The following is a 55,972-nucleotide window of genomic DNA, read 5'->3' on the forward strand; positions in this document are numbered from 1 at the left end:
GTCGGCACCTGACCTGGTACGGCCCGTCCCTGGCCGAGGCGCCACGGGTGCTGGCCGAGGCGCTGCGAGCAGCTCCCCGCTGAGCAGACCGCGTACGGTGCCGGCGGCGGCCGCCAGCCAGGCGGCGCCGAGCAGGGCGTACAGCCCGACGGCCAGCCCGTCGTAGGCCGCGAGACCGGTGTGCCGGGCGAGCGCCATCGCACCGGTGACACACGTGCCCACCGGGAAGGTGAACGCCCACCAGCTCATCGCGAACCCCATGCCCCGCCGGCGGGCCCGCACCACGTGTGCGGTCGCCAGCGCCAGCCACAGCAGCGCGAACCCCATGACCGGCACCCCGTACAGGACGGCGAAGACGGCGAGGCCGCGCGCGTCCGCGGCCGGTACGACCCCCGGGGCCGCGTCCGCGATCCTGCCGACCGCGGTGGTGGACTGCCCGAGCGGGCCCAGCACCAGGAACAGGGTCGGAGTGAGCGCGAGCGGCAGCGGACCCGAGACCAGCCGGGCGAAGACCAGCGACAGCATCAGCAGCGACGCGAACAGACTCAGCCCGAACAGCGCGAGACAGGCCAGCAGCAGGGTCTCGCGGGGCTGGCCCGCCGGCAGATGCGGCACCAGCAGCGGGCCGAGCGCCGCCGACACCATGGGGGCGACCAGCGGCAGCAGCCAGGCCGGGCTCGCCTGCGCGGGCTCGACGCGATGCCGTACGGCCATCAGGTACGGCACGGCCACGGCGGCCGCGAGCCCGATCGCCGTACCGGCGGTGAACAGGACGGCGTCCAGGGCGACGGCCGTGCCGGTGCCGACCACCTCCCGCCCGGCCGTCATGGCACCGCCGCCGACCGCCAGCAGGGCCATCGACAGGCAGCCGTAGAAGGGGGCCACGGCGGGGTCCAGGAGATGGGCGCGGGCCTGGTCGCCGTGGCGGGCCCAGTGCACGGCCCTGGCCGCGAGCAGGGTCACCAGCATGATCAGGGACAGCACCCAGGCTCCGGCGAAGACATCGCGCGGACCCGGCGTGTGTGCGGGCAGCGCGACCCCGGCCGAGCCGAGGATGGCGGTGCCCATGACGGCGGCGTACCAGTTGGGGCCCAGGTGGCGGACCCGGGCGGCGGGTGGGGCGGAGGCGGTGGACAAGGGCTGGGCTGCGGTGACCATGGCATCACCGTGCCGTCACGGCTCACCCCTGACCAGGGAGTTCCTTTCTATCAGGGCATAAGCTGGTCTTATGACCGAGGTGGAGGGGCAGCGAGAGCGCACGGAACCGGAGCGCACGGCATCACTGGCACACCGGGTGCCCGACCTGGCCGCGCTGGAGCTGCTGCTGGCGGTGGCGCGGCTGGGCAGTCTCGGTGCGGCGGCGCGCGAGGTCGGCATCACCCAGCCCGCCGCCAGCAGCCGGATCCGCTCCATGGAACGGCAACTGGGCGTGGCCCTCGTCGACCGCTCGCCGCGCGGCTCCCGGCTCACGGACGCGGGCGCCCTGGTGACGGACTGGGCCCGCCGGGTGGTCGAGGCGGCGGCGGCCTTCGACGCGGGCGCACGGGCGCTGCGGGACCGGCGGGACTCACGCCTCCGGGTCGCGGCGAGCATGACCATCGCCGAGTACCTGCTGCCGGGTTGGCTGCTCGCCCTGCACGCCGAGCGCCCCGACACGGCGGTGTCCCTCCTCGCCGGCAACTCGGCGAAGGTCGCGGAACTCCTGCTGACCGGGGAGGCGGACCTCGGGTTCGTGGAGGGCCTTTCGGTCCCGACGGGCCTGGACTCCGCCGTCATCGCCCGCGACCGCCTGATCGTCGTCACCGCGCCCGGCCATCCCTGGGCCCGCCGCCGGCGCCCCGTGACGGCGGAGGAGCTGGCGGGCACCCCGCTGATCCTCCGCGAGCGCGGCTCCGGCACGCGCCAGGTCCTGGACGCGGCCCTCGGCGGCCTCGCCCGCCCCTTGATCGAGCTGTCCTCCACCACGGCGGTCAAGGCCTCCGCCGTCAGTGGCGCGGGCCCCTCCGTCCTCAGCGAACTCGCGGTGGGCGAGGAACTGGCGATGCGACGCCTGGTCAGCATCCCGGTGGAGGGCGTGTCACTGCGCCGGGACCTGCGCGCGGTCTGGCCGACGGGCCACCGTCCGACCGGCCCGGCCCGCGAACTGCTGTCGCTGACGCGGGGGTGACGGGGGTGCGGCCGGGCCTGCGCCGCGCATGCGGGTACGGCGGCCGCAACCCCTTGGGGGCGCGGGGAACCGCGCGAACGGCCGACCACGGAGCCGCACCCGGCAGCGCTTCGCGACCCCTACGGCGTTGACCCGGTCGCGCCCGCCGCGGGCGTCGGCGCCAGGCCGCCCCCATCCTCCGCGGCGGCCGTGACCAGTGCCCGCAGCACCCGCAGGTCCTCGCCCATCTCGGGATGCCACTGCACGCCCAGCACCCAGCCCCGGTCCGCCGGCAGTTCGACCGCCTCCACCGTGCCGTCCGCCGCGTAGGCCGACGGCACCAGGCCCGTGCCGAGCCGGTCCACAGCCTGGTGGTGGTAGGTGGGCACGGTGGTCTCCTCCGGGACGATCCCGGCGTACAGGCTGCCCGGAACCGGCTCGACCGGGTGGCCGCCGAACACGCCGACGACCTCCGCGTGCCCCTCCAGGTGCTGGACCAGCGTCCCGCCGAGCGCCACGTTCAGCAGCTGCATGCCGCGGCAGATGCCCAGCACCGGCATACCTGCGGCCAGCGCGGCCTCGATCAGCGCCAGTTCCCAGGCGTCGCGGGCCAGGGCGGGCGGGCCCGTACGGGGCTCGCGCTCGGCGCCGTACCGGGCCGGGTCCACGTCCGGGCCGCCCGCGATCACCAGCCCGTCCAGCCGGGCCAGCGTCTCCGCCGCGCGCTCGGGCGTGTCCGGCGGCAGCATCGCGGCCAGCCCGCCGGCCCGCTGCACGAGCCGCGGATAGCCGGCCGGCAGCAGTGCCGCGTCCAGCTCCCACACGCCCCAGCGGGCGCCGGACTCCAGATAGGTGCTGATCCCGATCAGCGGTCGTACCACCGTCATGCCGCCCTCCGCGGAAGTCAAAGGTTCATATCCATACCTTTTCAGACGCGGCTCACGCCAGGAAGCCCCGCAGCAGTGCCGCCGTGCCCGCGCAGTGCTCGCGCATCATCTCCCGCGCGCCGTCCGGGTCCCCCTCCAGCACCGCCTCGACCAGCGCGGTGTGCTGGCGCTGCGAGTGCTCCAGGTTGCGCACCAGCAGCGGGATGCAGTCGAGCAGGTCGTTCACCGTGGCCCGCACCGCCGCGTACTGCGCGGTCAGGGAGGGGGATCCGCACAGCTCGGCGAGGGTCAGATGGAGCAGGGTGTCCAGGCGGCGGTAGTCGGCGAGCGGGGCGTCGTGCGTGCGGGCCAGCGCCTCGCGCAGCCGGTCCGCCTGCCCGTCCGTCAGCCCGTGCGCCGCGCACAGTCCGGCCGCGCCCACCTCCAGCACCTCGCGGAAGCGCAGCACGTCCTCGATGTCGACCTCGGCGATCCGCCGCCGCAACTCGTCCTCGCCGCCGGCGTCGGTGCGCGGCAGCACGAACGTTCCGCCGTAGCGTCCGCGCCGCGCCTCCACCAGCCCCTGGTCATGGAGCACCTTCAGCACCTCGCGCAGCGTCACCCGGCTGATCCCGAGCCGCTCCGCCAGCTCCCGCTCGGCCGGCAGCCGTTCCCCGCCCGGCACCAGCCCCAGCCGCACGACCTGGAGGATCTGCTCCAGCGCCTCCTCGAAGCCGTTGCCCGCCCGCACCGGCCGCAGCACCGGAGCGAGCCGGTCGACGCCCGGCGCATGCGCCCCGTGCCACTCCGTCTCCCGCGACATCCGCCGTACCCCCTTCCCAAGCAATGGTTCTGAGCAATACCTTATGACTCCCGGCCCGGCCGAAAAAGCGCGTAGGCGCCGAAGGAGGCTCTCCCGTGGCAGACCGCACACCCCCGCTCGGCGTCGAGGAACTGCACGCCCTCGTCGCGAGCGGTGAGATCGACACTGTCGTCCTGGCCTTCCCCGACATGCAAGGGCGGCTGCAGGGCAAGCGGTTCGCCGCCCGCTTCTTCCTGGACGAAGTCCTGCGGCACGGCACCGAGGGCTGCAACTACCTCCTCGCCGTCGACACCGAGATGAACACCGTCGACGGCTACGCGATGTCCTCCTGGGACCGGGGCTACGGCGACTTCGCCATGCACCCCGACCTCGCCACCCTGCGCCGCATCCCCTGGCACCCCGGCACCGCCCTGCTCGTCGCCGACCTCGCCTGGAACGACGGCTCCCCGGTCGTCGCCGCACCCCGCCAGATCCTGCGCCGCCAGCTGCAGCGGCTCGCCGAGCTCGGCCACACCGCCCAGGTCGGCACCGAGCTGGAGTTCATCGTCTTCAAGGACAGCTACGAGGCGGCCTGGGACGCCGGCTACCGGGGGCTGACCCCGGCCAACCAGTACAACATCGACTACTCCATCCTCGGCACCGGCCGCATCGAGCCCCTGCTGCGCCGGCTGCGCAACGACATGGCCGGCGCCGGCCTCACCGTCGAGTCCGCCAAGGGCGAGTGCAACCCCGGCCAGCACGAGATCGCCTTCCGCTACGACGAGGCCCTCGTCACCTGCGACCAGCACGCGCTGTACAAGACCGGCGCCAAGGAGATCGCCGCCCAGGAGGGCGTCTCGATCACCTTCATGGCCAAGTACAACGAGCGCGAGGGCAACTCCTGCCACATCCATCTCTCGCTCGCCGACGCCGACGGCAACAACGTCATGGCCGGGTCCCCGGACGACCCCGGCGGCATGTCCGACGTCATGCGGCACTTCCTCGCCGGACAGCTCGCCGCCCTGCGCGACTTCTCGCTCCTGTACGCCCCGAACATCAACTCCTACAAGCGGTTCCAGCCCGGCTCCTTCGCCCCCACCGCCGTCGCCTGGGGCCACGACAACCGCACCTGCGCCCTGCGCGTGGTCGGCCACGGCCGCTCCCTGCGCTTCGAGAACCGCCTCCCCGGCGGGGACGTGAACCCGTACCTCGCCGTCGCCGGGCTGGTCGCGGCCGGCCTATACGGCATCGAGCACAAGCTCGAACTGCCCGAACCGTGCCCCGGCAACGCCTACACCGCCGACTTCGAGCACGTGCCCACGACTCTCCGTGAGGCCGCCGAGCTGTGGGAGAACAGCCCGATCGCGAAGGCCGCCTTCGGCGACGAGGTCGTGGCCCACTACCGCAACATGGCGCGCGTCGAGCTGGAGGCCTTCGACGCCGCGGTCACCGACTGGGAGCTGCGCCGCTCCTTCGAACGCCTGTGAAAGCGCTCCTTCGAGCGACTGTGAAAGCGAACGTCTGTGAAAGGTCATCCCGTGACTGACCCGCACCAGCTCGTCGTCCTCGACCCGGCCACGGAAGAGGTCGTCGCCACCGTGCCCGCCGCGAGCGAGGAGGACGTGGCCGCCGCCGTCGTACGGGCGGTCCGCGCCCAGAGCGGGTGGGCGGCCCTCGCCCCCGCCGACCGGGCCCGGCTGCTGCGCCGCTTCGCCGACACCGTCGACTCCCACCTGGAGGAACTCGCCCAGCTGGAGGTCCGGGAGGCCGGCCACACCGTGGGCAACGCCCGCTGGGAGGCCGGCAACGCCCGCGACCTGCTGCTGTACGCGGCCGGCGGCGCCGAACGCCTGCTCGGCAAGCAGATCCCGGTGCCCGGCGGCTGGAACGTCACCTTCCAGGAACCCCTCGGCGTCGTCGGCGTGATCGCCCCGTGGAACTTCCCGATGCCGATCGCCGCCTGGGGCTCCTTCCCGGCGCTCGCGGCCGGCAACGCGGTCGTCCTCAAGCCCGCCGAGACCACCCCGCTCACCGCGCTCCGGCTCGCCGAACTCGCCCTGGAGGCCGGCCTGCCCGAGCACGTCTTCCAGGTGCTGCCCGGCCACGGCCACACCGCCGGACGAGCCCTGGTGGACCACCCGGACGTCGCCAAGATCGTGTTCACCGGCTCCACCCGCACCGGCCGCGAGGTCATGGAGCGCTGCGCGAGGCTCGTCAAGCCGGTCACCCTCGAACTCGGCGGCAAGAGCCCCAACATCGTCTTCGCCGACGCCGACCTCACCGCCGCCCTCGACCCGTTCTCCTTCCTGGACAACTCCGGCCAGGACTGCTGCGCCCGCACCCGCATCCTCGTCCAGGAGCCGGTGCTGGAGGAGGCCCGCGACGTCCTGGCCGACGCCCTCGCCTCCGTCGTCGTGGGCGACCCGGCCGACGAGAAGACCCAGATGGGCCCGCTGATCTCCGGTCAGCAGCTCGACCGCGTACGGTCGTACGTCCCCGAGGACGCCCCGGCCCTGCGCGGCAGCGCCCCCGACGGCCCCGGCTTCTGGTTCCCGCCGACCGTACTGACGGGGGAGCGGCCGGACGGCCGGGCGGCCCGTGAGGAGATCTTCGGGCCCGTCGCGGTCCTCCTGCCCTTCACCGACGAGGCGGACGCGATCCGCCTCGCCAACGACACCCCCTACGGCCTCTCCGGCTCCCTGTGGACCCGGGACCTCGGCCGCGCCCTGCGCGTCTCCCAGGCCGTCCGCGCGGGCAACCTGTCCGTCAACTCCCACTCCAGCGTCCGCTACTGGACCCCGTTCGGCGGCTTCAAGCAGTCCGGCCTCGGCCGCGAACTGGGCCCCGACGCCCTGACCGCCTTCACCGAAACCAAGAACGTCTTCATCAGCAACGTCTCCCCCAGCACGGAGGGCCCCGCACAGTGACCGACAACAGTGTTTGCCGCCGCCTGGTCGGCCGTACCGCCGTCGTGACCGGAGCCGGCAGCGGCATCGGCCTCGCCACCGCCCGCCGGCTCGCCTCCGAGGGCGCCCATGTGGTCTGCGCGGACGTGGACGAGGCCCGCGGCAAGGCCGTCGCCGACGAGGTCGGCGGGCTCTTCGTCAAGGTCGACGTCACCGACCCCGAGCAGGTCGAGGCCCTGTTCAAGACGGCCTACGACACCTACGGCAGCGTCGACGTCGCCTTCAACAACGCCGGCATCTCCCCGCCCGACGACGACTCCATCCTGGAGACCGGGCTGGAGGCCTGGAAGCGCGTCCAGGAGGTCAACCTCACCTCCGTCTACCTGTGCTGCAAGGCCGCGATTCCCTACATGCGGCGCCAGGGCAAGGGCTCCATCATCAACACCGCGTCGTTCGTGGCGCGGATGGGCGCGGCGACGTCCCAGATCTCCTACACCGCCTCCAAGGGCGGCGTGCTGGCCATGTCCCGCGAGCTGGGCGTGCAGTTCGCCCGCGAGGGCATCCGCGTGAACGCCCTGTGCCCGGGCCCGGTCAACACCCCGTTGCTGCAGGAGCTGTTCGCGAAGGACCCGGAGCGCGCCGCGCGGCGTCTCGTCCACATCCCGGTCGGCCGGTTCGCCGAGGCCGAGGAGATCGCCGCCGCCGTCGCCTTCCTGGCCAGCGACGACTCCTCCTTCGTCAACGCCACCGACTTCCTGGTGGACGGCGGAATCGCGGGCGCGTACGTCACGCCCCTGTAGGACGGCCGGTCAGAGGAAGGTCTGTCCCTCACCCCGGTAGGTGGGCACGGTCGTCGTGACCGTGTCCCCCTCGATCAGGTGCAGGGCGTCGAACCGCTCGCACAGCTCGCCCGCCTTGGCGTGCCGGAACCACACCTTGTCGCCGATGAGCAGGTCGTCGGCGGGCGAGCCGAGCAACGGAGTCTGCACCTCGCCGGGGCCTTCCTGCGGGTCGTACTGCAGGCCCTCCGGCAGGTACGGCACCGGCAGCCGGTCGGGACCGGCGGCGCCGGAGGCCGGGTAGCCGCCGCCGAGCACGGTGACGGCGCCGACGCCCGGCCGCCGCACGACGGGCTGGGCGAAGAGTGCGGCCGGACGGCCGGTGAAGGACGTGTAGTTGTCGAAGAGCCGCGGCACGTAGAGGCCCGAACCGGCCGCTATCTCGGTCACGGAGTCCTCGGCGGCGGTGTGCTGCACACTGCCCGTGCCGCCGCCGTTGACGAACTCCAGGCCGGGCACGACCTCCCGTACCGCGCGCACCACCGCGGCCCGCCGCTCCGCCAGCTCCCGGCGCGCGGCCGCCTGCATCAGCCGGATGGCCCGGGACCTCAGCGGCCGCCCGGCCACCGCGTCCCCGACGCCCGCGATGTGCCCCTCGTACGCCATGATCCCGACCAGCCGGAAGCCGGGCCGCCGGGCCACCGACCGGGCCAGCTCGGCGAGTTGGGCGGGGGAGTGCAGCGGGGAGCGGCGCGCCCCGACCCGGACCCGGCCGCCGAGCAGCTTCAACGAGGTGTCCAACTCCAGGCAGACACGCACCACTTCGCGTCCGCCGTCGCGGGCGGCGTCGATGAGATCGAGGTGCGCCGGATCGTCCACCATCACGGTCACCGCACCGGCGAGCTTGGGATCGGCGGCCAGCTCGGCGAAGCCGGCCCGGTCGGCGGACGGATAGGCCAGCAGGACGTCGTCGAAGCCGGAGCGGGCGAGCCACAGCGACTCGGCCAGGGTGAACGACATGATGCCCTGGAAGCCGTCCTTGGCCAGGACGCGCTCCAGCAGGGCCCGGCAGCGCACGGACTTGCTGGCGACCCGCACCGGCTTGCCGGCGGCGCGGCGGACGAGATCGGCCGCGTTGGCGTCGAAGGCGTCCAGGTCCACGATCGCGAGAGGGGCGTCGAGATGGGCGGTGGCCCGGTCGTAACGGGCCCGGTCGGCGGCGCGCGCAGTCATGACGGAAGCCTGCCAGACAGGATTACCGCAGGGTAGGGGGACGTTCCGGGCAGATGCCCCGGCGCCCCGGACTGGTTCTGATTCCGGCCCGGACAACCCGTAGAGTGACGCGCACGTACGGCGGAACGCGCCCGGCCGCTTCACCTGAACCGGGATGCCGGTCCGGCCGTACGGGTATGCGTGCCCAGGACGGAGCTTCCGCGCCGGGCGCGGCCGAGCAGCGCAGTGGCCCGCGTACGTGAGGACGGGCCCGGGCACGAGGAAACGGGGGGTGCATGACCACCGAGGCGCGCCACGCTCCCATCCCCCCACGCCCCTCGACTCCGCCGCGCCCGTCCACCCCGCCCGAGGACCCCGACGACGAACCGTCGGTCTTCACGCCACGCGCCACCCGCCCGGCCACCGGGGGTGCGGCAGTCGAGGACGGCGCCTCTTCGGGTACCGCACCGGCCGGCGGCTCCGTACGCGAGGGCCGGCCTTCGGTGTCGTCCGCCGGAACCGAAGACCGGGCTCCGGGCCGGGGCTTCGCGGGCGCCGCGAACGACTCGCGCTCTGGTGGGCGGTCTGCTGGTGACGGCTTGCCCTTCGCGGGGCGGCCCGCCGGTGACGGCTCGCCCATTGCCGGGCAGTCCGCCGCCGGTGATTCGCGCTCTGGTGGACGATCCGTCGCCGACGGCTCGCTGTCCGGCGAGGGCGCCGTGCCGGACGGCCGGACGTCCCCCGAAGGCTCCGGCCCTCGTGCCGGGCAAGGGAATCGGACCCTGGGGCCGCGCCCTGTCGTGCCCTCGGCCGGTGCACCCGTGACCCCGCCTCCGCCGCCGGCCTCGGCGCGGTTCCCCGACGCGCCGCCGAGCACCGGAGCCGCGGCGCGCCGCGCCGACCGGGAGCCCCAGCGGACGGGCGCCCCCGCGGAGACCCCCGCCGAGACGACGGCCAGGCTCCGCCCGGTCACCGGGCCGGAGGCGACAGCGCCGTCCCGCCCGTTCACCGGGCCGGAGGCGACAGCGCCGTCCCGCCCGGTCACCGGGTCGGAGAGGACAGCCCCGTCTCGCCCGTTCACCTCGCCGGAGGCGACCGCCCCGTCCCGCCCGGTCACCGGGTCGGAGAGGACAGCCCCGTCTCGCCCGTTCACCTCGCCGGAGGCGACCGCCCCGTCCCGCCCGGTCACTGCGTCGGAATCGACTCCTCCCGCCCGCCCGTTCACCACGTCGGAGAGGACAGCCCCGTCCCGGCCGTTCACCGGGGCGGAGGCGGCAGCGCCGTCCCGGCCGTTCAGCGCGCCGGATGCGACTCCTCCCGCCCGCCCGTTCACCGCGCCGGAGGCGACAGCCCCATCCCGCCCGTTCACGGGAGCGGAGGCGACTCCTCCCGCCCGCCCGTTCACCGCGCCGGAGGCGACGCCCTCCGTCCGCCCGGTCACCGCGGCGGAGACCACGGCGCGGCTCCGGCCGATCACCGGGGCCCCGAAGGAACAGCGTTCCGGAGCCGTGCCCGCCCCAGGGGCCGGTCCCGGGCGTCCCTCCGGCGGGCCGCGCGGCGAGGGCCCTACCGCCTCCGGGTCCGCGTCCGGGGTGTCCGCCGGGCCGGCGCAGACGGGCGCCTGGAGCCCCATGGCGCCCGCCCGCCCCGTCGGCCCGCCGCCCGTCGGCGCCGCCGCGCCCGACCCCGCGCTGTCCTGGGGTGCCGTCGCTGCCGCGAGGTCCGTCCGGCCCGCCGGGACGCCCGCGGCGTTCGGTGAGCGGACGTGGCACCTGGTGGGGCCCCGTACCGCCGCCGCTGCCGCCTGTCTCGTGCTCGGACTCGGTCTCATCGGCGGTGCCGTGACCGGGAGTTGGCTCACCGACGACGGCGGGGGCGACGCCACCGGCGACCACTTCGCGACCGCCGGGGCGCTCTGGCACAACGTGCCCGTCGACCAGCTGTTCCCGGCGACCGTCCAGGGCACCGGCGCCGGCCCCGGCGGCGCCGACCGCACCTGGACCAGGATCGCCGTGGCCCCGGACACCGGCTGCGCGCACGCCTTCGACCCGCTGCTGCAGAAGGTGCTCGCCCCGGTCGGCTGCCAGCGGCTCCTGCGCGCCACCTACACCGACGCCACCCAGAGCTACGTCACCACCGTCGGCCTGCTGTTCACCAAGGCCGACCCGGCCGCCATGTCCGCGCTCGCCCACCGCTTCCGCACCGAGCGCCTGGACCGCCGCGCCGACCTGATGCCCCGGCCCTACGCCGCCAAGGGCACCGCCGCGGCCGGCTTCGGCGACAAGCAGCGCGCCTCCTGGACCATCTCCGTCCTCACCGACGCCCCCGTCGTCGTCTACGCCGTCTCCGGCTGGGCCGACGGCCGCGGCGTCGACACGCCCCAGCCCGCCGCCGACGCCGTCAGCGCCGGCGCCACCACCGCACCGGCCCAGGCTGGGCTCGGCAACGAGGCCCAGGGCCTGGCCGACCGCGTCGAACGGCGCCTGCGGCAGGACATCGGCACGGCCACGGAGAAACCTTCATGAGGCGATCGAGGCGATCGACAGGCGCCCGCCACCGCGTGGAACCCGCCGGCGCGGCGCTGAGCCTGCTGCTCGCCGGCGCCCTCGCCCTGGCGCCGGCCGCCACGGCCCACGCCGACGGCATCCGTGCCCAGCAGTGGGGCCTGTCCGCGCTGCACCTGGACGAGGCCTGGCGGACCACCAAGGGCCGGGGCGTCACCGTCGCCGTCCTGGACACCGGCGTCGAGGCCGACCACCCGGACCTCGCCGGCAACGTCCTGCCCGCCAAGGACATGATCGGCTTCGGCGCCGAGCAGGGCGACCGCGACTGGGCCCGGCACGGCACCGCCATGGCCGGCATCATCGCCGGGCACGGCCACGGCCCGGGCGACAGCGCGGGTGTCATGGGCGTCGCTCCGCAGGCGAAGATCCTGCCCGTTCGCGTGATCCTGGAGGACGGCGACCCCGCCCGCGCCAAGGCCCGTACCAGCCGTGGCAACGCCCTCGCCGACGGCATCCGCTGGGCCGCCGACCACGGCGCCGACGTCATCAACCTCTCCCTCGGCGACGACTCCGACTCCGCACACCCCGAGCCCAGCGAGGACGAGGCCGTGCAGTACGCCCTGAGGAAGGGGGTGGTGGTCGTCGCCTCCGCGGGCAACGGCGGGGACAAGGGCGACCACGTCTCCTACCCGGCCGCCTACCCCGGCGTCATCGCCGCGACCGCCGTCGACCGCTACGGCACCCGCGCCTCCTTCTCCACCCGCCGCTGGTACGCCGCGGTCAGCGCACCGGGCGTCGACGTGGTCATCGCCGACCCCGACCACAAGTACTACGAGGGCTGGGGCACCTCGGCCGCCTCCGCCTTCGTCTCCGGCGCGGCGGCGCTCGTCAAGGCCGCCCACCCGGACCTGAGCCCGGCGCAGATCAAGAAGCTCCTGGAGGACACCGCCCGGGACGTGCCGGCCGGCGGCCGGGACGACTCCCGTGGCTTCGGCATGATCGACCCGGCGGCGGCGCTGCGGGCGGCCGACCGGCTCCGACCGCAGAGCCTGCGCGCGGCGTCGTACGGGAAGAAGTACTTCGGCGCGGGGCCGGACGCCCCCAGTGCCACGTCCTCGACCGCCGACTGGGCGGGCCCCCTGGCCGGCGGCACCGGCGGGGTCCTGCTGGTGGCGGGCGTCGTGCTGTGGCGGGGGCGCAGGCAGCGGCACTGACGGCGGCGGGCGGCGGCCGGCCGGCGATGCCCATCCGGTGCGACGGGCGATGGCCACCTGGTGCGACCGGCGATGTCCGCCCGGTGCCGCAGCCGGATCATCCACCGGCGAACGCCGACACCGCCGCCTTCGCCGCCGCCTCCACCAGGGCGATGCCCTCCGCCTGTGTCCGTGTGCCCTCCGACAGCACGGCCACCAGGTAGTCGGTGCCGTCCACGGTGATCCGCCCGATGCTGTTCACGTCCCACCGGCCCGTCGTACTGCGCGGAAGCCAACCGTTCTTCAGCGCCCAGGAGTTGCCCTCCGCGGCGGCCGACACCCCCCACCGCTGGTCCGCCTCGACCGACTCCATCAGCCCCTGCACATAGGTCCGGGAGACCGCGCTCAGCCTGGAGCCCTCCCCGAACACCTGCCGGAGCAGGACGAGTTGGTCCGCGGCCGTGGTCTGCGTCAGCCCCCACAGCTCACCCTCGCCGCCCGAGGTCGCGGTCAGCCCGAAGCGTTCGTTCGCCGCGTCCAGGCCGTCCGCCCGCCCGATCGTGTGCCACAGCGCCGTCGCCGCCGCGTTGTCGCTGTTCTCGATCATCTTCACGGCGTACGCCTTCTCCGCCGCCGTCAGCCCCCGGCCCGCGTCCTGCGCCTGGAGCAGCAGCGTGGCCAGGATGTCGACCTTCACGATGCTCGCCGTGTCGAAGGCCGCGTCGCCGTACGCGGCGCTCTCCCCGGAGTCCACCGCCAGCACCGCCGCCGACACCCGCGCCCCCGACGGCACGCTCACCGCTGTCATCGCCTTGCCCAGCAGCGCTGTCCGGTCCACCGCCGGCTCCGTCACGGGTTCCACCGAGGCCTCCTCCTCGCCCGCCCCGGCCGAGGAGGAGGCCGAGGGCGTCGCCGCCGACGATACGGCCGCCGTCCCCGCGTGCGCCCGCGCCTTCACATACGCCGTGCCCCCGGCCGTGACCCCGCCCACGGCGACCACGGCGAGTACGACGGACAGCAGCGGACGGCGCCGTGACGGGCGCGCACGACGGCCACGGCGGGCTCTGGAGGACTCCATGGCCGCGATCCTCGGGGCGCCGACTGTGCGCCCCGTGAGGCGGGCGTGAGATCCAGGTCAGGGAAAGCTGAGATTCCTGTGAAAGCGATGACGGCACTGTTTCCGGCCCCGCACAAGGGCAGCAGCTTCCCCCCTATAGGGTCGGTGACCGTGGCGAACAAGAACATTCCCGACCCCGGCTTCTCCGACGACGACGGCTCCGCCGATCCCCGGCTGAGCGCTGCGCTCGCCGCCTGGGCCGAGCAGCGCAGCGCCCTCGGGCCCGTCCTCGAGGCGCTGAAGGGCGCGCGTCTGCTCGTCCCGGTCGTCGCCGTGCTCGGTGAGGCCGAGGAGGACGAGAAGGGCTTGCGCCGCGAGAAGACAAGCGACATGGCCGTACCCACCCTGAAGGCCGGCGACCGCACCGCCCTGCCCGCCTTCACCTCCACCGACTCCCTCGCCCGCTGGGACCCCGCGGCCCGCCCGGTCGCCGTACCCCTGCACCAGGCGCTGCAGGCCGCCGCCCACGAGAAGGCCGACACGGTCGTGCTGGACCTCGCCGGACCGGTGCCCTTCGAGCTGACCGGTCCGGCGCTGCTCGCCCTCGCCGAGGGCCGCACCAGCACCGACCCGCTCGCCGACCCTGCCGTGACCGAGGCGGTCCGTACGGTCGTGGCGGCGGAACCCGCCGTACTGCGCGCCCACCTCGGGCCGGGACAGGCCGACGGCACCCTCGCCCTCGTCCTCGACCCGGCCGCGCCGCCCGCCGAGGCCGCCCGCGCGGTCGCCGAGCGGCTCGCCGCCGACGAAACACTGAGGGCCCGCCTGGTGCGCGGCCTCGACCTGGCACTGCTGCCGGCCGGGACCACGCCTCCGGGCGAGCCCCTGTACGTGAAGGGATAGCCAGCCGTAGACGGGACGGCTAGCCGTAGACCGGGCCGGTGTACTTCTCGCCCGGCCCCTGCCCCGGCTCGTCCGGGACGATCGACGCCTCGCGGAACGCCAGCTGCAGCGACTTCAGACCGTCGCGCAGCGGCGCCGCGTGGAAGGAGCTGATCTCCGTGGTGCTCGCGTCCAGCAGGCCGGCGAGCGCGCTGATCAGCTTGCGGGCCTCGTCCAGGTCCTTGTACTTCTCGCCCTCCTCGCTCAGCCCGAGCTTCACGGCGGCGGCGCTCATCAGGTTGACGGCGACCGTCACGATCACCTCGACGGCGGGGACCTCGGCGATGTCCCGGGTCATCGCGTCGAAGTCGGGGTTCTCGGGATTCTCAGGAGGGGTCTCACTCATGCCCCACACGATAGGCGGTGCCGGATCACGGGTTCTCTCGCGCCTTGTGAGCGGCCTCCGGTTCGCCCTTGTCAAGCGATCCTGCTAATCTGGTTCACGACCGGCCGGGCATGCCCTGCGTGCAACAGAGCTCCCGGCCCACAAGTGGAGGCTCCGATCTCCCACCTGACCGTCCCTCGGGACGGCGGGTCACCCGGTCAGGCGGCCACCATCGTTCCGTACGGACGATGGAGTCGCCCGAAAGCGCGCCCCGCGGCATCGCGGCGGTGCTCCGGTAGTGTGTTGGAGCCCCGCCTGTGATCGTCCGGGGCATTTTTTGTGCTTCGGCGCGGTTAGGTCTAACGAAAAGACATACGCGGCTGTCCGCCAGACAACCGTGTGGTGCTACCGAGGAGGATCCATCAGCGCCGAGCCCCGCATCAACGACCGGATTCGCGTTCCCGAGGTGCGACTTGTCGGTCCCAGTGGCGAGCAGGTGGGCATCGTCCCCCTGGCCAAGGCACTGGAGCTTGCGCAGGAGTACGACCTCGACCTGGTCGAGGTCGCGGCGAACGCCCGTCCGCCCGTGTGCAAGCTCATGGACTACGGGAAGTTCAAGTACGAGTCGGCCATGAAGGCCCGTGAGGCGCGCAAGAACCAGGCGCACACGGTCATCAAGGAGATGAAGCTCCGGCCGAAGATCGACCCGCACGACTATGACACCAAGAAGGGTCACGTCGTCCGGTTCCTCAAGCAGGGCGACAAGGTCAAGATCACGATCATGTTCCGTGGTCGCGAGCAGTCCCGTCCCGAGCTGGGCTACCGACTGCTGCAGCGGCTCGCGGAGGACGTCCAGGACCTCGGTTTCGTCGAGTCGAACCCGAAGCAGGACGGCCGAAACATGATCATGGTTCTCGGTCCGCACAAGAAGAAGACCGAGGCCATGGCCGAGGCTCGCCAGGCGCAGGAGGCCCGCAAGGCGGAGGCGAAGGCCCACCCCGGTCGTTCGCAGAACCCCGCCGAGGCCGAGGCGTCCGACGAGGCTGAGGTGCCTGCCGAGGCCGAGGCGCCCGCCGAGGAGCCCGCCGAGGCGTGATCCCGGGGGACAACACGTCCCCAAGGATGTAACCGATACAAGAGAGCGACGCTCCACCGTGCCCGGTTTCGCGACCGGGCACCGGAGCGCCACCGACGAGGAGATAACGGCGCTATGCCGAAGAACAAGTCGCACAGCGGTGCCAGCAAGCGCTTCAAGATCACCGGCTCCGGCAAGGTGCTCCGCGAGCGTGCCGGCAAGCGCCACCTGCTCGAGCACAAGTCGTCCCGCGTCACGCGTCGCCTCACCGGCAACGCCGAGATGGCCCCGGGCGACGCCGCGAAGATCAAGAAGCTTCTCGGCAAGTGACGTAGCCGGCGCTCGCCAACCCTGAGCGCCGTACGCCAACACCGGGACCCAGCCGTTTCCGGGTCGTGTGAAGACCACCACGACCCCGCTACAAGGAGTTAACAAGTGGCACGCGTCAAGCGGGCAGTCAACGCCCACAAGAAGCGCCGGGCGATCCTCGAGCAGGCCTCCGGCTACCGCGGTCAGCGTTCGCGCCTGTACCGCAAGGCCAAGGAGCAGGTCACCCACTCGCTGGTCTACAACTACAACGACCGCAAGAAGCGCAAGGGCGACTTCCGTCAGCTGTGGATCCAGCGCATCAACGCCGCTGCCCGCGCCAACGGCATCACCTACAACCGCTTCATCCAGGGTCTGAAGGCCGCGAACGTCGAGGTCGACCGCAAGATCCTGGCCGAGCTGGCCGTCAACGACGCGAACGCGTTCGCCGCGCTCGTCGAGGTCGCGCAGAAGGCGCTGCCGTCGGACGTCAACGCGCCGAAGGCTGCGTGACGCCGCGCTGGCTCTAGGCCGACGTTCACTGGACCCGCAGGCTTTATGGCTTGCGGGTCCTGTTGTTGGCGTCCGTAGGGTGCTCGTTCGGCTGCGGGCGCGCCGTGGTTGCTCGCGCCCACGCGGCGGAGCCGCATGTCGATACGGCCCCGCGCCCCTGGGTCAGCTGCAGTGCCGCAGGTCAGGAAGCGCTGCACGTCGAAATCTGTTGAAGGTGAAGAAGAGGATGCCTCCCGTCAGCCCCGAGCTGATCTCCCCCCGGTCCGCCCGCGTCGCCGCCGCCCGGCGGCTTGCCAAGCGGAACTTCCGGGGTAAGGACCGGCTGTTTCTCGCGGAGGGGCCGCAGGCGGTGAGGGAGGCGGCCGGGCATCGGGTCGGCGGGGATCCCACGCTCGTCGAGCTGTTCGCCACCGTCGAGGCCGCGGAGCGGTACGCCGACATCATCGGGGCAGCACGGGACGCGGGCGCCCGGGTGCACCTGGCCTCCGAGGACGTCATCGGCGACATCTCGACCACCGTCACCCCGCAGGGGCTCGTCGGGGTGTGCCGGTTCCTCGACACGCCCTTCGAGGAGATCCTCGCCGCACGGCCGAAGCTGGTCGCCGTCCTGGCCCATGTGCGCGACCCCGGGAACGCCGGGACCGTGCTGCGGTGTGCCGACGCCGCCGGCGCCGAGGCGGTGGTGCTCACCGACGCCTCCGTCGACCTGTACAACCCCAAGGCCGTACGCGCCTCCGTGGGTTCCCACTTCCACCTGCCCGTCGCCGTCGGCGTGCCCGTCGAGCGGGCCGTCCAAGGGCTGAAGGACGCCGGGGTGCGCATTCTCGCGGCCGACGGGGCGGGGGACAGAGACCTGGACGAGGAGCTGGACAAGAACACCATGGGCGGGCCGACCGCGTGGGTGTTCGGCAACGAGGCCTGGGGGCTGCCGGAGGAGACCCGCGCGCTCGCGGACGCGGTGGTGCGGGTGCCGATCCACGGGAAGGCCGAGAGCCTGAACCTCGCCACTGCCGCCGCCGTATGTCTCTACGCGTCGGCCCGTGCACAGCGCGCCTCCGGAGGGTGCCGCTCCGTCACCCAGAGCTAGTAGGGTGACCAGCTCGGGGCCCTGCGCCGTCTGAGAGGTGGGGTACGGGGATGAGTGTGGCCGGCACGAGCACCGCGCCGGAGGGACGGGACGCGCGGCGTACACCCGTGCCCCGGCAGGGTGACCACGGCTGCGGCCTCGACCCCGACCAGCTGCCCGACGGCCTGGTCGTCGCCGACGAGCACGGCCGGGTCGTCTGCTTCAACGCCGCCGCCGCACGGATCACCGCCGTACGCGCCGCCGACGCCCTCGGACAGCCCCTGGAGAAGGCGCTGCCGCTGGAGGATCTGGAGGGCCGCCGCTGGTGGCAGCTCACCGATCCCTACGGCGGCCTCGCGATCCGGGTACGGCAGCCGGAGCGCAATCTGCTGCTGCACGGCGGGCGGGAGGTGCTGGTCTCCGCCCGGTACGTGCGGGACCGGCCCCTGGGGCCCGTCCAACGGGTCGTCGTCTCCCTGCGGGACACCGAGGCACGCCGCCGTACCGAGCGCAGCCACGCCGAGCTGATAGCGACGGTCGCCCATGAACTGCGCTCGCCCCTCACCTCGGTGAAGGGGTTCACCGCCACGCTGCTGGCCAAGTGGGAACGCTTCACCGACGACCAGAAGCGGCTGATGCTGGAGACCGTCGACGCCGACGCCGACCGGGTCACCCGGCTCATCGCCGAGCTGCTCGACATCTCGCGGATCGACTCCGGGCGGCTGGAGGTGCGCCGGCAGCCCGTCGACATCGGCGCCGCCGTCTCCCGGCACATCCAGGCCTACGTCGCCGCCGGCCAGCCCGCCGACCGCTTCCTGCTCCGTATCGAGCAGCCGCTGCCCGCCCTGTGGGCCGACCCCGACAAGATCGACCAGGTGCTCAGCAACCTCATCGAAAATGCCGTGCGGCACGGCGAGGGAACCGTCACCATGGACGTGACGCCCTGCGCATCCCCGCGCGAGGGCGAGGAAACCGGCACATCGCTCACCGTGAGCGACGAAGGTCCCGGCATCCCGGAGGAATCCATGAACCGCGTCTTCACCCGCTTCTGGCGGGGCAGCAAGCGCGGTGGCACGGGTCTGGGGCTCTACATCGTCAAGGGCATCGTCGAGGCCCACGGCGGCACCATCACGGTCGGCCGCGCCCCCGGCGGCGGCGCCGAGTTCCGATTTACGTTGCCCGTGGCCGCGCCGGCGTATCTCGCCTAGCGGGCCACGGGCCATTCGTCTACCTCCACCCCGTTAGACTCGGCCTTTGGCACCTTTGTGTCCTTCACGCGGCTGTCACAGCGCTGAGAGCCGGTGTCGGGGACCATCCGCCAGCCAATCGGAAGCACGGGAAGAGATGTCGGCACCCAATAAGTCGTACGACCCTGTCGAGGTCGAGGCGTTGAAACCGGAACAGATCGAGCGCATGCGGGACGAGGCGCTCGCCGCCTTCGCCGCCGCGGACTCCCTCGACGCGCTCCACGAGGCCAAGGTCGCCCACACCGGCCCCGCCTCCCCGCTGGCCCTCGCCAACCGCGAGATCGGCGCCCTGCCCCCGCACGCCAAGGCCGAGGCCGGAAAGCGCGTCGGCATGGCCCGCGGCGCGGTGAACAAGGCCCTCGCCGCCCGCCAGGCCGAACTGGAGGCCGAGCGGGACGCCCGCGTGCTGGTGGAGGAGGACGTCGACGTCACGCTGCCGTACGACCGCGTCCCGGCCGGCGCCCGCCACCCCCTCACCACGCTCTCCGAGCGCATCGAGGACATCTTCGTGGCCATGGGCTACGAGGTCGCCGAGGGACCGCAGGTCGAGGCGGAGTGGTTCAACTTCGACGCCCTGAACATCGGCCCGGACCACCCGGCCCGCGGCGAGGCCGACACTTTCTTCGTGCAGGGCCCGGACGGCGGCACCGAGTCCGGCGTGGTGCTGCGCACCCACACCTCGCCCGTGCAGATCCGCTCGCTGCTCGACCGTGAGCTGCCGGTCTATGTGATCTGCCCCGGCGTCGTCTACCGCACCGACGAGCTGGACGCCACCCACACCCCGGTCTTCCGCCAGGTCGAGCTGCTCGCCGTGGACGAGGGCCTGACCATGGCGGACCTCAAGGGCACCCTGGACCACATGGTCCAGTCCCTGTTCGGCGAGGGCATGAAGACCCGGCTGCGGCCGAACTTCTTCCCCTTCACCGAGCCGAGCGCCGAGATGGACATGCTCTGCTACGTCTGCAAGGGCGACTCCGTCGGCAACCCCGACCGGCCCTGCCGCACCTGCTCGTCCGAGGGCTGGATCGAGCTCGGCGGCTGCGGCATGGTCAACCCGCGGGTGCTCACCGCCTGCGGCGTCGACCCGGAGAAGTACAGCGGCTTCGCCTTCGGGTTCGGCATCGAGCGGATGCTGATGTTCCGCCACAACGTCGAAGACATGCGAGACATGGTCGAGGGTGACGTCCGGTTCACCCGGCCGTTCGGGATGGAGATCTGATGCGGGTCCCGCTTTCTTGGCTGCGGGAGTACGTCGACCTGCCGGCGACGGAAACCGGCCGCGACGTCCAGGAGAAGCTCGTCTCGGCCGGCCTCGAGGTCGAGACCGTCGAACAACTCGGCGCCGACCTCAAGGGCCCGCTGGTCGTCGGCCGGGTGCTGACCATCGAGGAGCTGGAGGGCTTCAAGAAGCCGATCCGCTTCTGCACCGTCGACGTGGGCCAGGCCAACGGCACCGGCGAGCCCCAGGAGATCGTCTGCGGCGCCCGCAACTTCGCCGTCGGCGACAAGGTCGTGGTCGTGCTTCCCGGCGCCACGCTGCCGGGCGGCTTCTCGATCTCCGCGCGCCAGACCTACGGCAAGACGTCCCACGGCATGATCTGCTCGGCCGACGAGCTGGGCATGGGCGACGACGGCAGCCACGGCATCATCGTGCTGCCGCCGGAGACCGAGGTCGGCAAGGACGCCATCGAGCTGCTGGAGCTGGTGGACGAGGTCCTGGACATCGCCGTCACCGCCAACCGCGGCGACTGCCTGTCCATCCGCGGCGTCGCCCGCGAGGCCGCCATCGCCTACGGCCTGCCGCTGCGCGACCCCGCCCTGATCGACGTACCGGCTCCGAACGCCTACGGCTACCCGGTCCAGGTCTCCGACCCCTTCGGCTGCGACCGCTTCACCGCCCGCACGGTCACCGGCCTGCGCCCCGAGGCCCGCTCGCCGATCTGGCTCCAGCGCCGGCTGCAGAAGGTCGGCATGCGCCCGATCTCGCTCGCCGTCGACGTCACGAACTACGTGATGATGGAACTGGGCCAGCCGCTGCACGCCTACGACCGCAATCTGGTCCAGGGCACCATCGGCGTGCGCCGTGCCCAGGAGGGCGAGAAGCTCGTCACTCTGGACGGCGTCGAGCGCAAGCTGCACGCCGAGGACCTGGTCATCACCGACGACCGCGGGCCCATCGGCCTCGCCGGTGTCATGGGCGGCGCCAACACGGAGATCGCCGACCACGAGGTCACCGAGGACGGCGTGAACGGCACGACCGACGTGGTGATCGAGGCGGCCCACTTCAACGCCGTCTCCGTCGCCCGTACGGGCCGCCGGCACAAGCTGCTGTCCGAGGCGTCCCGCCGCTTCGAGCGCGGCGTCGACCCGCAGGCCGCCGCGGCCGCCGCGCAGCGCACCGTGGACCTGCTGGTGCTGCTCGCGGGCGGTACGGCGGAGGCGGGCGTCACCGAGGTCGTCGCGCCCTCGGCGCCGCACACCATCACCGTCCCGGCCGACCACCCGGACAAGGTCGCGGGCGTCGTCTACGGCCGTGAGACGGTCGTCCGCCGCCTCCAGCAGGTCGGCTGCGACGTCTACGGGCAGGACGAGCTGGTCGTCACCGTCCCGTCCTGGCGGCCCGACCTGGTCGACCCGAACGACCTGGCCGAGGAGGTCATCCGCCTCGAGGGCTACGAGAACCTGCCCTCCACGCTGCCCAAGCTGCCCTCGGGCCGCGGCCTGACCCACCGCCAGCGGCTGCACCGCCGGGTCGGCCGTGCGCTGGCCGGCGCGGGCTATGTCGAGGCGCCGAACTACCCCTTCGTCGGCGAGCAGGCCTTCGACCAGCTCGGCCTGGCGGCCGACGACCCGGCCCGCCGTGTCGTCAAGCTGGTCAACCCGCTCAGCGACGAGGAGCCCGCGCTGCGTACGACGCTGCTGCCGGGCCTGCTCGGTGCCCTGCGGCGCAACGACGGCCGGGGCTCGCACGACCTGGCCCTGTTCGAGACGGGGCTGGTGTTCCACCCCCGCCAGGAGCAGCAGCGGGTCGCCACGCACCTGCCCGTCGACCGGCGTCCCACCGACGAGGAGATCGCCGTGCTGAACGCCGCGCTGCCCGAGCAGCCGCGGCACGTGGCCGTCGTCCTCACCGGCGCCCGCGAGCAGGCCGGCTGGTGGGGCAAGGGCCGTCCGGCGGACTGGGCCGACGCGGTGGAGGCCGGACGCGCGGTGGCGCGGGAAGCCGGTGCCGAGCTGATCGTCCGCAAGGGGCAGTACGGCCCCTGGCACCCCGGCCGCTGTGCCGAGCTGGTGATCGTCGCCGGCGGTGCGGAGCAGGTCGTCGGCCACGCGGGTGAGCTGCACCCGCGGGTGCTGAAGGCCCTCGGGCTGCCCGAGCGCACCTGTGCGATGGAGCTGAACCTGGACGCCCTGGAGACGGTGGGTGACGGCGCCCCGCAGGCGCCGAGCATCTCCACGTTCCCGGTCGCCACGCAGGATGTCGCCCTCGTGGTCGACAAGCCCGTCCCCTCCGCTGAGGTCGAGGCGGCGCTGCGCGACGGCGCGGGTGAACTCCTCGAGTCCATCCGGCTGTTCGACGTGTACGACAACGCGGAGCAGCTGGGCGAGGGCAGGAAGTCGCTGGCGTACGCGCTGCGCTTCCGCGCCGCGGACCGCACGCTGACCGTCGACGAGGCGTCGGCCGCTCGGGATGCGGCGGTCGCCCTCGCGGGCGAGCGCACGGGTGCGGTGCTGAGGGGCTAGTCCGCGACCGGAGTCCCGCACCCCTTCGGGCGCGGGACTCCGACGGTCGGCTCAGGACGTCGGGGCGACGAGCATGTGCCCGGCGCCCAGGCGGCTGGCCGGGGTGTCGGTGTACATGGTGGTCTCGCCGTCCGACCAGCGGATGACGAGGTCGTCGGTCCGGCCGTTCCCGGTGAAGTCACCGGTGGTCATGGCGTCGTCGTGGGTCCACAGGCCGTTCGGGTTCTGGATGCGCTGCTCGGTGCCGAGGCCCGACGTGGTGGTGCCGACGTAGTTGTCCAGTTCGCCGTCGGTCCAGCGGACCATGATGTCCCACTTCTGGTTGCCCGAGAACTCACCGCTGGTGAGGAGAGTGGCGTCCTTCCAGGTGCTGTTGGGGTCCTTGAGCTTGTGCTCCTGCCCGAAGGTGCCGGCGCTGACATTCGTGTACAGGGTCAGTTCACCGTCGGCCCAGCGCACGATCAGGTCGGTGACGTACGGGGAGGCGGCAAAGCGGCCCGCGCTGATCTGGATCGCGTTCTTCCAGGTGTCGTTGGGTTTGATCATCTGGGTGCCGGCCCGGTTCAGCCCCTGGGAGCCGACGTCGCCATACAGGGTGACCTCGCCGTCGGCCCAGCGGACCAGCAGGTCGAACTGGTTCGACCCGGTGAAGTCGCCCGCGGTGATGGTCTTGGCGTCCTTCCAGGTGCTGTTGGGGGCCAGCAGCTGTCGCTCCGGGTCGTAGCCGCCGTGTCCGTTGCCGGGGTACAGCGTGACCTCGCCGTCGGTCCAGACCACGATCATGTCGCTGTGGCCGGTCTGCCGGAAGTCGCCGGAGGCCATCAGCCTGGCGTTCTTCCATGTGCCGGCCGAGCCGGGCAGCCAGGGGTCGCCCGACCCCTGGTAGGGCGGCTTCCTGCCCAGCTGCTGATGAGCGGCGGCGTGGTCGAACAGGTCCTGGGCGTCCTTGCCGTAGACCGGCGCGTACGTCACCCAGTCGTCGTTGGCGTCGTTGCCCCCGCCGTTGTACCCGCCGGTGTTGCCGATGACCTTGCCGGTGCCGGTGGTGCTGTTGTAGTCCTCGATCCAGGGGCCCCCGGAGACACCGCCGTAGAAGCCCTTGCAGGTCATGCGCAGCTGCCGGAAGCCCGGCAGCTGGGAGGTGGTGACCGGGCAGCGGACCGGCACATGCTCCGCGTTGACGCTGCCGGAGCCGGGATAGCCGATGACGGTGACCTTGTGGTGGTAGCTGCTGGTGGCCGTGAAGGTCAGCGCGCCCGTGACGTCCTCCACCTTGCCGCGGCTGCCGGCGTCGACCTGGGCGAAGGACAGGTCGAGGTCGGAGGCGGCCGTCTTGGTGTTCGCCGTGTAGCGGGAGTCCCGGTACACCTGGACGACCGGGTAGACGCCGAACGGCTGCTGGGCGGCGGACTTGCCGCTGCGGTACTGCGGCACGAAGATGCGGTGCGTGGCCCCGCTCAGGCCGATTCCGCAGTGGCCGGCGGTCAGCACGATGTCCTTGGCGGCCGTGTGCACGACGCTGCCCGTGCAGTACGTGTTGCCGCCGAGCGGCTTGCCGTCGAAGAAGAAGGTGCCGATCATCGGGTGGCCCTCGAAGTGCTCGGGTTCGGGCGTGCCGGACGGCGGCGGCCGGTGGTCGGCGTCCCGCTGAGCGCGGATGCCGGGCCGGGCGGTGGCCGGGGCCGGTGCCGCGTCGGCCGGGACCGCGTCGTCCATGCGGTTCGCCGTCCAGTACTTCTCCTCCGCGCCGAGACGCGGTCCGTCCAAGCCGGCCGCAGTACCGGTGGGCTGGGCGGTCGGCGTCGAGGGGACAGGGGTGGTGCGTGCGGCGGACGTCGTCGACGGCGCCGAGGCCGAGGGGGAAACCGTCGCTTCGGCGGCCCCCGTGGCCGCCGATGAGGCCGAGGGTTCGGGTGACGCCGACGCCGTACGGTGCCCCGTGCCGGCGGCCGCGGACGCGGGCACGGCGCTGAGTATGCCCGCGCACAGTCCGAGCGCGAGGGCCGGAACCCATGTGTGTCTGGAACGCAACGAGTTGTCTTTCCGTCTTGGAGGAAGCCGAGCGGTGTCGATGCCGACTGAAATCGCACACATGTTCGACATGTAGTGGCCAGCATACCGACCGGCGACGCCGGCTGACACGGCGTCAAATGACAGACAGGGCACAGGCGATGGACAGACTCCGTACTGCCGCGTGGGCGGCACTTCCCTTGCTGCTGCCCTTCCTGGCGGCCGGGCCGGCTTCGGCCGCGCAGTCGACGCCCTCGCTCACGTACGGAAGCGTCAGGTCGGTACGGCCCGGCGACACGCTGACGGTCGAAGCCCGCAGCGGCGAGGCCGCATACGGCGACACGCTGCGCTCGGCCGCGTTCGTCGCGACCGGCACGCTGCGCATGAGGGACCCGCTGCTGACCACCACCGTCACCATCGCCTGTGACGCCCGGTCCGGCACCTACCCCGTCCTGCGGCGCGGCGCCGGAGACGTGGGGCCGGACGAACACCCGTTCCGCTGGGCGCGGGTGCGCGTCGGACCGGCCGACGAGGCGGCGCGCCGGGCCTGCCGCGACAAGGTGAAGAAGCTGCCCGCGCCCGATCCGGAGGAACGCTGGGCACCGGGCGACACATGGCCCCAGTCGCCATGGGACGTACGGACCTTCCGGGCCGGCAGCCGCATCACGATCACCGACAACGACGACGAGGGGGCGGACGGACAGATCCGCCTCAGCTCCCGCGCGTTCACCGAGCGCCCCGTCCTGCGGGGCGCCAAGGCCGTCCTGACCGCCACCGCCACCCTCACATGCGACGCCGCACCCGGCCGTTACGTCGTCTACCGGCACGAGCCCGGCCAGAAGGGCCCGGACCGGCCGTGGGCGCGCCTGCGCATCGCTCCCGCCGCCCGGGGGAGCGCCTGCTCCACGCAGGCGGTCGCGCACTCCTCCGGGACCTCCGGCACGGCCTGGACGGCGGGCGGCGCTGTCCTCGCCGCCGCGGCGGGTGCGACGGTCTTCCTGCGGGCGCGCTCCCGCCGTGCGAATCCCGCCTGACCGCCGTGAACTCCTTCGGTCGACTGCATAAATGCAGGTTGACCAGCGGCTTGCTCACTCATTCGAGTGGCAGCGAGGGGTGAGCCGACCCATCCGGGCCATGCCCTCGACAGAATCGGACCGGCCTTTCGGGGTCGGTCCGTCTGCTCTTTCAGGGCCCACATGGGGGACCAGTGGCATGATCCGCATCAAGGCACGGGCGCCCACCGCGCGGGGGGCCGTACTGCCCATGGTCTGGGGAGCCGTGGCGGTCGCCTACAAGTTCGGCTGCCCGCTCGCCCAGCAGAACGGGCTCGGCGCGCGCATCGTCACCAGCGCCGTCTTCTTCGCCGTCGGCACCGGGCTGATAGCCCATGTCCGCCACGCGCTGCTGCGGGAGCTGCGGCAGGTCCGCCGGGTGGCGCGGGCCGCGCAGAGCGTCGTACTGCGTCCCCTGCCGCCACGCCTGGACGGGCTGCACGTCGCCGCCGCCCAGTTGTCCGCGGACCGGGGCGCGAGCGTCGGCGGCGACCTGTACGAGGCGATCGCCACCGAGCACGGGGTGCGGGTGGTGATGGGCGACGTACGCGGGCACGGACTGGCCGCCCTCGGCACCGTCGCCGCCGTTCTCGGCAGCTTCCGGGAGGCCGCCCACGACGAGCCCCAACTCGGCGGCGTCCTGCGCCGGTTGGACCGCGCCCTCGCCCGGCACCTGCGCGAACGCGCCCGCGCCGAACACCCCGCGCACGGCAGCCAGGACCCCGACCACCCGGTCGCCGAGGAGTTCGTCACCGTGCTGCTCCTGGAGATCGACGAGACAGGCGCGGTGCACGCACTCAACTGCGGTCACCCGTGGCCCTATCTGCTCAGCGGCACGGGGGTCGAGCCGTTGACGCGCGTCGACCCGCTTCCGCCGCTGGGCCCCTTCCCGCTCCCGGCCGAGCTGGAGGTGCAGGCCTGCGGTCAGCTGGTCCCGGGCGACTCCCTGGTCCTCTTCACGGACGGGGTGGAGGACGCGAGGGACGGTCAGGGCCGGTTCTTCTCGCTGCGGAGGGCGCTGAGCGACGTCGTGGGGGAGTGCCCCGTCTCTCCGCAGGCGGTCCTGCGTACCCTGTTCACCGCGCTCCTGCACCACACGGGCGGCAGACCCACGGACGACATAGCCGTACTGGTCCTGCGGAACGACCGGAAAAGAGGTGCGCACATCAGGGGCGCGGGGAACTGCCCGACCGGCCGCCCGCCACCCGCGGCCGACAACGCACCGCTGGCGGCACCCCAGTAGTCGCCCCGGCCAAGCCACCGCTTTTCGAGGGGGAGCCGGTGGCTTGGCCAGTCTCTTGCGAGGAACTCCAGTCAACCGGCACAACACGCTGAGCGACACCGCGTGTACAGCGCGGATGCACGTGTTCCGTTCACACCCCGTGTGAAGGCACGCCCACTACGCTGAACGGCACCAGGCCACTCGGGGGGCATCCCATGCAGCCCAACACTCTGCTCGACGCGATCCTGGACGAGGCGGGGATCTCGCACGCCGGTCTCGCCGCCCACGTCAACCAGGCCGGCCGGAGACGGGGCCTCGCGCTCCGGTACGAACACACCGCGGTCGCACGCTGGTTGAAGGGCCAGCGACCGCGCGGCCAGGTCCCCGACCTGATCTGCGAGGTGCTCGCCGCCCGCCTCCGCCGTCCCGTCACCCTCGACGACATCGGCCTGGGCGTGCCCGGCGAGCCCAGCACCCCGCACGCCGGCTCGCTGAACGGCTTCGTGGAGCGGGCGACCGCCCTGTGGCGCTCCGACGAACAGCAGCGGCCGCATGTGCTGGGCGCCCCCGCCGTCACCGGCACCCCGGCTGTCATGCCGGTGTGGGAGTGGGAGAACCCGCCCGAGGACGTCGACGTCTCCCGTGGCGGCCGGCACCGGGTCACCACGGCCGACATCGAGATGCTGCGCGCCGCGCGGACGCACTACGAGCAGATGTACCGCAAGGCCGGCGGCATCGCGACCCGCACCAGGATCGTCGGCTTCCTGAACGCCGAGGCGGCACCGCTGCTGCGCGGCAGCTACACCGACGCCACCGGACGCCAACTGCATCGCGCCACCGGCGGGTTGGTGGCGATCGCCGGCATCTGCGCGTACGACTCCGACGCCCACGGTCTCGCCCAGCGCTACTTCCACCAGGCGCTCAGGCTGGCCAAGGCCAGCGGCGACCGGGGACTCGGCGCGTACGTCATAGCGCTGCTGGTCAACCAGGCGCTGTTCATGCGGGAGTACCGGCAGGCCGTCGCCTTCGCCGAGGCCGCGCTGCGGGCCGCCGGCAAGCACATCACCCCGGCGCTCGCCTCCGACCTGTACGCGATGCAGGCCAAGGCCTACGCCCACCTCGGCGACTCGAGCAGCGCGCTGTCCTGCATCCGTCGCGCGGAGAACGCCGCCGAGCAGATCCGGCGCGGATACGAGCCCGTCGAGACCGGCTATGTCCAGCCGGGCCTGGTCAATGTGCAGGTGGCCGAGGCGCTGCTGAGCCTGGGGGAGCTGGCCGCCGCCCGGGAGCACGCGGCGGCGGCCGTCGACAACCCGGCCCACGACCGGGGGCGGGTGCACCGGCTCGCCATGCTCAGCACCATCGAGCTGCGGCAGGGCAACGCCGACAAGGCGGTGGCGACCGCCGTGCAGATGGCCGAGCAGGCACGCGGCATGGAGTCCCAGCGACTGCGCGACAGACTCCGCGCGGTGCGCGAACATCTGGTGCGCTGTGGCTCGGCCGGCACCGCGGAAGCCGCCGAACTCATCGACGGGGCACTGCGCGTACCGCTGTAGGCCCCCTGTAGGTGCACAGTTCCTGCTGCGATATTGCCACTTACTCGGCGGAAGGTGGCAGAACCGTGCAGTGGACGAAACAGAACGAACAAACTGTGTATGCGAACCGCTGGTTCAGCGTCAATCTCGCAGATGTCGAGTTGCCGGACGGCCGGCACCTGGACCACTTCCTGATCCGGCTGCGGCCGGTGGCCGTGGCCACCGTGGTCAACGAGGCGAACGAGGTGCTGCTGCTGTGGCGGCACCGCTTCATCACCGACAGCTGGGGGTGGGAACTGGCCGCGGGCGTCGTCGAGGACGGCGAGGACATAGCGGGCGCGGCCGCCAGGGAACTGGAGGAGGAGACCGGCTGGCGGCCGGGGCCCCTGCACCACCTGATGAGCGTGGAGCCGTCCAACGGCCTCACCGACGCCCGGCACCACATCTACTGGTCCGACCGGGGCGAGTACATGGGGCATCCCGTGGACGACTTCGAGTCGGACCGCCGGGAATGGGTCCCCCTCAAACTCGTTCCCGACCTGATCGCCCGTGGGGAGGTCCCGGCCGCCAACATGGCGGCCGCGTTACTCCTGCTGCACCACCTCAGGCTCGCCGAGGGCTAGGTCCTGTCGTCGAACTCCCGTCGTCCGCCCGGAGGGCGTGCCTCGCGCCCGCCGCGGAGCGGCTATGTACGTCGTCGGCGCGTGTTCCGGGGGTCCCCCCGGCCGGAGGCTGGGGGAGGGAGTTCGACGACAGGGCCCAGCGGGCCCGGTGCTCGGTGGCTAACGGGCGGCCAGTGCCTGCCAGACCGTCACGACGAGCGCTCCGAGGGCCGTGAGTGCGGCGAGCGACGGCAGGGGCCAGCGCGCGTGTTCCAGGGAGACCATCCGGGAGTTCAGCTCGTCCACTTCCTTGGCGGCTTCCTCGGTGCGGTGACTGAGCAGCGCCAGCCCTCCCTCGACGCGGGCGTACGCGACGTCGAGGCGGCGACGTAACTCTGCGAGTTCCTCCTGGACCACGGAATGATCGGAATCGGTGGTCACGGCTTCAGTCCTCTCTGTGGCCGAATGTGGTCCCGCCACATCCGTTGCATGGGCATGAAGAGTGAACTCTGCTGGTGGGCGCGTGGGGAGCGTGTGCGCGAGGCATATGCGTGCCCGGCGCGCACACGGTGTGTGAAACGGACGGGCCCGGCACCGAGTACGGTGCCGGGCCCGGGGACGTAGCTCTGTGTGATCAGCCGTAGGTGTAGAAGCCCGAACCCGTCTTCCGCCCCAGCCGGCCCGCCTCGACCATGCGCTGGAGCAGCGGGGGAGCGGCGTACAGCGGCTCCTTGTACTCGGCGTACATGCTGTTGGCGATGGAGACGATGGTGTCCAGGCCGATCAGGTCGGACAGCCGCAGCGGGCCCATCGGGTGGGCGCAGCCCATCTCCATGCCGTTGTCGATGTCCTCGCGGCTCGCGATGCCCGACTCGAACATCCGGATCGCGGAGAGCAGATAGGGCACGAGCAGCGCGTTGACCACGAACCCGGAGCGGTCCTGGGCGCGGATGGCGTGCTTGCCGAGCACCTTCTCGGCGAAGACCTGGGCGCGGCTGAGGGTGCCCTCGGAGGTGGTGAGCGCCGGGATCAGCTCCACCAGCTTCTGCACCGGGGCCGGGTTGAAGAAGTGGATGCCGACCACGTGGTCCGGGCGGGAGGTGGCGACCGCCAGCTTCACCAGCGGGATCGAGGAGGTGTTGGAGGCGAGGATCGCGTCCGGGCGGGTCACCACCTGGTCGAGCACCTGGAAGATCTCCGTCTTCACCGGCTCGCTCTCCACGACGGCCTCGATCACGAGGTCGCGGTCCGCGAACTCGCCGAGGTCGGTGGTGAAGGTGAGCCGCGCCTGCGTGGCGTCCCGCTCCTCCTCGGTGATCTTGCCGCGTTCGGCGGCCTTGGCCAGGGAGGTGAACAGCCGGGTACGGCCGATCTCCAGGGCCTCGCCGGTGGTCTCGGCGACCTTCACGTCCAGTCCTGCGCGGGCGCACACCTCGGCGATGCCCGCGCCCATCTGGCCGCACCCCACGACTCCGACGCGCGCAATGTCTCCCGCTGGGATGCCCGTCACATCGTCCCCTTCGCTGGTTCTCCGGCTCGCTGGCAGCACCTCCGGGTTCGGGGCCTGCTCCGATCGAGCACGTTACCGCCAAGTATCGATGATCGATCGGCGGGGTGGGGGCATCCTGGGGCGCTGAAACGATCCGTGACGGAGCGGATCCGGAGCGTATATGGGGCGCAGAATGGGGCATCTCTCGCGGCGGGCCTTCACCCTGGCCGCGCTGACCACGCTGGCCACGGGGCCGAGTGCGGCGGCGGCCGTACGCCACCGGCCCCGCGCGGCCGCCGAGTTGCGCGGCGTGTGGCTCGCGACCGTGGCCAACCGGGACTGGCCGTCCCGGCCCGGGCTCACGGCCGCGGCGCAGCGACAGGAACTGATCGCCCATCTCGACAGGGCGGCCCGCGACCGGCTCAACACGGTCATCTTCCAGGTACGGCCCACCGCCGATGCCCTGTGGCCGTCACCGTACGAGCCCTGGTCCGAGTACCTCACCGGCACCCAGGGCAAGAGCCCCGGCTGGGACCCGCTGGGCACCGCGGTGCGGGAGGCCCACCGCCGGGGCCTGGAACTGCACGCCTGGTTCAATCCGTACCGGATCGCGAACCACGCCGACCCCGGCCGGCTCGTCCGCTCGCACCCGGCCCGCAAGCACCCCGACTGGGTGGTCCGCCACGGCGGGAAGCTCTACTACAACCCCGGCCTGCCCGAGGTCCGCGCGTTCGTCCAGAAGGCGATGCTCGACGCGGTCGCCAGATACCCGGTCGACGCCGTCCACTTCGACGACTACTTCTACCCGTACCCGGTCGCGGGGCAGACCTTCGACGACGACGACGCCTACGACCGCCACGGCGGTGCCTTCTCCAACCGGGCCGCCTGGCGGCGCGACAACATCGACAGGCTGGTGCGGGAGATGTCCGCCGGCATCGGCAGGGTACGGCCCGGCACCCGGTTCGGGATCAGCCCCTTCGGGGTGTGGCGCAACGCCTCGACCGACCCGCGCGGCTCGGACACGCGGGCGGGCGTGCAGACGTACGACGACCTGTACGCGGACACCCGCACCTGGGTGCGCAGCCACTGGATCGACTACATCGTCCCGCAGCTGTACTGGCACATCGGCTTCGCCGCCGCGGACTACGCGAAGCTGGTCGAGTGGTGGGCGGCGGTCGCGAAGGACACGAAGACGCACCTGTACATCGGCGAGGCCCTCTACCGGGCAGGAGCCGCCGGGCAGCCCTCCGCCTGGCAGAACCCGGCCGAGCTGTCCCGGCACCTCACCCTTGCCGCCGGCTACCCGCAGGTGCGCGGGCATGTGTTCTTCGCCGCCGCGGACGTGGCGGCGGATCCGATCGGGGCGATGTCACGCGTGATCACCGACCACTACGGGCGATCGGCGAAGCCGCCCCGCTGAGTCCTCTCGTCCCGGTGCTTGACCTGGCAGTCGGGTCCGGGCGACATGATCGCCTCGTGCCCGTCCTCGAACCGGACGCGGTAGGGCGGGTTGCCCTCGGAACCCAGCACTTCCACGACTTCCGAGACCTGGTCGTGCTGACCGACCACCCTGCCGTGCTGAACAAGCCGGTCGCCCTTGGATGCGCGCATGTTGCAGGCCCTCCTCACGATCACGACCGCTGTGTGACGGCGATGCACACGAGCACGGCGACGGCGGTCACCGGAGCGGCCGCCGTGAAGTGCTCGCCCAGCAGAAGCGCCGACCACACCAGTGTGAGCAGCGGCTGAGCCAACTGCAACTGGCTGGCCCGGGGGATGCCGATGGCCGCCATCCCCCGGTACCAGACGACCAGGCCGAGGAACTGCGAGCCCAGCGCCACCCACAGCACACCGGCGATGCCGTGCCCGGTGAGGTGGACGGGCTCGTACGTCAGCGCCACCGCGGCGGCCGGCACGCTCAGCGGCAGACACAGCACCAGCGCCCAGCCGATCACCTGCCAGCCCGGCATGACCCGGGCCAGCCGGCCGCCCTCGGTGTAGCCGGCCGCGCACACCAGCAGCGCTGCGAACAGATACCCGTCGGCGAGCGTGAGCGCGCCGCCGCTCTGCCCGACGGTGAACGCGACCACCGCCGCGGCGCCCGCCAGTGCGGCCGTCCAGAACCGGCGCGAGGGGCGGCTCCCGGTGCGCAGCGCCGAGAACACGGCGGTGGTCAGCGGCAGCAGTCCCACCACGACGGCGGCGTGTGCGGTGGTGGACGTCTGCAGGGCGAGCGTGGTCAGCATCGGGAAGCCGAGCACGACACCGGCGGCGACCACGGCGAGCCCCGGCAGATGCCGGCGCTCGGGCAGGGGAACCCGCAGCACGAGGAGGCAGCCGCCCGCGACGAGCGCGGCGAGCACGCTGCGCACGGCCACCAGCGACCAGGGGCCGAAGCCCTCAAGCCCCCAGGCCGTGGCCGGGAAGGTCAGGGAGAAGGAGGCGACGCCGAGGGCGGCGAGACCGGTGCCGAGGCGGCGGCGCTGGCGGGGGAGGGTGACCGCTATCGGGCTCGGTGCAGTAGCGCTACTCTGTGCTCTCATGCACCAGCGTAGCAGCGTCAGTGAACTGGCAGACCAGCTCCGGCGGGACTTCGACCGCTACTCTCCGGGCGGAAAGCTCCCGTCGAGCCGGGAGCTGGTCGAGCGGTTCCACGTGAGCCCGGTGACCGTCTCGCGCGCCCTCGCCCAGCTGGCCGCCGAGGGCCTGGTGGTCACCCGGCCCGGGGCCGGCGCCTTCCGGGCCCGGCCACGCACGGCCCAGCCCCCGGCCGGGGACACCTCCTGGCAGGAGGTCGCGCTGAGCGCCGACGGCGCCGCCGAGCTCGTACCGCGCACGGTGGACGCCTCCGGGGTCACGGTCTCCCTGGCCGCGCCGCCGCCCGGCGTGCTGGAGTTCAACGGCGGCTATCTGCATCCCTCCCTGCAGCCCGAGCGGGCGATGGCGGCGGCCCTGGCCCGGGCCGGGCGGCGGCCGGGCGCCTGGGGCAGGCCGCCGCTGGAGGGCCTGCCGGAGCTGCGGGAGTGGTTCGCGCGCGGGATCGGCGGAGCCGTCACCGCGGCCGAGGTGCTGATCGCGGCCGGTGGCCAGTCCGCGCTGGCCACCGCCCTGCGCGCGCTCGCCCCACCCGGCGCCCCGGTCCTGGTCGAGTCGCCCACCTACCCCGGCATGCTGGCCCTCGCCCGCGCCGCCGGCCTGCGCCCGGTCCCGGTGCCGGTCGATCCCGACGGCGTACGTCCCGAACTGCTCGCCGACGCCTTCCGGGCCAGCGGCGCCCGGGTGTTCGTCTGCCAGCCCCTGTTCCAGAACCCCACCGGCGCCGTGCTGGCCCCCGGCCGGCGCGCCGAGGTGCTGCGCATCGCCCGCGAGGCCGGTGCCTTCGTCATCGAGGACGACTTCGTACGGCGCCTGGTGCACGCCGACGCGGGCCCGCTGCCCCGCCCCCTGGCCGCCGACGACCTGGACGGCGTGGTCGTGCACGTCGGCTCGCTGACCAAGGCGACCTCGCCCAGCTTCCGGGTGAGCGCCCTGGCCGCGCGCGGCCCGGTGCTGGAACGCCTGCGCGCCATCCAGGTCGTGGACAGCTTCTTCGTCCCCCGGCCACTGCAGGAGGCCGCCCTCGAACTGGTCGGCTCCCCGGCCTGGCCCCGCCATCTGCGGGCGCTGTCCGCCGAGTTGAAGACCCGTCGCGACGCCATGACGGCCGCGCTCGCCCTGCACCTTCCCGAACTGGCCCTGCCGCACGTGCCGTCCGGCGGCTATCACCTCTGGCTGCGCCTGCCCGACGGAACCGACGAGTCGGCCCTCACCGCGGCCGGCCTCCGCGCGGGCGTCGCCCTCACCCCCGGCCGCCCCTACTTCAGCGCCGAACCCCCCGCCGCCCACCTCCGCCTGAGCTTCGCCGCGGTCGCCGGCACCGGGGAGGTCGCGGAGGGCGTACGGCGGCTGCGGGCGGCCTGTGACGAGGTGTTCCAGGGCCTGCGCGGCGCGTGAAACCGGTGTTCCAGGCCCTGCGCGGCACCGAAAGCCGCTCGACCGGCGCCGCGCGGGCCTGCGAGGATCAGGCCATGGACACCGCGCCCCCGCTGCCCGCCGGCTACGAGTTCTCCGCCGACCCCGCCCGCGTCGACGTGGACCGCGTCCACGGCTGGCTGTCGTCCGACGCGTACTGGGCGATCGGCCGGCCCCGCGAGAAGCACGAGCGGGCGATGGCGGGCTCACTGAACTTCGGGGTGTACGAGAGTGCCTCGGGCGAGCAGGTGGCGTACGCGCGCGTGGTCACCGACCAGGCGCTGTTCGCCTGGCTCGCCGATGTGTACGTGGACCCCTCGGTGCGCGGCAAGGGCCTCGGCACGGCCTTCGTCGGCCGCATCCGCGACCAGCTGAAGCCGTACGGACTGCGCCGCATCCTGCTGGCCACGGAGGACGCCCACGGGGTGTACGAGAAGCTGGGCTTCCGTTCGCTGGAGCGCCCGGACCAGTGGATGGTGCATCCCTTCGAGTGAGCGGCCGCTCACCCCGGGTAGCTCACAGGCAGCAGCTCTTGACCTTCGCACACGTCCGTCACACCATCACCGCATGCCACTGAGGGTGACGTTCGTCGCCGCAGCGCGCAGCACCCCGCTGCTCGCCGAGCGCTTCGACGACGACCGGCCGCTGGACCAGGCCGGCTGGGACGAGGTGCAGCGCGCCGCCGGGGACCTGCTGCCACTGGCCGCCGCCGAGCTGCGCTACTGCTCGCCGACCGCGCGCAGCCGGGCCACCGGCGACGCGCTGGGGTACGCCCCGCTGGCCCAACTGGCGCTTCGCGACTGCGACATGGGCCGCTGGCGCGGACTGACCCTGGGCGAGGCGATGGCCCGTGAGCCGGACGCGGTGGACGCCTGGCTCGCCGACCCGCGCGCCACCCCGCACGGCGGCGAGTCCCTGCTGGCCTTCATCTCCCGGGTCGGCGGCTGGCTGGACACCCGGCCGGTGGAGGACGGCGGCCGGATCGTCGCCGTCGCCGAGCCCGCCGTGATCCGCGCGGCCCTGGTCTACGCCCTGAAGGCACCGCCCTCGACCTACTGGAACATCGACGTGCGCCCGCTGTCCACGTCCAGCGTCTCGGGCCGCGCGGGCCGCTGGAACCTCCGTCTCGACGCCGTGTCGGCTCAGCCCTCGCGCACGTAGTCGGTCGTGAGGAGGAGATCCTTCGCGGGTCCGCCGACCCGCCACACCGTGCGCCAGTGGTCGGCGTCCCGGACGGTGAACTCGCCGCGGTAGAGGTCGGCCGCGCAGGGGTGCTCGGCGACGTACCGCCCGGAGCCCAGGTCCAGCTCGTGGAAGGGCCGCCCGTCCGCGAACCGCACGTCCGCAGTGCCCGGCGTGGGCCCGGGCAGAAACCGCAGCGTGCGGGTGGCGGGCCGGGCCACGCCCCGCCAGGTGAAGGTGCCGGACTCCTCGTGCAGCAGGGCTCCGCGGGTCAGCCTGGTGAAGTGGACGACCCCTTCGAAGCGGCCCTCGTCGCCGCTCGTCAGATCCCGCACGTGCCGCTCGACGCGCCAGCGGCCGACGAGATGCTCCAGCACGTCGGGCACCGGCCAGAACTCGCCGTCCATCACCGTGCCTTTCGTCGTGGGTCGCCGCACGCGGCGGTAGCCACAAGTTCACCACACCCCCGCGCCCAGGACCGCCCCCCCGGTTCACCTTGAAAACACCTGCCGGAAATCAGAGATTTCCCGGCACGTCATTAAATTCATACGCCGTTTCCCGTATTCGGAGGATGGCGCGTCACTTCTGGGTTCGCGCACAACCAACTTGAAACACGGACCGTCTAGGCGAAAAAGACGGGTACGCCTTTGTGAGGGAACGCCGGATAATGCAACAGGGTGTGACACCGATATCCCCCGCGAGGCGTGCCGCCGCCCTCCTCGCCGCGGCCCTCGCCGTCACGGCGTTCTGCGCCGGTGACGTCCTCGCCCGCAGCTACCCGTTCGGAGCGCGCACCCGCAGCGTCAACGACCTCGGCAACCAGTACGTGCCCTTCCACGCCCACCTGTGGGACCTGCTGCACGGCCAGGGCGACGGCGGCCTCCTCGTCAACTGGCAGTCCGGGTACGGCTCCAGTTTCCTGCCCGACCTCGGCACCTACCTCGCCAGCCCCTTCGCCCTGCTCGTCGCCGTCTTCCCACGGGACCGGATCGACCTCGCGGTCTACGTCGTCACGGTCCTGAAGATTGCCTCCGCCGCGGCCGCCATGGCCTGGCTGCTGCTCACCCTGCGCCCCGGCCGCTGGTGGGCCGCCGGACTCCTCGGTGCCTCCTACGCGCTGTGCGGCTGGACCGTGGCGGACGCCGACTACAACCCGATGTGGCTCGACGGCCTGATCGCCCTGCCGCTGCTCTGCCTGGTCGCCGAATGGGCTCTCGCCGGGCGCCGCAGGCTCCTCGGCGCCCTCATCGTCGCCCTCGCCTGGACCGCCAACTTCTACACCGCCTACATGGCCACCCTCGGCGCCGCCCTGGTCCTGCTGCTGCGTCTGCTGCTCGCCCGCCCGCCCCGCCGGCAGGCCCTCGCCGCGGCCGGCCGCGCCACCCTCACCGTCGCCCTCGGCGTGGGCCTCGCCGCCCCGCTCGTCACGGTGGTCTACTTCGGCACCACACAGGCCTACCCGGGCCGGGTACGGCCGTTCACGCCCGTCCCGGGCGAGGACCTGCTGGCCCGCCTCCTGCCCACGACCTACGGCTTCGGCTCCCCGGCCCTCTACGTCGGCATCACCGCCCTGGTGCTCGCCCTCGCCCTGCCCTTCCACCGCGCGGTCCCCGCCCCGGTCCGCGTGGGCTGGACCACCCTCGTCCTCGCGGTCGCCCTGTCGCTCCAGTGGGCGCCCACCAGCCTGGTCTGGCACGCCTTCGCCACCCCGCAGGGCAGCTCCTACCGGCAGGCCTTCGTCCTGTGCGGGCTGCTGGTCGTCGCCGCCTGGCACGCCCTGTCGTACGGCCTTCCCGACGGGCGGGCCCTCGGCGCCGCGACGGCGCTGCTCGCCCTGATCACCGCCGTCGCGAGCCGCAGCACGCTGGTACGGCCGCACACCTGGCCGGTGCTGCTGCTCGCCGTCGGCGGAACCCTGTGCGGGCTCGTCCTCCTCCGCCGCGCCGGGCCGGGCACACGACGCGCCGGCCTGGCCGTCGTACTCCTCCTCGGCGCACAGGCCGGCGAGACCGCCGCCACCTCCGCCGTCGCCACCGAGCTGCGGCTGAAACACCTGGACGACTACGCCCCCTGGGGCGAGCGGCAGCAGCGGCAGGCGGCCGCGATCGCCGGGGCCGACGGCTGGCCCCGCTACCGCACCGACCCCGGCCGCGAACAGACCGTCGGCAACGACCCGATGCTGGTCGGCGGCCAGGGCGCCCAGTACTACAGCAGCCTCACCTCGGACGTCCTCAGCCGCACCCTCACCGCCCTCGGCGGCGGCTGGACCTCGCGCGGCCGCAGCGTGCAGAGCCTGGACAACGCCGTCACCGACGTCCTCTTCTCCGTCGGCGCCCGGCTGCACAACCCCCCCGACCCGCACCAGGGGGCGCTGCCCGAGGACGGCGCCGGGGCCACCGTCACCCGGCGGGACGTGCCGCCCCTGGTGACCGTGCGGACCGCGCCCGACGACACCCCCTTCGGCCCGTCGCCGTACCGTAACCAGGAACTGCTGCTGGGCAGACGGGTCTACACCGTGCCCCGCCTCGCCGTGTACGACGACGTCGGGAAGCCGGTGAAGAGCCGCTATGTGGGCTCAGGGAACGCCCTGACCCGGCCGACGATCACCGCCCGCTGCCCGGCCGGGACACAGGTGAACCTGTGGGCCCCGCACTTCTCCGGCACCGCACGGCTCGCGGGCTCCGGCACCGACGTTCCCTTCCGGTTCGAGTACGGCCGCAACCGGGCCGCCATGGAGCCGCTCGGCCCTACCCCGCCCTCCGGGCGCGTGCGGATCGAGCTGAACCCGGACCGCCCCGGCCGCATCCCGCCCGGCGCGGTCGGCTGCCTGGACACCGCACGGCTGCACACCGCGGCGGCCCGGCTGAAGGCCACCGGCGCCACCGAGGTCGGCGTCGACGACGGCACCGTCCGCGCCCGACTGCCCGCCGGCAGCAGAGGCATCGCGGTCCTCGCCGCACCCCGCATCGCCGGCTGGCGCTGCGCCACCGGCGACGGGCCGGCCAGGCCCGCCGGGGACCACCACGGCCTGATCGCCGTCCCACTCGACGGCCGTTCGACCAGTCTGACCTGCACCTTCCACCCACCCGGCCTGCGGCTGGGCACGACCGTCGGGCTCGTCTCGCTGGCGGCCCTCGCCCTCCTGACCGCCCTCACCGCCGTCCGCCGCCGGCGCGCCCCCGCGCCGCCCACGACCACACCACCACGCGAGCGCGTGACCACCGCACCCTGACCGCGCCCCTGGGGGGACCCGCCATGCTGATATCGATCGTCGCGCCCTGCTACAACGAGGAAGACGTCCTCGGACGCTTCCACGAGAAGATCCAGAGCATCGCCGAGGAACTGCTGCCGCTCGGCCACGACATGCAGTTCGTGTACGTCGACGACGGCAGCCGCGACCGTACGCTCGCCGTCCTGAAGCACCTGGCCGACCGTGACGCACGGGTGCGCTATGTCTCCTTCAGCCGCAACTTCGGCAAGGAGGCCGCGCTGCTCGCCGGCCTGCGGCACGCCTCCGGCGACTCGGTGATCGTCATGGACGCCGACCTCCAGCACCCGCCGGAACTGATCAGGCGGATGGTCCAACTGCGCGAGGAGGGCCACGACCAGGTCATCGCCCGGCGCAGCCGCACCGGCGACCGTCTCGTGCGGACCCTGACCGCGCGCCTGTACTACCGGCTGGTCAACCGTCTGGTCGACGTCGAACTCGCCGACGGCGTCGGCGACTTCCGGCTGCTGTCGCGCCGCGTGGTGGACGCCGTGCTGGCCCTCACCGAGTACAACCGCTTCTCCAAGGGCCTGTTCGCCTGGGTGGGCTTCCCGAGCACCACCTTCGAGTACGAGAACGCCGCGCGCGAGGCCGGCAACAGCTCCTGGAACCTGCGCGGCCTGCTCAACTACGGCATCGACGGACTGCTGTCCTTCAACAACCGCCCGCTGCGCGCCGCCCTCTGGCTCGGCATGGGGCTGCTGCTGTGCGCGGGCCTCTACACGGCCTGGATCGTGGGCGCCGCGCTGATCAACGGCGTCCAGACTCCGGGCTATGTGACCATCATCACCGCCGTCACCGCCCTGGCGGGGGTGCAGATGGTCATGCTGGGAGTGATCGGGGAGTACACGGGACGCATCTACTACGAGGTGAAGGGCCGCCCGCACTTCCTGGTGAAGGCGACCAACGTGGAACGGACGAAAGACCTCATTCCTTGAAGCGACAGATCCTCACCTTCGCCGCGGTCGGTGTGATCAACACCGCCGTCTATTACTGCCTTTACCTGCTGTTCCTGAACTGGCTGCCCTATCTCTTCGCGCATGTTCTCGCCTTCGTGCTCAGTATGGTCGGCTCCTTTTTCCTGAATGCGCGCTTCACTTACCGGATCCGGCCCACCTGGCGGAAATTCCTGCTGTTCCCGCTGACCAATGTCACCAACTTCCTGATCACGACGGCAGGTGTCTACGTGATCGTCGACGTCCTGCACGCCGGCAGCCGCTTCGCCCCGTTGCTCGCCTCGGCGGCGGCGATCCCGGTCACCTTCGTGGTCTCGCGCTGGGTGATGCTTCCCGGGCGGATCGTCCAGCCGCCCGCATAGGGCGTTGCATAAAACTGCAGCGGACCGTATAGTCATGCCATCACGAGGAGGATGGACATGGCGGTACGTGCGGCGGTGGCCGGAGCGAGCGGATACGCGGGCGGCGAGGTCCTGCGCCTGCTCCTCGCACACCCCGAGGTCGAGATCGGTGCCCTCACCGCGAACTCCAGCGCGGGCCGGCGCCTGGGCGCACTCCAGCCGCACCTGCTGCCGCTGGCCGGCCGCGTGCTCACCGAGACCACGCCCGAGGCGCTCGCCGGGCACGATGTGGTCTTCCTCGCGCTGCCGCACGGGCAGTCCGCCGCCGTCGCCGAGCGGCTCGGCCCGGACGTCCTCGTCATCGACATGGGCGCCGACTTCCGCCTGAAGGACCCGGCCGACTGGGAGAAGTTCTACGGCTCCGCACACGCCGGTACCTGGCCGTACGGCCTTCCCGAACTTCCGGGCGCCCGCGCCGCGCTGGAGGGGTCCAAGCGCATCGCGGTGCCCGGTTGCTACCCCACCGCCGTCACCCTCGCCCTGTTCCCGGCCTACGCCGCCGGGATCGCCGAGCCGGAGGCGGTGATCGTCGCCGCGTCGGGCACCTCCGGGGCCGGCAAGGCACCCAAGCCGCATCTGCTCGGCAGCGAGGTCATGGGCTCCATGTCGCCGTACGGCGTGGGCGGCGGCCACCGGCACACCCCCGAGATGATCCAGAACCTCAGCGGGGCGGCGGGGGAGCGGGTCGCGGTCTCCTTCACGCCGACCCTGGCGCCGATGCCGCGCGGGATCCTCGCCACGTGCAGCGCGTCCGCCGTCGAGGGCGTGACGGCGGACTCCGTCCGTGCCGCCTACGAGAAGGCCTACGCCGACGAGCCCTTCGTCCATCTGCTGCCCGAGGGCCAGTGGCCGGCGACGGCGTCCGTCCACGGTTCCAACGCCGTTCAGGTGCAGGTCGCGTACGACGAGGCCGTGGGCCGCATCATCGCGATCAGCGCCATCGACAATCTGACCAAGGGCACCGCCGGCGGTGCCGTCCAGAGCATGAACATCGCCCTGGGGCTCGACGAGACCACCGGGCTGACCACGATCGGAGTTGCGCCGTGAGCGTGACGGCAGCAAAGGGATTCACGGCCGCGGGCATCGCCGCCGGGATCAAGGAGAACGGCAACCCCGACCTGGCCCTCGTGGTCAACAACGGGCCGCGCCGTGCCGCCGCGGGCGTCTTCACCTCCAACCGCGTGAAGGCCGCACCGGTGCAGTGGTCCGAGCAGGTCATCAAGAGCGGCCAGGTCTCCGCGGTCGTCCTCAACTCGGGCGGCGCCAACGCCTGCACCGGCCCCAAGGGCTTCCAGGACACCCACGCCACCGCCGAGAAGGTCGCCGAGGTGCTCGACCGCGGCGCCATCGAGGTCGCCGTCTGCTCCACCGGCCTCATCGGCGTCCTGCTCCCCATGGACAAGGTCCTCAAGGGCGTGGAGACCGCGGCCGGTGCCCTGAGCGAGCACGGCGGTGAGAAGGCCGCCATCGCCATCAAGACCACCGACACCGTCCACAAGACGTCCGTGGTGACCTCGGGGTCCCCCCGGACGGAGTCCGGGGGAGGGTGGACCGTGGGCGGCATGGCCAAGGGCGCGGGCATGCTCGCCCCCGGCCTCGCCACCATGCTGGTCGTCCTCACCACCGACGCCGACGTCGACAACGACACCCTGGACAAGGCCCTGCGCGCCGCCACCAAGGTCACCTTCGACCGGGTCGACTCCGACGGCTGCATGTCCACCAACGACACCGTGCTGCTGCTCGCCTCCGGCGCCTCCGGCATCACCCCCGAGTACGACGCGTTCGCCGAGGCCGTGCAACAGGTCTGCGACGACCTCGGACAGCAGCTGATCCGGGACGCCGAGGGCGCCAGCAAGGACATCAAGGTCGAGGTGGTCAACGCGGCGAGCGAGGAGGACGCCGTCGAGGTGGGCCGCGCCATCGCCCGCAACAACCTCCTGAAGTGCGCGATCCACGGCGAGGACCCCAACTGGGGCCGGGTGCTCTCCGCGATCGGCACCACGAAGGCCGCCTTCGAGCCGGACCGGCTGGGCGTCGCCATCAACGGCGTCTGGGTGTGCAAGAACGGCTCGGTCGGCGAGGACCGCGAGAAGGTCGACATGCGCTACCGCGAGGTGCACATCGTGGCGGACCTCGCGGCAGGCAGTGAGTCTGCGACCATCTGGACCAACGACCTCACGGCCGACTATGTCCACGAGAACAGCGCCTACTCGTCCTGACGTGCCCGCGTGGTTGTCGCGGGCCCCGTCGTCGCCGACGAGGCTTCTGTTTCACCGGCGAGCGCTCGCCCCGGACGAGTCCGGGACGAGTCCTACATCGCCTCCGCAGGCCAACACCGCCCGCCCGGCGGCTGATCCGAGATCCTTCCGAGAGTCGGCTATGACGGTCAATCACCCAGAAGAGCGAAAGTCCCCAACGCGCAAGCACACCGCACTGCCCAAGGCGCAGATCCTCATCGAGGCGCTGCCCTGGCTGGTCAAGCACAACGGCAGGACCGTCGTCATCAAGTTCGGCGGCAACGCCATGATCGACGGGGAGCTGAAGGCCGCCTTCGCGCAGGACGTCGTGTTCCTGCACCACGCCGGCCTCAGGCCGGTCGTCGTCCACGGCGGCGGCCCGCAGATCAGCGCCGCCCTCGACAGGCACGGGATCGTCAGCGAGTTCAAGGCCGGCCTGCGCGTCACCACCGAGGACGCCATGGACGTCGTACGGATGGTGCTGGCGGGACAGGTGCAGCGCGAGCTGGTCGGTCTGCTCAACCAGCACGGTCCGCTCGCCGTCGGCCTGACCGGCGAGGACGCGCACACCATCACCGCGACCAGGCACCAGCCCGAGATCGACGGCGAACTGGTCGACATCGGCCGGGTCGGCGAGATCACCGCGATCGACACGGGCGCCATCGAGGCGCTGCTCGCCGACGGCCGTATCCCGGTCGTCTCCTCCATCGCCCGCAGTCAGGACGACGGACATGTCTACAACGTCAATGCTGATACGGCGGCTGCGGCACTCGCTGCGGCACTGGGCGCCGAGACCCTCATGGTCCTCACCGACGTCGAGGGCCTCTACGAGGACTGGCCCAACTCCGACGAGGTGATCAGCCGCCTCACCGCTTCCCAACTGGAGAAGCTGCTGCCGGAGTTGAGCTCCGGCATGGTGCCGAAGATGGAGGGCTGCCTGTACGCCGTGCGCAACGGGGTGCACACCGCCCGCGTCATCGACGGCCGGGTCCAGCACTCGATCCTGCTGGAGATCTTCACCGACGAAGGCATCGGCACGATGGTCGTGCCCGACGAGCTCGAGGGGGACGCACAGTGACGGGCAACCAGGGCGAGCAGGCCAGCCAGGCCAACCAGGAGCTGACCCAGCGCTGGCAGGGCGCGCTCATGAACAACTACGGCACCCCCCGGCTGCCCCTCGTGCGCGGCGCGGGCGTCAAGGTGTGGGACGCCGAGGGCCGGGAGTACCACGACCTCGTCGGCGGCATCGCCACCAACGCCCTCGGCCACGCCCACCCGGCGATCGTCGAGGCCGTCAGCCGGCAGATCGGGCAGCTCGGCCACATCTCCAACTTCTTCATGGCCGAGCCCACGGTCGCCCTCGCCGAACGGCTGCTCCAGCTCTTCGGCCGGGAGGGCCGGGTCTTCTTCTGCAACTCCGGCGCCGAGGCCAACGAGGCGGCCTTCAAGATCGGCCGGCTCACCGGGCGCACCCACATGGTCGCCACCACCGGCGGCTTCCACGGCCGTACGATGGGCGCCCTCGCGCTCACCGGTCAGCCCGCCAAGCAGGACCCCTTCCTGCCGCTGCCCGGCGAGGTCACCCATGTGCCCTACGGCGACGCCCAGGCGCTCGCGGCGGCGGTCACCGAGGAGACCGCCCTGGTCGTCATCGAGCCGATCCAGGGCGAGAACGGGGTGGTGGTGCCCCCGGCCGGCTATCTGAAGGCCGCCCGCGCGATCACCGCCGCCACCGGCGCCCTGCTCGTGCTGGACGAGGTGCAGACCGGCATCGGCCGCACCGGGACCTGGTTCGAGTACCAGGCCCACGAGGGCGTCCTGCCCGATGTCGTCACCCTCGCCAAGCAGCTCGGCGGCGGACTGCCGCTCGGCGCCACCGTCGCCTTCGGCCGCGCCGCCGAACTGCTCCAGCCCGGCCAGCACGGCACCACCTTCGGCGGCAACCCGGTCGCCTGCGCCGCCGGACTCGCCGTCCTCGACACCATCGCGAACGAGGGGCTGCTGGAGAACGTCAAGCGGCAGAGCGAGAAGCTGCGTCAGGGAATCGAGGGCCTGGGGCACCCGTTGATCGATTTTGTGCGGGGCGCGGGCCTGCTCCTGGGTATCGTGCTCACCGGGCCGCACGCGCCACAGGCGCAAGCGGCGGCCCAGGAGGCCGGGTTCCTGGTGAACGCGCCCGCCCCCGACGTCGTACGGCTCATGCCGCCGCTGAACATCTCCGACGACGAGGTGGGTGCCTTCCTCCAGGCGCTGCCCGGCATTCTCGACGCAGCGAACCCAGTGGATGGGGACGGACGATCCGAAGAATAGGACGACGATGAGCCAGGCGCAGGATCACGAGCAGGCGGCGGGTGCCGGACCGGCCGTGCCGCAGACCCGTACCGCGCGGCACCGCCGGATCGTGGACATCCTCAACCGGCAGCCGGTGCGGTCGCAGAGCCAGCTGGCGAAGCTGCTCGCCGACGACGGGCTGAGCGTCACCCAGGCGACGCTCTCCCGGGACCTCGACGAGCTGAACGCGGTGAAGATCCGCAACACCGACGGCGAGCTGATCTACGCCGTGCCGAGCGAGGGCGGTTTCCGCACCCCCCGCGCCCCCCTGGGGGAGTCGGCCAAGGAGGAGCGCATGGGGCGCCTCTCCCAGGAACTGCTGATCTCCGCGGAGGCTTCCGCCAACCTCGTCGTCCTGCGCACCCCGCCGGGGGCCGCCCAGTTCCTCGCCTCGGCCATCGACCAGGCGGAGCTGCACGACATCCTGGGCACGATCGCCGGCGACGACACGCTGCTGCTGATCAGCCGGGACCCGAGCGGGGGCCAGGCCCTCGCGGACCACCTGCTGCGACTGGCGCAGAACGGCCACTGAGCCCGCATGCGGCACCCGGCCCGGCGGCGGAGAATGAGGGTGTGATCTTCCGCGGCGGGCGGGGAGGCGGGCGGGCAATCCCGTGGCCTCCGGCGGCCGTACACAGGGGTGTGTCGGGTTTCCGGTTCCCCGTGGGCCGCCTCCCGGACGAAGCCCTCCTGGCCGGGCTGGCCACCGGTGATCCGGAACTCGCGGTGATCTTCGTACGCAGGTTCCAGCACCGGGTCTTCGGAGTCGCCATGGCCGTCACCGGGGATGCGCAGCTCGCCGAGGACGTCGCTCAGTCGACGTTCGAGCGGGCATGGCGGCATGCCCAGATCTACGACTCGCGCCGCGGATCGGTCACCACCTGGCTGACGACCATCGCGCACAACCTCGCCGTCGACGCGGTCCGGGCCCGGCGGACCGAGCCGATGGCACCCGAGGACCTCGACTCCCTCATCGGCGTCGTCACCGAGACCCCCGAGCAGTGGGCGCTGGCCGACGAGGCCTCCTCCCAGCTGCGGGCCGCCGTGGCCCGGCTGCCCCGGGAGCAGGCCAGGGCTCTGGTGATGGCCGGCATCTACGGAATGACGGCCCAGCAGATCGCCGACGCGGAGCGCATCCCGCTGGGCACCGCCAAGACACGGATCAGGGCCGCCATGGCGAAACTGCGCGCCACGCTCGCGCCTTTTAAGCGAGGCGACCATGTCCCGTGACGTGAACTGCGACAAGCTGCGGGAGATCGGCGCCGAGCTGGCGCTGGGCGTGCTGCCCGGCCGGGAGCGCGCCGAGGCGGTCGCCCATCTGGACCGGTGCGCGGACTGCCGGGAGTACGTCCGTCAGCTCACCCTGGTCGGCGACAGGCTGGTCGGCCTGCTGCCGGACGGCGAGCCCCCGGCCGGGTTCGAGACCCGGGTGGCGCGCAGGCTGGCCGAGCAGGCTTCGGCGTCCGAGGCCCGGGCGGGCGTCTCCGGCCGTGCGCCGCGTGACCTGCGCGCGCGGGCCCGGCGGGCCCGGCTGCGGCTCGCGGCCGTCGCCACCGCGCTCACCGTCGCCGTCGGTTTCGCCGGCTGGGGGGTCGGCACCGCCGTCGAGGAGGTCCTCGCCTCGAGCCGCCCCGCCACCGAGTCCGAGCCCATGCTGGTCGGCGACATGACCTCCGCCACGAGCGGCGGCGGCAAGGTCGGCGAGGTCTACGCCCACCCCGGGACCCCCGGCTGGATCTACGTGTCCGTCGATTCCGCCGGCCCCCATGGCTCGTACACCGGCACGGTGACCTGCCTCCTGCAGCACTCCGACGGCACGACCGTCCGGGTCGGCGACTTCCCCCTGGTCGCCGGACACGGCGAGTGGGGCGTGGCCGCTCCCGGTGACCTGTCGACCCTCTCCGGCGTCCGGCTGACGACACCCGGCGGCACCGTCCTCGCCACGGCCCACCTGGAGATGGCGCACGTCGTGCAACCGAAGGTGTGAACCGGGGGGAGCGCGCCCCGGCGAAAAAGTCGCGCTCAGCCCAGCCGCGCCGCCAGCCCCCCGGTGCACCGCACCTCGTCGCCGGCGGTGATCAGCAGCCCCTCCACGTCCGGCAGCGACTCCAGCCACGCAAGGCCCGCCCTGGAGCCCATCGCGAAGGCCGCCGTGGCCCAGCAGTCGACCCAGGTCAGCCGGGGACCGACCACGGTCACGGCCACCAGGTCCGACACCGCGGACCTCCCGGTGCGCGGATCCACGATGTGCGCGCCCCGCTCGGCCGTACCCGAGGTCGCCACCGACAGTTCGGCCACGCCCGCCGTCGAGATCACCGCGGCCAGACCCCCCGGCCGCAGCGGATCCGCCACCCCCACCCGCCACGGCCGCTGCGGCTCCGGCGTGCCGAGGAGCTGGACGTCCCCCCCTCCGTTCACGCTCACCCCGCGCACCCCGGCCACCCCCGCCAGCAGCCGCGCGGCCCGCTCGGCGGCCCAGCCCTTGACGATGCCGGTGGGATCGAGCGAGCCCCGGTAGCGCGTGCTGAACCAGCCCTCGCTCAGTCGTTCCGCCTCGGCCGCGAGGTCCAGCACCTCGGCCACCTCCGGCGCGCACTGCGCCACGGTCAGCTCGCCCCGGGCCAGCCGGGACACCTCGCTGTCCTCGCGGTAGGTGCTGAACACCGCGTCCGCCCGGTGCAGACCGGCGACGGCCTCGGCCAGCGCCTCGTGCACCGCACCGGGTTCCCCGCCGCGGACGTCGAAGGAGAAGACGGTCCCCATGACCTCCTCCGCATGACGCACCGCGGCGGGAGCCTCGGCCGACTCGGCCACCGGGTCAGCCACCGGCCTGGTCCAGCGCCGACTGCAGTGACTGCTTGTAGCCGGTGCTGGTGTAGGTGGCGCCGGAGACGGCGTCGATGTTCGCGGTGCCGGCCGTGACGGCCTCCTGGTTGAGCCTGGGGACGGCCAGGGCGGTCTTCTGGTCGCTGAGTCCGCCCTTCGGTGCCTGGACGGCCTCCGCCTCGGTGATCTTGCCACCGCTGACCGTGATCCGCACCTGGACCGGGCCGTACTGCGTCTGCGCGACCTTCCCGGTGAGCGTGCGGGACTGTGCCGTGGCGGAAGAGCCGGAGGTTCCGGAACCGGAGGCGCCGGCCGAGGCGCGGCCCGCGGCCCCGGTCCTGGACCCGGCGGAGGACTTCATCCTGTCCAGCGCCGACTGCAGCGACTTCTTGTAGCCGTTGCTCGTGTACGTCGCCCCGGACACCGCGTCGATCTGCGCGCTCTGTGCCGCGACGGCCTCCTGGTTGAGCTTGGGGACGGCCAGGGCGGTCTTCTGGTCGCTGAGTCCGCCCTTGGGCGCCTGCACCGCCTCGGCCTTGGTGATCTTTCCGCCCGCGACCGTCAGCCGTACCTGCACGGTCCCGTACTGCGTCTGCGTGGCGTCACCGGTCACCGTGCCGGCGGTCGACCCGGTCGCGCCGGCCGCGCCGACCGGCTGTGTGCCGCCCTGCGGTGCCTGCTGCCCCGCCGTCGCCTGCGGGGCAGCGCCCGCCGCCGAGGCCGCGGCCGGATCGGCCGCCGGCTTCAGCGCCAGCAGCAGCACGACACCGGACACGGTCGCGGCGGTGGCCAGCACAAACCGTCGAATGGGGTGGCTCTTCCTCATCTGTCCGTATCTCTCCGTAGCTGCCGCTCACATCTCGAACGACTCGTGATGGATGCGGCGGGCGGGGACTCCCGCGCCGCGCAGTGCGTCGTACACCGACTGCGCGAACCCGGGCGGGCCGCACATGAACACGTCGTGCCGGTCGATGTCCGGGATCTTCCGCCGGAGGTTCTCCGCGGAGATGTCCGGCCGCTCCCCGTCCGGGCTGTTGACCGCGTACATCAGCCGGGCGCCCCGCTCGTCGGCGATCGTCGCCAGCTCGTCCCACAGCGCCAGGTCCTGGGTGCTGTTGGCCCGGTAGAGCAGGGTGATGTCACCGGCCGCCCCGGGCAGCGTCTCGAACAGTGCCCGCATCGGCGTGATGCCGACCCCGCCCGCGACCAGCAGCACCTTGCCCCGGCTGCGGCGCTGCGCGGTGAGCGCGCCGTACGGCCCCTCCGCCCACACCCGGGTGCCGGGCGTCAGCTCGCGCAGCCGGGCGCTGTGGTCGCCGATCGCCTTCACCGTGATCCGCAGCAGGTCCGGGCGGGGCGCCGCCGACAGGGAGTACGGGTGCGAGCTGAAGCGCATCCCGGGGGCCAGGAAACGCCAGCGGAAGAACTGGCCCGCCTCCGCGCCCATCCGGTGCAGCTTCCGCCCGCCGATCAGCACCGACACGATGCCCGGCGTCTCCTCGATGACCGCCTCCACGCGCATCCGGTGGGTGAGGTTCAGCCGGATCGGGGTGAGGATCCGGTACCAGATCACCAGCGCGGTGACCACGCCGTACAGCCCGTACCAGAAGGTCTTCGCGACCGGCTCGACCGCGAAGTCGTTGCCGGTGGTGAGCTGGTGCCAGAACGTCAGGAACACCGCCGCGTACGTCATCAGGTGCACGTGGTACCAGGTGTCGTACGGCATCCGGCGGCGGATCCCGCCGATCGACGTCAGCCCGATCAGCACGAACAGGCCCGTGCCGATGGCCGCCTTGCCCACATCGGGGAGCTGGTTGATGGAGTCGATGGTCTGCTGGACGATGTCGCCGAGCGACTTGCCCGCCTGGCGCGCGTACCCCCACATGGTGAGGAAGACGTGCGCCACGATCAGGCAGAGCGTGTAGCGGCCGCTCATCGCGTGCCAGCGGGCCACCCGGTCCGAGCCGACCCGCCGTTCCAGCGCCGGCACGCGTGCCATCTGGAGCACGACCAGCGCCATCAGATAGCCGGCCAGCAGGCCGGTGATCCGGCCCGCGTTGAGAATCCTGCCGGTGTCGTCGGCGATGGACGGCGTGTTGTGCCACCAGAGCCACAGCACGGCCACCGCGCCCGCCCAGACGGCGAGCAGCAGCGGTACGGCCGGGGAGCGGCGCGGGCGGATGCGGCGCATCGTCTGTCGGCGGGCGGCACGTCCGCCTGCGAGCGTGGTGGTCACGGTTCCTCCGTGGGGACTTGACCCTTGGCCCACAGATACGTGCCGCATCCGCCGCGTGTTCAGTGCCCCGGCCTCACAGTCCCGCCGAGTCCAGCGCGGACTGCAGGGACTGCTTGTAGCCGGTGCTGGTGTACGTGGCGCCGGACACCATGTCGATGTCCGCGCTCTGCGCGGCCAGCGCCTCACGTCGCAGCTGGGGCAGGGCGTAGCTGTTGATCTCCTGGTCGCGCGGGTTGTCCTGCGGGTACTGCACCGCCGTCACGTCCGTGAGCTTGCCGCTCTTGATCGTCACCCGCACCTGGACCGGGCCCCACCGGGTCTGGACGGTGTCTCCGGTGGCGGTCCTGCTGACCTTCGTACCCGAGGTGGAGCCGCTCGATCCGCCCGACGATCCGCTCGATCCGCCCGACGATCCGCTCGATCCGCTCGACGGGGCCGAACTGCTCGACACGGTGGGCGACTTGGTGTCGGCCGTGGCCAGCGTGGGGCTCGTGTGCGGCTTCAGCGACAGCAGCAGCACCATCCCGGAGACCGTGGCGGCACTGGCCAGCACGATGCGACGCAGGGGGCGGTTCTTCTTCAGGGCATGCACGTGATCTGCCTCACAGCTCTCACAGCTCTCACAGTTGTCACAGTTCGAACGACTCGTGGTGGATACGGCGGTCCGGCACCCCGGCCGCCCGCAGCGCCTCGTACACGTCCTGCGCGAAGCCGTGCGGCCCGCAGATGTAGACGTCGTGGCCGGCCAGGCCAGGGAAGGCCGCGCGCAGCGACTCCGCCGTGATGGCCGGGCGCTCGCCCCGGGGGCCGTTCAGCGCGTACCGCACCTGTGCGCCGCGCCGGCGGGCGATCGCCTCCAGCTCGCCGCCGAGCGCCAGGTCCTCGGCACTGCGCGCCCGGTACAGCAGGGTGACCTCGCCGGGCAGGGTCTCGAACAGCGCCCGCAGCGGGGTGATGCCGACGCCGGCCGCGATCAGCAGCGAGTGGTGGCTGGTGGCCCGGTCGGCGGTCATGGAGCCGTACGGGCCCTCCGCCCACACCCGGGTGCCGGGCCGCAGCAGGGCGACGGCCGCGCTGTGGTCACCGAGCGCCTTGACCGTGATGCGCATCAGATCGGGGCGCGGCGGCGCCGACAGGGAGTACGGCGTCGACGTCCAGCCCAGCCCCTCGCCGAGGAACCGCCAGCGGAAGAACTGCCCCGGCCGCGCCCCCAGCTCGTCCAGGTGCCGCCCGCGCACGACGACCGAGTACACACCCCGCGCCTCCTGGTGGACCGAGTCCACCCGCAGCTGGTGGCGCCGGTTGAGGCGGACCGGGGCGAGGACGCGGAACCACAGCACCAGGGCGGCGACGCCCAGGTACAGCGCGTACCAGACGGCGGTCGCGACCGGCTTGCCGTTGAACTCGTTCCCCAGCGTCAGCTGGTGGAAGAAGGCCAGGAAGACGGCCGCGTACGTCAGCAGGTGGACGTAGTACCAGAACTCGTGGCTGGTGCGGCGCCGCACGGCACGGGCCGAGGTGATGCCGACCGCGAAGAGGATCAGCGTGCCGGCGGTGGCCTTGAGCATGTCCGGGTAGTCCAGGACGACGGTCACCGTCTCGTGCCACAGCGAGGCCCGGTCCTGGGCGGCGTACCCGGTGAGGATCAGCACGATGTGCGCGACGAGCAGGCAGACGGTGTACCGGCCGGCCATCGCGTGCCAGCGCGCCACCCGGTCCGAGCCGATCCGCCGCTCCAGCAGCGGCACCCGCGCCATGAGGCCGACCAGCACCGCGCAGGCGTATCCGCACAGCAGCCCGGCGATCCGCCCGGCGCCGGTGAGCCAGCCGGCCGTACCGACCACGGACCCGGTGTCCGCCCACCAGAGCGCGACCACGGCCGCCGCCCCGGCCCACAGCGCGGCCAGCACGGGCCCCGCGGGGGAGCGCCGTGCGGTCGCGGGCGGGGCCGCCCGCCGCGCATCCACGGTGGTCATCAGTCGCCGTCCCTTCGTCCGTCGTACCGGGCCACTGTGCGGCGGAAAGCTCTGAGGTACCTCTGAGCGACCTTGTGACCAGGCCCTTTGAGAGCAGACTCAGAGCCTGTTCTCAGACGGCGTTCAGCGGACCTGAGGGCTCTCAGAGAAAACTCAGAGCGCAGCCGGTGCCTCGCACGCCTCCGCATGGGTGATGCTGGAAGGCGCGATGAACACCACCCGCTCCGGCCGCCCGGCCCTCACCCGCCCCGACGGCACCCCGCTGCGCGTCCTCGTCGTCGACGACGACCCCGACCTCGCGGAGGTGCTCACCGGCGCCCTGCGCTACGAGGGCTGGGAGGTGCGCGCCGCCGGGGACGGCGCCTCGGCCCTCGCCACCGCGCGCGAGCTGCTGCCCGATGCCGTCGTCCTGGACGTGATGCTCCCGGACACCGACGGCTTCGCCGTGCTGCGCCGGCTGCACGAGGTGAAGCCGGACGTCTGTGTGCTCTTCCTCACGGCCCGGGACGCGGTCGAGGACCGGATCGCGGGCATCACGGCCGGCGGTGACGACTATGTCACCAAGCCCTTCAGTCTGGAGGAGGTCGTGGCCCGGCTGCGCGGCCTGCTGCGCCGGGCGGGCATGGCCCGGCAACAGGAGGAGGGGCCGCGGCTGGTCGTGGGCGACCTGGTGATGGACGAGGAGGCGCGCGAGGTCACCCGGGCCGGCGAACTGATCGAGCTGTCACCCACCGAGTTCGAGCTTCTCCGCTTCCTCATGCGCAACCCGCGCCGCGTGCTCAGCAAGGCGCAGATCCTCGACCGGGTCTGGTCCTACGACTTCGGCGGCCGGGCCCATGTGGTCGAGCTGTACATCTCCTACCTGCGCAAGAAGGTCGACGCGGGCCGCGAGCCCATGATCCACACCGTGCGCGGGGCGGGTTATGTCCTGAAACCGGTGACCAAGTGAGCCGCTTCTCCCGCGCGACCGCCGTGCGCCGGCTGCCCCGTCCCCGCACCCTGCGCGCCCGGCTCACCTTCGGGCTGGTGGTGCTGCTGGCGGTGAGCTGTGCGGCCGTGGGCCTCGCGGCGGTCGTCGAGCTGAACGGCTTCCTCACCCGGCGTCTGGACGAGCAGCTCACCCAGGTCGGCACCCGGTTCCCGGAGAGCCTGGAACACAACGGCAAGCTGTCCGACGACCACGACGGCGACGAGCACGGCGACACCCGCCGCATGGCCACCGGCACCTTCGGCGCCCGCCTGCTGAACGGCACGGTCACCAACAAGGGCCTCATCCGCTCCGGCGACCCGGCCGCGGACCTGGGTGTCAGCCTGACCGGACAGGACGCCGCACGGCTGGCCCGGGTACCGGCCGACGGCAGGCCCCACACCGTCGAGCTGTCGGCCCTGCACGACTACCGGGTCGTCGCCTCGGCCGGACGGGACGGGGACGTGCTGATCGTCGGGCTGCCCCTGGAGCCGGTCGAGGCCACGGTCCACCGGCTGGAGGCGGTCGCCGGGATCGTCTTCGGCCTCGCGCTCGTGGTGACCGGCGTGGCCGGCGCCTTCTGGGTCCGCTGGTCCCTGCGCCCCCTCAGCCGGGTCGCCGCCACCGCCGCCCGGGTCAGCGAGCTCCCGCTGGCCAGCGGCGAGGTCGCGCTGCCGCCGCGCGCCCCGGACGCCGACCCCGGCACCGAGGTCGGCCGGGTCGCCGCGGCCTTCAACCGCATGCTCGGCCATGTCGAGGACGCGCTGACCAAACGGCATGCGAGCGAGGAACGGCTGCGTGGCTTCGCCGCCGACGCCAGCCACGAGCTGCGCACCCCGGTCGCCACCGTCCGCGGCCACGCCGAGCTGGGCCTGCTGCACCCCGGACCGGTGCCGCCGGAGGTGACCCGCGCCCTGCAGCGCATCGCCGCCGAGTCCTCCCGCATGGGCCTGATGGTGGACGACCTGCTCCTGCTCGCCCGCCTCGACGCCGGCCGCCCCCTGGAACGCACGCCCGTCGACCTGACCCGTCTGGTCCTGGACGCGGTCACGGACGCCCGCGCCGCGGGTCCCGGCCACCGCTGGACCCTGGACCTGCCCGAGGACCCGGTCACCGTCCCGGGCGACGCCCACCGCCTGCACCAGGTGCTGGCCAACCTGTTGGCCAACGCGCGTGCGCACACCCCCGACGGCACCAAGGTGACGGTCACCCTGGAAGCCGACACCGACGGGGCCCTCCTCCGCGTCCACGACGACGGGCCCGGCGTCCCCGAGGAGGTCCAGCCCGGCGTCTTCGAACGCTTCACCCGAGCCGAACACCGCCGTCCCACCGGCGCCTCCGGCCCCGGCGCCGGCCTCGGCCTGTCGATCGTGGCGGCCGTGGTGGAGGCGCACCGGGGGAGTGTGGGGCTGGAGAGCAGACCGGGATCCACGACGTTCACGGTGCGGCTTGCGGCGAGTTGAGCGCGGGGAGCCGATTCCTTCAGTACCGGGTGACGGCCATGGCTCCGTCCACCGTCCCGATGGCCATGTGCGGCTTCTGGTCCGGCTTCGCCCACTGGAGGATCCGCCGCATCGCATCCTCCGGCACCGACACACACCCGGCCGTCGCCGCCTGCCCGTTCACATGGAGGAAGATCCCGGCTCCGCGCCCCCGTACGGGCTGGTCGTAGTTGAACCCGATCACGAGCCCGTACGCGTACTGCGTCGAGTAGGAGACGAGGTGCTCGGACTCGGAGGCGCGGCAGTCGGCGGGCAGCGGGTCCACCCAACGGTTGTACGCCGCCGAGTCGTTGTCCTGGCACCACCAGGAACTCTCCTGCACCGCCCGGTACTCGACGCTCGTCCCGCCCGGCTCGGGCTTGATCCCGAAGCCGAAGGGAAGTCCGTACAGGCCGGTCGGTGTCGTGTTCGTGCCCTGCTGCCGCGAGGCTCCCTCCACCAGCCCGTTCGCCCCGAAGCGCGCCGGTGCCGAACCGGCCGGCACCCACTGCCCGTCCTTCAGGTCCCACCAGGTGAGCGTCCCCGTGGTCGAGCCGGTGCCCGGTGCCTGAGCGGTGATCAGCTGGCTTCCTCCGCCGGTGTCCGCCATGAGCGCGGGCAGCGGCACGGACGAGCCGGGAGCCGGTGCGACACCGAGCAGGGCGAGCGAGGAGGCGGACACGAGGGTGAGCACGACACCGGGGCGCATGGCTCAGACGGTAGACGGCGGAAGCGGCAACGGCAGCCCGGGTAGTCCGTCCAGGCTCGTCGCGACATGCTCCTTCTTCTCGAAGTACGCGCTCAGCGAGCTGTCGTCCTCCCGCGCGAAACGCTTCCCGTGCAGGTCGCGGTCGCTCTCGTACGCCATGTAGGGGACGGCGTACCCGCAGGTGTCCCGGATGAGTTCCGCGTGTACGACGACGATCGCGCGCAGGCCGTGCACAGTCGGGTCGATGTCGGGGAAACGGGTGAGGAGCGCCGGGAAACGCGGGTCGTCCCGGAAGACCGGCTCGCCCCGGCCGTGCACGCGCACGATGTTCGGCGGCCCCTGGAAGGCGCACCACATCAGGGTGATCCGGCCGTTCTCCCTGAGATGCGCGACGGTCTCGGCGTTGGACCCGGCGAAGTCCAGGTAGGCCACGGTCAGTTCGTCGAGCACGGCGAAGGAGCCCTTGAGACCCTTGGGGGAGAGGTTGACCGTGCCGTCGCCGGACAGCGGGGCGGTCGCGGTGAAGAAGAGGGGTTGCTCCTCGATGAACGTCCGGAGCCTGCCGTCGATGCGCTCGTAGCTCTTTCCCATTCTGAGGATTATCGGCGCGACTCCTTCGGCTGTCTAAGGATTTCGCCGAAGAGCCCGCCATTCGGACACATGCCCCCGGACTCACCGCGGCCGCCCCGGCCGGCGCTCGTCGGGGCGGCCACGGCGGGAAGTACGAGGAAGCGGCCTGAGACGTTCAAGCGCCCCGCACATTGACGAATCATGCAGAGCTCTGCATACTCATGCATG

The 55,972-nt window shown here is 72.6% G+C and carries 54 protein-coding genes (2 of these 54 cut by a window edge); 35 read left to right on the top strand and 19 right to left on the bottom strand.

The annotated features are described in order from the left end of the window. Nucleotides 1–83, top strand: the end of a protein-coding gene (locus tag SRB17_RS34870) for a helical backbone metal receptor (RefSeq protein ID WP_323376732.1). It extends 637 nt beyond the left edge of the window; only the last 83 of its 720 coding nucleotides appear in the window; the start codon falls outside the window, past its left edge; its stop codon occupies nucleotides 81–83. Here SRB17_RS34870 and SRB17_RS34875 read toward each other — a convergent pair. Beyond that, a protein-coding gene (locus SRB17_RS34875; protein WP_153544505.1) for a TDT family transporter crosses the window boundary here: on the bottom strand, nucleotides 1–1,158 show its 5' portion. It extends 6 nt beyond the left edge of the window; the window shows 1,158 of its 1,164 coding nt (coding positions 1–1,158); its start codon is at nucleotides 1,156–1,158; its stop codon lies beyond the left edge, outside the window. The two genes, SRB17_RS34870 and SRB17_RS34875, sit on opposite strands and share 89 nt — an antisense overlap. Before the next feature lie 70 nt (nucleotides 1,159–1,228). On the opposite strand from SRB17_RS34875, the gene SRB17_RS34880 reads away from it, so the two are divergent. Then, the gene (locus SRB17_RS34880) at nucleotides 1,229–2,167 is read left to right on the top strand and encodes a LysR family transcriptional regulator (RefSeq protein WP_153544507.1); all 939 of its coding nucleotides are present in this window, start codon (nucleotides 1,229–1,231) and stop codon (nucleotides 2,165–2,167) included. Nucleotides 2,168–2,286: 119 nt separating this feature from the next. On the opposite strand, the gene SRB17_RS34885 is transcribed toward SRB17_RS34880, so the two are convergent. Beyond that, entirely contained in the window at nucleotides 2,287–3,033 is a 747-nt protein-coding gene (locus SRB17_RS34885) for a gamma-glutamyl-gamma-aminobutyrate hydrolase family protein (protein WP_153544509.1), read from the bottom strand. A 52-nt stretch (nucleotides 3,034–3,085) separates the two neighbouring features. Next, complete coding sequence (locus SRB17_RS34890) at nucleotides 3,086–3,835, bottom strand: FadR/GntR family transcriptional regulator (protein ID WP_153544510.1); 750 nt, start codon at nucleotides 3,833–3,835, stop codon at nucleotides 3,086–3,088. Between the two features lie 95 nt (nucleotides 3,836–3,930). Between SRB17_RS34890 and SRB17_RS34895 the strand changes: the two genes are divergently transcribed. The 3 genes from SRB17_RS34895 to SRB17_RS34905 are packed head-to-tail and all read left to right on the top strand — an operon-like array spanning nucleotide 3,931 to nucleotide 7,520. Then, nucleotides 3,931–5,301 carry a glutamine synthetase family protein gene (locus SRB17_RS34895; protein WP_323376734.1) on the top strand — a complete coding sequence of 457 codons (1,371 nt, stop codon included), beginning with the start codon at nucleotides 3,931–3,933 and terminating at the stop codon, nucleotides 5,299–5,301. Between the two features lie 51 nt (nucleotides 5,302–5,352). Continuing rightward, a complete protein-coding gene (locus SRB17_RS34900) occupies nucleotides 5,353–6,741 on the top strand; it encodes an aldehyde dehydrogenase family protein (protein WP_323376735.1) in 1,389 nt (462 codons plus the stop codon). After that, the gene (locus tag SRB17_RS34905) at nucleotides 6,738–7,520 is read left to right on the top strand and encodes a 3-oxoacyl-ACP reductase (protein WP_323376737.1); all 783 of its coding nucleotides are present in this window, start codon (nucleotides 6,738–6,740) and stop codon (nucleotides 7,518–7,520) included. Before SRB17_RS34900 ends, SRB17_RS34905 begins: the two co-directional genes overlap by 4 nt. A gap of 9 nt (nucleotides 7,521–7,529) precedes the next feature. Here SRB17_RS34905 and SRB17_RS34910 read toward each other — a convergent pair whose 3' ends face one another. Next, nucleotides 7,530–8,732, bottom strand: coding sequence for an amino acid deaminase/aldolase (locus tag SRB17_RS34910; RefSeq protein ID WP_153544512.1), 1,203 nt, complete (start codon nucleotides 8,730–8,732; stop codon nucleotides 7,530–7,532). Between the two features lie 1,610 nt (nucleotides 8,733–10,342). Here SRB17_RS34910 and SRB17_RS34915 point away from each other — a divergent pair. Continuing rightward, nucleotides 10,343–11,236 (top strand): hypothetical protein, encoded by an 894-nt coding sequence (locus SRB17_RS34915; RefSeq protein ID WP_228396438.1) that lies wholly within the window; start codon nucleotides 10,343–10,345, stop codon nucleotides 11,234–11,236. After that, on the top strand, nucleotides 11,233–12,429 hold the full coding sequence (mycP, locus tag SRB17_RS34920) for a type VII secretion-associated serine protease mycosin (RefSeq protein WP_153544514.1): 1,197 nt from the start codon (nucleotides 11,233–11,235) through the stop codon (nucleotides 12,427–12,429). Before SRB17_RS34915 ends, mycP begins: the two co-directional genes overlap by 4 nt. Nucleotides 12,430–12,526: 97 nt before the next feature. Here the strand turns inward: mycP and SRB17_RS34925 are convergent, their stop codons facing one another. Beyond that, nucleotides 12,527–13,486, bottom strand: a complete 960-nt coding sequence (locus SRB17_RS34925; protein ID WP_153544516.1) for a serine hydrolase — start codon at nucleotides 13,484–13,486, stop codon at nucleotides 12,527–12,529. A 150-nt stretch (nucleotides 13,487–13,636) separates the two neighbouring features. Here SRB17_RS34925 and SRB17_RS34930 point away from each other — a divergent pair, with 150 nt between their 5' ends. Further along, nucleotides 13,637–14,368: an SseB family protein gene (locus SRB17_RS34930; protein ID WP_323376860.1), complete on the top strand. Its 732-nt coding sequence runs from the start codon at nucleotides 13,637–13,639 to the stop codon at nucleotides 14,366–14,368. Between the two features lie 19 nt (nucleotides 14,369–14,387). Here SRB17_RS34930 and SRB17_RS34935 read toward each other — a convergent pair whose 3' ends face one another. Then, entirely contained in the window at nucleotides 14,388–14,753 is a 366-nt protein-coding gene (locus SRB17_RS34935; RefSeq protein WP_153544518.1) for a DUF1844 domain-containing protein, read from the bottom strand. Between the two features lie 376 nt (nucleotides 14,754–15,129). Here SRB17_RS34935 and infC point away from each other — a divergent pair, with 376 nt between their 5' ends. The 7 genes from infC (at nucleotide 15,130) to pheT (ending at nucleotide 22,683) form a co-directional block, all read left to right on the top strand. After that, entirely contained in the window at nucleotides 15,130–15,828 is a 699-nt protein-coding gene (infC, locus tag SRB17_RS34945; protein WP_323376738.1) for a translation initiation factor IF-3, read from the top strand. 114 nt (nucleotides 15,829–15,942) lie between these two features. Next, nucleotides 15,943–16,137, top strand: a complete 195-nt coding sequence (rpmI, locus tag SRB17_RS34950; RefSeq protein WP_003977225.1) for a 50S ribosomal protein L35 — start codon at nucleotides 15,943–15,945, stop codon at nucleotides 16,135–16,137. Between the two features lie 105 nt (nucleotides 16,138–16,242). Beyond that, the gene (gene rplT / locus SRB17_RS34955) at nucleotides 16,243–16,626 is read left to right on the top strand and encodes a 50S ribosomal protein L20 (RefSeq protein WP_006141703.1); all 384 of its coding nucleotides are present in this window, start codon (nucleotides 16,243–16,245) and stop codon (nucleotides 16,624–16,626) included. 226 nt (nucleotides 16,627–16,852) lie between these two features. Then, complete coding sequence (locus SRB17_RS34960; RefSeq protein ID WP_153544524.1) at nucleotides 16,853–17,713, top strand: TrmH family RNA methyltransferase; 861 nt, start codon at nucleotides 16,853–16,855, stop codon at nucleotides 17,711–17,713. Between the two features lie 50 nt (nucleotides 17,714–17,763). Continuing rightward, nucleotides 17,764–18,900: a sensor histidine kinase gene (locus SRB17_RS34965; protein ID WP_153544526.1), complete on the top strand. Its 1,137-nt coding sequence runs from the start codon at nucleotides 17,764–17,766 to the stop codon at nucleotides 18,898–18,900. Nucleotides 18,901–19,036: 136 nt separating this feature from the next. Further along, complete coding sequence (gene pheS / locus SRB17_RS34970) at nucleotides 19,037–20,158, top strand: phenylalanine--tRNA ligase subunit alpha (RefSeq protein ID WP_153544528.1); 1,122 nt, start codon at nucleotides 19,037–19,039, stop codon at nucleotides 20,156–20,158. Continuing rightward, nucleotides 20,158–22,683: a phenylalanine--tRNA ligase subunit beta gene (gene pheT / locus SRB17_RS34975; RefSeq protein WP_153544530.1), complete on the top strand. Its 2,526-nt coding sequence runs from the start codon at nucleotides 20,158–20,160 to the stop codon at nucleotides 22,681–22,683. Before pheS ends, pheT begins: the two co-directional genes overlap by 1 nt. Before the next feature lie 51 nt (nucleotides 22,684–22,734). On the opposite strand, the gene SRB17_RS34980 is transcribed toward pheT, so the two are convergent. After that, complete coding sequence (locus SRB17_RS34980) at nucleotides 22,735–24,450, bottom strand: trypsin-like serine peptidase (protein WP_228396440.1); 1,716 nt, start codon at nucleotides 24,448–24,450, stop codon at nucleotides 22,735–22,737. A gap of 404 nt (nucleotides 24,451–24,854) precedes the next feature. On the opposite strand from SRB17_RS34980, the gene SRB17_RS34985 reads away from it, so the two are divergent. The 4 genes from SRB17_RS34985 (at nucleotide 24,855) to SRB17_RS35000 (ending at nucleotide 29,125) form a co-directional block, all read left to right on the top strand. After that, complete coding sequence (locus tag SRB17_RS34985; RefSeq protein ID WP_153544532.1) at nucleotides 24,855–25,727, top strand: hypothetical protein; 873 nt, start codon at nucleotides 24,855–24,857, stop codon at nucleotides 25,725–25,727. Between the two features lie 178 nt (nucleotides 25,728–25,905). Beyond that, nucleotides 25,906–26,988, top strand: coding sequence for a PP2C family protein-serine/threonine phosphatase (locus SRB17_RS34990; RefSeq protein WP_153544534.1), 1,083 nt, complete (start codon nucleotides 25,906–25,908; stop codon nucleotides 26,986–26,988). A gap of 194 nt (nucleotides 26,989–27,182) precedes the next feature. Then, nucleotides 27,183–28,523 (top strand): transcriptional regulator, encoded by a 1,341-nt coding sequence (locus SRB17_RS34995; RefSeq protein WP_153544536.1) that lies wholly within the window; start codon nucleotides 27,183–27,185, stop codon nucleotides 28,521–28,523. Between the two features lie 65 nt (nucleotides 28,524–28,588). Beyond that, complete coding sequence (locus SRB17_RS35000; RefSeq protein WP_323376747.1) at nucleotides 28,589–29,125, top strand: NUDIX hydrolase; 537 nt, start codon at nucleotides 28,589–28,591, stop codon at nucleotides 29,123–29,125. Between the two features lie 159 nt (nucleotides 29,126–29,284). Here SRB17_RS35000 and SRB17_RS35005 read toward each other — a convergent pair whose 3' ends face one another. Beyond that, a complete protein-coding gene (locus SRB17_RS35005) occupies nucleotides 29,285–29,545 on the bottom strand; it encodes a hypothetical protein (RefSeq protein ID WP_323376748.1) in 261 nt (86 codons plus the stop codon). A 193-nt stretch (nucleotides 29,546–29,738) separates the two neighbouring features. Next, on the bottom strand, nucleotides 29,739–30,614 hold the full coding sequence (locus tag SRB17_RS35010) for a 3-hydroxybutyryl-CoA dehydrogenase (RefSeq protein WP_323376749.1): 876 nt from the start codon (nucleotides 30,612–30,614) through the stop codon (nucleotides 29,739–29,741). A gap of 172 nt (nucleotides 30,615–30,786) precedes the next feature. Here SRB17_RS35010 and SRB17_RS35015 point away from each other — a divergent pair, with 172 nt between their 5' ends. Further along, a complete protein-coding gene (locus SRB17_RS35015) occupies nucleotides 30,787–32,013 on the top strand; it encodes a glycoside hydrolase family 10 protein (protein WP_153544538.1) in 1,227 nt (408 codons plus the stop codon). Here the strand turns inward: SRB17_RS35015 and SRB17_RS35020 are convergent. Both SRB17_RS35020 and SRB17_RS35025 read right to left on the bottom strand, forming a co-directional pair. Further along, nucleotides 31,983–32,204, bottom strand: coding sequence for a DUF1918 domain-containing protein (locus SRB17_RS35020; protein WP_153544540.1), 222 nt, complete (start codon nucleotides 32,202–32,204; stop codon nucleotides 31,983–31,985). The two genes, SRB17_RS35015 and SRB17_RS35020, sit on opposite strands and share 31 nt — an antisense overlap. 20 nt (nucleotides 32,205–32,224) lie before the next feature. Beyond that, nucleotides 32,225–33,136: a DMT family transporter gene (locus tag SRB17_RS35025; protein ID WP_153544542.1), complete on the bottom strand. Its 912-nt coding sequence runs from the start codon at nucleotides 33,134–33,136 to the stop codon at nucleotides 32,225–32,227. Between SRB17_RS35025 and SRB17_RS35030 the strand changes: the two genes are divergently transcribed. From SRB17_RS35030 to SRB17_RS35040, 3 genes are all read left to right on the top strand, one after another. Next, nucleotides 33,135–34,586, top strand: a complete 1,452-nt coding sequence (locus tag SRB17_RS35030) for a PLP-dependent aminotransferase family protein (RefSeq protein WP_153544544.1) — start codon at nucleotides 33,135–33,137, stop codon at nucleotides 34,584–34,586. The genes SRB17_RS35025 and SRB17_RS35030 overlap by 2 nt on opposite strands. A 74-nt stretch (nucleotides 34,587–34,660) precedes the next feature. Further along, the gene (locus SRB17_RS35035; RefSeq protein WP_153544546.1) at nucleotides 34,661–35,098 is read left to right on the top strand and encodes a GNAT family N-acetyltransferase; all 438 of its coding nucleotides are present in this window, start codon (nucleotides 34,661–34,663) and stop codon (nucleotides 35,096–35,098) included. A gap of 73 nt (nucleotides 35,099–35,171) precedes the next feature. Then, on the top strand, nucleotides 35,172–35,765 hold the full coding sequence (locus tag SRB17_RS35040) for a histidine phosphatase family protein (protein ID WP_153544548.1): 594 nt from the start codon (nucleotides 35,172–35,174) through the stop codon (nucleotides 35,763–35,765). On the opposite strand, the gene SRB17_RS35045 is transcribed toward SRB17_RS35040, so the two are convergent. After that, on the bottom strand, nucleotides 35,747–36,193 hold the full coding sequence (locus SRB17_RS35045; protein WP_153544550.1) for a DUF6314 family protein: 447 nt from the start codon (nucleotides 36,191–36,193) through the stop codon (nucleotides 35,747–35,749). The genes SRB17_RS35040 and SRB17_RS35045 overlap by 19 nt on opposite strands. A 260-nt stretch (nucleotides 36,194–36,453) precedes the next feature. On the opposite strand from SRB17_RS35045, the gene SRB17_RS35050 reads away from it, so the two are divergent. The 10 genes from SRB17_RS35050 (at nucleotide 36,454) to SRB17_RS35095 (ending at nucleotide 46,966) form a co-directional block, all read left to right on the top strand. Further along, nucleotides 36,454–39,018 carry a YfhO family protein gene (locus SRB17_RS35050; protein WP_153544552.1) on the top strand — a complete coding sequence of 855 codons (2,565 nt, stop codon included), beginning with the start codon at nucleotides 36,454–36,456 and terminating at the stop codon, nucleotides 39,016–39,018. Nucleotides 39,019–39,041: 23 nt separating this feature from the next. Next, complete coding sequence (locus SRB17_RS35055) at nucleotides 39,042–39,992, top strand: glycosyltransferase family 2 protein (protein ID WP_153544554.1); 951 nt, start codon at nucleotides 39,042–39,044, stop codon at nucleotides 39,990–39,992. Then, nucleotides 39,989–40,372 (top strand): GtrA family protein, encoded by a 384-nt coding sequence (locus SRB17_RS35060; RefSeq protein WP_153544556.1) that lies wholly within the window; start codon nucleotides 39,989–39,991, stop codon nucleotides 40,370–40,372. Before SRB17_RS35055 ends, SRB17_RS35060 begins: the two co-directional genes overlap by 4 nt. A gap of 57 nt (nucleotides 40,373–40,429) precedes the next feature. Further along, nucleotides 40,430–41,458 (top strand): N-acetyl-gamma-glutamyl-phosphate reductase, encoded by a 1,029-nt coding sequence (argC, locus tag SRB17_RS35065; RefSeq protein WP_153544558.1) that lies wholly within the window; start codon nucleotides 40,430–40,432, stop codon nucleotides 41,456–41,458. Beyond that, nucleotides 41,455–42,630: a bifunctional glutamate N-acetyltransferase/amino-acid acetyltransferase ArgJ gene (gene argJ / locus SRB17_RS35070; protein ID WP_323376752.1), complete on the top strand. Its 1,176-nt coding sequence runs from the start codon at nucleotides 41,455–41,457 to the stop codon at nucleotides 42,628–42,630. Before argC ends, argJ begins: the two co-directional genes overlap by 4 nt. Nucleotides 42,631–42,790: 160 nt before the next feature. Then, nucleotides 42,791–43,726: an acetylglutamate kinase gene (argB, locus tag SRB17_RS35075; RefSeq protein ID WP_153544560.1), complete on the top strand. Its 936-nt coding sequence runs from the start codon at nucleotides 42,791–42,793 to the stop codon at nucleotides 43,724–43,726. Next, on the top strand, nucleotides 43,723–44,958 hold the full coding sequence (locus SRB17_RS35080) for an acetylornithine transaminase (protein ID WP_323376753.1): 1,236 nt from the start codon (nucleotides 43,723–43,725) through the stop codon (nucleotides 44,956–44,958). Before argB ends, SRB17_RS35080 begins: the two co-directional genes overlap by 4 nt. A gap of 7 nt (nucleotides 44,959–44,965) precedes the next feature. Then, nucleotides 44,966–45,511 carry an arginine repressor gene (locus SRB17_RS35085; protein ID WP_153544562.1) on the top strand — a complete coding sequence of 182 codons (546 nt, stop codon included), beginning with the start codon at nucleotides 44,966–44,968 and terminating at the stop codon, nucleotides 45,509–45,511. 110 nt (nucleotides 45,512–45,621) lie between these two features. Beyond that, complete coding sequence (locus SRB17_RS35090; RefSeq protein WP_323376755.1) at nucleotides 45,622–46,209, top strand: RNA polymerase sigma factor; 588 nt, start codon at nucleotides 45,622–45,624, stop codon at nucleotides 46,207–46,209. Next, entirely contained in the window at nucleotides 46,199–46,966 is a 768-nt protein-coding gene (locus tag SRB17_RS35095) for a hypothetical protein (RefSeq protein WP_153544564.1), read from the top strand. The genes SRB17_RS35090 and SRB17_RS35095 overlap by 11 nt, the downstream gene beginning before the upstream one ends. 35 nt (nucleotides 46,967–47,001) lie before the next feature. On the opposite strand, the gene SRB17_RS35100 is transcribed toward SRB17_RS35095, so the two are convergent. From SRB17_RS35100 to SRB17_RS35120, 5 genes are all read right to left on the bottom strand, one after another. Beyond that, on the bottom strand, nucleotides 47,002–47,742 hold the full coding sequence (locus SRB17_RS35100) for an FAD:protein FMN transferase (protein ID WP_153544961.1): 741 nt from the start codon (nucleotides 47,740–47,742) through the stop codon (nucleotides 47,002–47,004). A gap of 55 nt (nucleotides 47,743–47,797) precedes the next feature. Beyond that, entirely contained in the window at nucleotides 47,798–48,631 is an 834-nt protein-coding gene (locus SRB17_RS35105; protein ID WP_153544566.1) for an FMN-binding protein, read from the bottom strand. 27 nt (nucleotides 48,632–48,658) lie between these two features. Continuing rightward, complete coding sequence (locus SRB17_RS35110; RefSeq protein ID WP_323376759.1) at nucleotides 48,659–50,041, bottom strand: ferredoxin reductase family protein; 1,383 nt, start codon at nucleotides 50,039–50,041, stop codon at nucleotides 48,659–48,661. 73 nt (nucleotides 50,042–50,114) lie between these two features. Beyond that, nucleotides 50,115–50,633, bottom strand: a complete 519-nt coding sequence (locus SRB17_RS35115; protein WP_323376760.1) for an FMN-binding protein — start codon at nucleotides 50,631–50,633, stop codon at nucleotides 50,115–50,117. Between the two features lie 37 nt (nucleotides 50,634–50,670). After that, nucleotides 50,671–52,017, bottom strand: coding sequence for a ferric reductase-like transmembrane domain-containing protein (locus SRB17_RS35120; protein WP_153544568.1), 1,347 nt, complete (start codon nucleotides 52,015–52,017; stop codon nucleotides 50,671–50,673). A gap of 208 nt (nucleotides 52,018–52,225) precedes the next feature. On the opposite strand from SRB17_RS35120, the gene SRB17_RS35125 reads away from it, so the two are divergent. Together SRB17_RS35125 and SRB17_RS35130 are read left to right on the top strand one after the other, a co-directional pair. After that, nucleotides 52,226–52,966: a response regulator transcription factor gene (locus SRB17_RS35125; protein ID WP_153544570.1), complete on the top strand. Its 741-nt coding sequence runs from the start codon at nucleotides 52,226–52,228 to the stop codon at nucleotides 52,964–52,966. Further along, nucleotides 52,963–54,447, top strand: a complete 1,485-nt coding sequence (locus SRB17_RS35130; RefSeq protein WP_323376762.1) for a HAMP domain-containing sensor histidine kinase — start codon at nucleotides 52,963–52,965, stop codon at nucleotides 54,445–54,447. The genes SRB17_RS35125 and SRB17_RS35130 overlap by 4 nt, the downstream gene beginning before the upstream one ends. A gap of 19 nt (nucleotides 54,448–54,466) precedes the next feature. Here SRB17_RS35130 and SRB17_RS35135 read toward each other — a convergent pair whose 3' ends face one another. Further along, the gene (locus SRB17_RS35135; protein WP_153544572.1) at nucleotides 54,467–55,174 is read right to left on the bottom strand and encodes a L,D-transpeptidase family protein; all 708 of its coding nucleotides are present in this window, start codon (nucleotides 55,172–55,174) and stop codon (nucleotides 54,467–54,469) included. Nucleotides 55,175–55,177: 3 nt separating this feature from the next. Further along, nucleotides 55,178–55,765, bottom strand: coding sequence for a pyridoxamine 5'-phosphate oxidase family protein (locus SRB17_RS35140; RefSeq protein ID WP_153544574.1), 588 nt, complete (start codon nucleotides 55,763–55,765; stop codon nucleotides 55,178–55,180). Nucleotides 55,766–55,972: the final 207 nt, after the last annotated feature.

The organism is Streptomyces sp. RB17, assembly GCF_009604455.1.
In the GTDB taxonomy this organism is placed as follows: Bacteria; Actinomycetota; Actinomycetes; order Streptomycetales; family Streptomycetaceae; genus Streptomyces.

Excerpts from the sequence above, each read along its gene's own strand:
- SRB17_RS35030 (WP_153544544.1), top strand. The coding sequence starts at position 33,135 with ATGCACCAGCGTAGCAGCGTCAGTGAACTGGCAGACCAGCTCCGGCGG.
- mycP (WP_153544514.1), top strand. The coding sequence starts at position 11,233 with ATGAGGCGATCGAGGCGATCGACAGGCGCCCGCCACCGCGTGGAACCC.
- rpmI (WP_003977225.1), top strand. The coding sequence starts at position 15,943 with ATGCCGAAGAACAAGTCGCACAGCGGTGCCAGCAAGCGCTTCAAGATC.
- SRB17_RS35015 (WP_153544538.1), top strand. The coding sequence starts at position 30,787 with ATGGGGCATCTCTCGCGGCGGGCCTTCACCCTGGCCGCGCTGACCACG.
- SRB17_RS34985 (WP_153544532.1), top strand. The coding sequence starts at position 24,855 with ATGGACAGACTCCGTACTGCCGCGTGGGCGGCACTTCCCTTGCTGCTG.
- pheS (WP_153544528.1), top strand. The coding sequence starts at position 19,037 with ATGTCGGCACCCAATAAGTCGTACGACCCTGTCGAGGTCGAGGCGTTG.
- SRB17_RS34965 (WP_153544526.1), top strand. The coding sequence starts at position 17,764 with ATGAGTGTGGCCGGCACGAGCACCGCGCCGGAGGGACGGGACGCGCGG.
- SRB17_RS35100 (WP_153544961.1), bottom strand. The coding sequence starts at position 47,742 with ATGGGGACCGTCTTCTCCTTCGACGTCCGCGGCGGGGAACCCGGTGCG.
- SRB17_RS35050 (WP_153544552.1), top strand. The coding sequence starts at position 36,454 with ATGCAACAGGGTGTGACACCGATATCCCCCGCGAGGCGTGCCGCCGCC.
- SRB17_RS34990 (WP_153544534.1), top strand. The coding sequence starts at position 25,906 with ATGATCCGCATCAAGGCACGGGCGCCCACCGCGCGGGGGGCCGTACTG.
- SRB17_RS34885 (WP_153544509.1), bottom strand. The coding sequence starts at position 3,033 with ATGACGGTGGTACGACCGCTGATCGGGATCAGCACCTATCTGGAGTCC.
- argB (WP_153544560.1), top strand. The coding sequence starts at position 42,791 with ATGACGGTCAATCACCCAGAAGAGCGAAAGTCCCCAACGCGCAAGCAC.
- SRB17_RS35045 (WP_153544550.1), bottom strand. The coding sequence starts at position 36,193 with ATGGACGGCGAGTTCTGGCCGGTGCCCGACGTGCTGGAGCATCTCGTC.
- SRB17_RS34890 (WP_153544510.1), bottom strand. The coding sequence starts at position 3,835 with ATGTCGCGGGAGACGGAGTGGCACGGGGCGCATGCGCCGGGCGTCGAC.
- SRB17_RS35085 (WP_153544562.1), top strand. The coding sequence starts at position 44,966 with ATGAGCCAGGCGCAGGATCACGAGCAGGCGGCGGGTGCCGGACCGGCC.
- SRB17_RS35105 (WP_153544566.1), bottom strand. The coding sequence starts at position 48,631 with ATGAGGAAGAGCCACCCCATTCGACGGTTTGTGCTGGCCACCGCCGCG.
- SRB17_RS35055 (WP_153544554.1), top strand. The coding sequence starts at position 39,042 with ATGCTGATATCGATCGTCGCGCCCTGCTACAACGAGGAAGACGTCCTC.
- SRB17_RS34960 (WP_153544524.1), top strand. The coding sequence starts at position 16,853 with ATGCCTCCCGTCAGCCCCGAGCTGATCTCCCCCCGGTCCGCCCGCGTC.
- SRB17_RS35120 (WP_153544568.1), bottom strand. The coding sequence starts at position 52,017 with ATGACCACCGTGGATGCGCGGCGGGCGGCCCCGCCCGCGACCGCACGG.
- SRB17_RS35135 (WP_153544572.1), bottom strand. The coding sequence starts at position 55,174 with ATGCGCCCCGGTGTCGTGCTCACCCTCGTGTCCGCCTCCTCGCTCGCC.
- SRB17_RS35125 (WP_153544570.1), top strand. The coding sequence starts at position 52,226 with ATGAACACCACCCGCTCCGGCCGCCCGGCCCTCACCCGCCCCGACGGC.
- argC (WP_153544558.1), top strand. The coding sequence starts at position 40,430 with ATGGCGGTACGTGCGGCGGTGGCCGGAGCGAGCGGATACGCGGGCGGC.
- SRB17_RS35025 (WP_153544542.1), bottom strand. The coding sequence starts at position 33,136 with ATGAGAGCACAGAGTAGCGCTACTGCACCGAGCCCGATAGCGGTCACC.
- SRB17_RS34915 (WP_228396438.1), top strand. The coding sequence starts at position 10,343 with ATGGCGCCCGCCCGCCCCGTCGGCCCGCCGCCCGTCGGCGCCGCCGCG.
- pheT (WP_153544530.1), top strand. The coding sequence starts at position 20,158 with ATGCGGGTCCCGCTTTCTTGGCTGCGGGAGTACGTCGACCTGCCGGCG.
- SRB17_RS35020 (WP_153544540.1), bottom strand. The coding sequence starts at position 32,204 with ATGCGCGCATCCAAGGGCGACCGGCTTGTTCAGCACGGCAGGGTGGTC.
- SRB17_RS34925 (WP_153544516.1), bottom strand. The coding sequence starts at position 13,486 with ATGGAGTCCTCCAGAGCCCGCCGTGGCCGTCGTGCGCGCCCGTCACGG.
- SRB17_RS34910 (WP_153544512.1), bottom strand. The coding sequence starts at position 8,732 with ATGACTGCGCGCGCCGCCGACCGGGCCCGTTACGACCGGGCCACCGCC.
- SRB17_RS35035 (WP_153544546.1), top strand. The coding sequence starts at position 34,661 with ATGGACACCGCGCCCCCGCTGCCCGCCGGCTACGAGTTCTCCGCCGAC.
- SRB17_RS34995 (WP_153544536.1), top strand. The coding sequence starts at position 27,183 with ATGCAGCCCAACACTCTGCTCGACGCGATCCTGGACGAGGCGGGGATC.
- SRB17_RS34880 (WP_153544507.1), top strand. The coding sequence starts at position 1,229 with ATGACCGAGGTGGAGGGGCAGCGAGAGCGCACGGAACCGGAGCGCACG.
- SRB17_RS35095 (WP_153544564.1), top strand. The coding sequence starts at position 46,199 with ATGTCCCGTGACGTGAACTGCGACAAGCTGCGGGAGATCGGCGCCGAG.
- SRB17_RS35040 (WP_153544548.1), top strand. The coding sequence starts at position 35,172 with ATGCCACTGAGGGTGACGTTCGTCGCCGCAGCGCGCAGCACCCCGCTG.
- SRB17_RS35140 (WP_153544574.1), bottom strand. The coding sequence starts at position 55,765 with ATGGGAAAGAGCTACGAGCGCATCGACGGCAGGCTCCGGACGTTCATC.
- SRB17_RS34935 (WP_153544518.1), bottom strand. The coding sequence starts at position 14,753 with ATGAGTGAGACCCCTCCTGAGAATCCCGAGAACCCCGACTTCGACGCG.